The organism is Clostridium sp. 'White wine YQ', assembly GCF_028728205.1.
Lineage (GTDB): Bacteria > Bacillota > Clostridia > Clostridiales > Clostridiaceae > Clostridium_T.
Genome location: NZ_JAQYUU010000003.1, coordinates 346,028 through 403,698 on the forward strand (window position 1 = coordinate 346,028; position 57,671 = coordinate 403,698).

The 57,671-nt window shown below is 30.6% G+C and carries 59 protein-coding genes (2 of these 59 running past the window's edge); 24 read left to right on the forward strand and 35 right to left on the reverse strand.

Annotated features, from left to right (window positions below; translation table 11 throughout):
• From PTZ02_RS13840 to PTZ02_RS13850, 3 genes are all read right to left on the reverse strand, one after another.
• On the reverse strand, nucleotides 1-1,017 hold the 5' portion of the coding sequence (locus tag PTZ02_RS13840) for an SPFH domain-containing protein (protein ID WP_274228389.1). 126 nt of this gene lie to the left of the window's left edge; the window shows 1,017 of its 1,143 coding nt (coding positions 1-1,017); the start codon lies at nucleotides 1,015-1,017; the stop codon falls past the left edge of the window.
• A 150-nt stretch (nucleotides 1,018-1,167) separates the two neighbouring features.
• Nucleotides 1,168-4,110, reverse strand: coding sequence for a DEAD/DEAH box helicase (locus PTZ02_RS13845; RefSeq protein WP_274228390.1), 2,943 nt, complete (start codon nucleotides 4,108-4,110; stop codon nucleotides 1,168-1,170).
• 47 nt (nucleotides 4,111-4,157) lie between these two features.
• Nucleotides 4,158-4,739: a LysE family transporter gene (locus PTZ02_RS13850; protein WP_274228391.1), complete on the reverse strand. Its 582-nt coding sequence runs from the start codon at nucleotides 4,737-4,739 to the stop codon at nucleotides 4,158-4,160.
• 172 nt (nucleotides 4,740-4,911) lie between these two features.
• Between PTZ02_RS13850 and PTZ02_RS13855 the strand changes: the two genes are divergently transcribed.
• Complete coding sequence (locus PTZ02_RS13855) at nucleotides 4,912-5,796, forward strand: LysR family transcriptional regulator (RefSeq protein WP_274228392.1); 885 nt, start codon at nucleotides 4,912-4,914, stop codon at nucleotides 5,794-5,796.
• A gap of 58 nt (nucleotides 5,797-5,854) precedes the next feature.
• On the opposite strand, the gene PTZ02_RS13860 is transcribed toward PTZ02_RS13855, so the two are convergent.
• Together PTZ02_RS13860 and PTZ02_RS13865 are read right to left on the reverse strand one after the other, a co-directional pair.
• Nucleotides 5,855-6,622 carry a class I SAM-dependent methyltransferase gene (locus PTZ02_RS13860; protein ID WP_274228393.1) on the reverse strand — a complete coding sequence of 256 codons (768 nt, stop codon included), beginning with the start codon at nucleotides 6,620-6,622 and terminating at the stop codon, nucleotides 5,855-5,857.
• A 16-nt stretch (nucleotides 6,623-6,638) separates the two neighbouring features.
• Complete coding sequence (locus PTZ02_RS13865) at nucleotides 6,639-8,033, reverse strand: L,D-transpeptidase family protein (protein WP_274228394.1); 1,395 nt, start codon at nucleotides 8,031-8,033, stop codon at nucleotides 6,639-6,641.
• Between the two features lie 199 nt (nucleotides 8,034-8,232).
• Here PTZ02_RS13865 and PTZ02_RS13870 point away from each other — a divergent pair, with 199 nt between their 5' ends.
• The 5 genes from PTZ02_RS13870 to PTZ02_RS13890 all read left to right on the forward strand — a co-directional run bounded on the left by PTZ02_RS13870 (nucleotide 8,233) and on the right by PTZ02_RS13890 (nucleotide 12,805).
• Nucleotides 8,233-8,691 (forward strand): MarR family winged helix-turn-helix transcriptional regulator, encoded by a 459-nt coding sequence (locus PTZ02_RS13870; protein ID WP_274228395.1) that lies wholly within the window; start codon nucleotides 8,233-8,235, stop codon nucleotides 8,689-8,691.
• A gap of 15 nt (nucleotides 8,692-8,706) precedes the next feature.
• Nucleotides 8,707-9,126, forward strand: a complete 420-nt coding sequence (locus PTZ02_RS13875) for a pyridoxamine 5'-phosphate oxidase family protein (protein ID WP_274228396.1) — start codon at nucleotides 8,707-8,709, stop codon at nucleotides 9,124-9,126.
• 149 nt (nucleotides 9,127-9,275) lie between these two features.
• The gene (locus tag PTZ02_RS13880; RefSeq protein WP_274228397.1) at nucleotides 9,276-9,896 is read left to right on the forward strand and encodes a TetR/AcrR family transcriptional regulator; all 621 of its coding nucleotides are present in this window, start codon (nucleotides 9,276-9,278) and stop codon (nucleotides 9,894-9,896) included.
• A gap of 93 nt (nucleotides 9,897-9,989) precedes the next feature.
• Nucleotides 9,990-11,546 (forward strand): DHA2 family efflux MFS transporter permease subunit, encoded by a 1,557-nt coding sequence (locus tag PTZ02_RS13885; protein WP_274228398.1) that lies wholly within the window; start codon nucleotides 9,990-9,992, stop codon nucleotides 11,544-11,546.
• Nucleotides 11,547-11,572: 26 nt separating this feature from the next.
• The gene (locus PTZ02_RS13890) at nucleotides 11,573-12,805 is read left to right on the forward strand and encodes an HlyD family secretion protein (RefSeq protein WP_274228399.1); all 1,233 of its coding nucleotides are present in this window, start codon (nucleotides 11,573-11,575) and stop codon (nucleotides 12,803-12,805) included.
• Nucleotides 12,806-12,880: 75 nt separating this feature from the next.
• Here PTZ02_RS13890 and PTZ02_RS13895 read toward each other — a convergent pair whose 3' ends face one another.
• Together PTZ02_RS13895 and PTZ02_RS13900 are read right to left on the reverse strand one after the other, a co-directional pair.
• Nucleotides 12,881-13,489 carry a cupin domain-containing protein gene (locus PTZ02_RS13895; protein ID WP_274228400.1) on the reverse strand — a complete coding sequence of 203 codons (609 nt, stop codon included), beginning with the start codon at nucleotides 13,487-13,489 and terminating at the stop codon, nucleotides 12,881-12,883.
• 125 nt (nucleotides 13,490-13,614) lie between these two features.
• Nucleotides 13,615-14,190, reverse strand: a complete 576-nt coding sequence (locus tag PTZ02_RS13900; RefSeq protein WP_274228401.1) for a TetR/AcrR family transcriptional regulator — start codon at nucleotides 14,188-14,190, stop codon at nucleotides 13,615-13,617.
• Between the two features lie 172 nt (nucleotides 14,191-14,362).
• Here PTZ02_RS13900 and PTZ02_RS13905 point away from each other — a divergent pair, with 172 nt between their 5' ends.
• Nucleotides 14,363-15,547 (forward strand): MFS transporter, encoded by a 1,185-nt coding sequence (locus PTZ02_RS13905; RefSeq protein WP_274228402.1) that lies wholly within the window; start codon nucleotides 14,363-14,365, stop codon nucleotides 15,545-15,547.
• A gap of 86 nt (nucleotides 15,548-15,633) precedes the next feature.
• On the opposite strand, the gene PTZ02_RS13910 is transcribed toward PTZ02_RS13905, so the two are convergent.
• The 3 genes from PTZ02_RS13910 to PTZ02_RS13920 form a co-directional block, all read right to left on the reverse strand.
• Nucleotides 15,634-16,188 (reverse strand): GNAT family N-acetyltransferase, encoded by a 555-nt coding sequence (locus PTZ02_RS13910; protein ID WP_274228403.1) that lies wholly within the window; start codon nucleotides 16,186-16,188, stop codon nucleotides 15,634-15,636.
• A complete protein-coding gene (locus PTZ02_RS13915) occupies nucleotides 16,189-17,640 on the reverse strand; it encodes an MFS transporter (RefSeq protein ID WP_274228404.1) in 1,452 nt (483 codons plus the stop codon).
• 258 nt (nucleotides 17,641-17,898) lie between these two features.
• On the reverse strand, nucleotides 17,899-18,390 hold the full coding sequence (locus PTZ02_RS13920) for a GNAT family N-acetyltransferase (protein ID WP_274228405.1): 492 nt from the start codon (nucleotides 18,388-18,390) through the stop codon (nucleotides 17,899-17,901).
• Nucleotides 18,391-18,699: 309 nt separating this feature from the next.
• Here PTZ02_RS13920 and PTZ02_RS13925 point away from each other — a divergent pair, with 309 nt between their 5' ends.
• The 5 genes from PTZ02_RS13925 to PTZ02_RS13945 all read left to right on the forward strand — a co-directional run bounded on the left by PTZ02_RS13925 (nucleotide 18,700) and on the right by PTZ02_RS13945 (nucleotide 23,616).
• Nucleotides 18,700-19,650: an AAA family ATPase gene (locus PTZ02_RS13925; protein WP_274228406.1), complete on the forward strand. Its 951-nt coding sequence runs from the start codon at nucleotides 18,700-18,702 to the stop codon at nucleotides 19,648-19,650.
• Nucleotides 19,651-19,659: 9 nt separating this feature from the next.
• Nucleotides 19,660-20,775, forward strand: a complete 1,116-nt coding sequence (locus PTZ02_RS13930) for a DUF58 domain-containing protein (RefSeq protein WP_274228407.1) — start codon at nucleotides 19,660-19,662, stop codon at nucleotides 20,773-20,775.
• Nucleotides 20,762-21,931 carry a hypothetical protein gene (locus PTZ02_RS13935; RefSeq protein ID WP_274228408.1) on the forward strand — a complete coding sequence of 390 codons (1,170 nt, stop codon included), beginning with the start codon at nucleotides 20,762-20,764 and terminating at the stop codon, nucleotides 21,929-21,931. Before PTZ02_RS13930 ends, PTZ02_RS13935 begins: the two co-directional genes overlap by 14 nt.
• Before the next feature lie 346 nt (nucleotides 21,932-22,277).
• Nucleotides 22,278-23,135 (forward strand): RICIN domain-containing protein, encoded by an 858-nt coding sequence (locus PTZ02_RS13940; protein ID WP_274228409.1) that lies wholly within the window; start codon nucleotides 22,278-22,280, stop codon nucleotides 23,133-23,135.
• Nucleotides 23,136-23,421: 286 nt separating this feature from the next.
• Complete coding sequence (locus PTZ02_RS13945; protein WP_274228410.1) at nucleotides 23,422-23,616, forward strand: alpha/beta-type small acid-soluble spore protein; 195 nt, start codon at nucleotides 23,422-23,424, stop codon at nucleotides 23,614-23,616.
• Nucleotides 23,617-23,685: 69 nt separating this feature from the next.
• Here the strand turns inward: PTZ02_RS13945 and PTZ02_RS13950 are convergent, their stop codons facing one another.
• The 4 genes from PTZ02_RS13950 to PTZ02_RS13965 all read right to left on the reverse strand — a co-directional run bounded on the left by PTZ02_RS13950 (nucleotide 23,686) and on the right by PTZ02_RS13965 (nucleotide 28,880).
• Entirely contained in the window at nucleotides 23,686-24,408 is a 723-nt protein-coding gene (locus PTZ02_RS13950) for a DUF2812 domain-containing protein (RefSeq protein ID WP_274228411.1), read from the reverse strand.
• Nucleotides 24,398-24,742, reverse strand: a complete 345-nt coding sequence (locus tag PTZ02_RS13955) for a PadR family transcriptional regulator (RefSeq protein ID WP_274228412.1) — start codon at nucleotides 24,740-24,742, stop codon at nucleotides 24,398-24,400. Before PTZ02_RS13955 ends, PTZ02_RS13950 begins: the two co-directional genes overlap by 11 nt.
• Nucleotides 24,743-24,896: 154 nt before the next feature.
• On the reverse strand, nucleotides 24,897-27,164 hold the full coding sequence (gene helD, locus PTZ02_RS13960) for an RNA polymerase recycling motor HelD (protein WP_274228413.1): 2,268 nt from the start codon (nucleotides 27,162-27,164) through the stop codon (nucleotides 24,897-24,899).
• A 261-nt stretch (nucleotides 27,165-27,425) separates the two neighbouring features.
• Nucleotides 27,426-28,880, reverse strand: a complete 1,455-nt coding sequence (locus PTZ02_RS13965; RefSeq protein WP_274228414.1) for an MDR family MFS transporter — start codon at nucleotides 28,878-28,880, stop codon at nucleotides 27,426-27,428.
• A 118-nt stretch (nucleotides 28,881-28,998) separates the two neighbouring features.
• Between PTZ02_RS13965 and PTZ02_RS13970 the strand changes: the two genes are divergently transcribed.
• The gene (locus PTZ02_RS13970) at nucleotides 28,999-29,568 is read left to right on the forward strand and encodes a PadR family transcriptional regulator (RefSeq protein WP_274228415.1); all 570 of its coding nucleotides are present in this window, start codon (nucleotides 28,999-29,001) and stop codon (nucleotides 29,566-29,568) included.
• A 64-nt stretch (nucleotides 29,569-29,632) separates the two neighbouring features.
• Here PTZ02_RS13970 and PTZ02_RS13975 read toward each other — a convergent pair whose 3' ends face one another.
• Nucleotides 29,633-30,241, reverse strand: coding sequence for a hypothetical protein (locus PTZ02_RS13975; protein ID WP_274228416.1), 609 nt, complete (start codon nucleotides 30,239-30,241; stop codon nucleotides 29,633-29,635).
• A 200-nt stretch (nucleotides 30,242-30,441) separates the two neighbouring features.
• Between PTZ02_RS13975 and PTZ02_RS13980 the strand changes: the two genes are divergently transcribed.
• Nucleotides 30,442-30,651, forward strand: a complete 210-nt coding sequence (locus PTZ02_RS13980) for a hypothetical protein (protein ID WP_274228417.1) — start codon at nucleotides 30,442-30,444, stop codon at nucleotides 30,649-30,651.
• Nucleotides 30,652-30,707: 56 nt separating this feature from the next.
• Here the strand turns inward: PTZ02_RS13980 and PTZ02_RS13985 are convergent, their stop codons facing one another.
• From PTZ02_RS13985 to PTZ02_RS14015, 7 genes are all read right to left on the reverse strand, one after another.
• A complete protein-coding gene (locus PTZ02_RS13985; RefSeq protein WP_274228418.1) occupies nucleotides 30,708-31,058 on the reverse strand; it encodes a PqqD family protein in 351 nt (116 codons plus the stop codon).
• On the reverse strand, nucleotides 31,048-32,967 hold the full coding sequence (locus tag PTZ02_RS13990; RefSeq protein WP_274228419.1) for an OPT family oligopeptide transporter: 1,920 nt from the start codon (nucleotides 32,965-32,967) through the stop codon (nucleotides 31,048-31,050). Before PTZ02_RS13990 ends, PTZ02_RS13985 begins: the two co-directional genes overlap by 11 nt.
• Before the next feature lie 194 nt (nucleotides 32,968-33,161).
• A complete protein-coding gene (locus PTZ02_RS13995; RefSeq protein WP_274228420.1) occupies nucleotides 33,162-34,385 on the reverse strand; it encodes an MFS transporter in 1,224 nt (407 codons plus the stop codon).
• Entirely contained in the window at nucleotides 34,375-35,175 is an 801-nt protein-coding gene (locus PTZ02_RS14000; RefSeq protein WP_274228421.1) for an ABC transporter ATP-binding protein, read from the reverse strand. The genes PTZ02_RS13995 and PTZ02_RS14000 overlap by 11 nt, the downstream gene beginning before the upstream one ends.
• Nucleotides 35,176-36,183 carry a FecCD family ABC transporter permease gene (locus tag PTZ02_RS14005; protein WP_274228422.1) on the reverse strand — a complete coding sequence of 336 codons (1,008 nt, stop codon included), beginning with the start codon at nucleotides 36,181-36,183 and terminating at the stop codon, nucleotides 35,176-35,178.
• Between the two features lies 1 nt (nucleotide 36,184).
• A complete protein-coding gene (locus PTZ02_RS14010) occupies nucleotides 36,185-37,177 on the reverse strand; it encodes a FecCD family ABC transporter permease (RefSeq protein WP_274228423.1) in 993 nt (330 codons plus the stop codon).
• Nucleotides 37,167-38,114, reverse strand: a complete 948-nt coding sequence (locus PTZ02_RS14015) for an iron-hydroxamate ABC transporter substrate-binding protein (RefSeq protein ID WP_274228424.1) — start codon at nucleotides 38,112-38,114, stop codon at nucleotides 37,167-37,169. The genes PTZ02_RS14010 and PTZ02_RS14015 overlap by 11 nt, the downstream gene beginning before the upstream one ends.
• Nucleotides 38,115-38,298: 184 nt before the next feature.
• Here PTZ02_RS14015 and PTZ02_RS14020 point away from each other — a divergent pair, with 184 nt between their 5' ends.
• Nucleotides 38,299-39,300 carry a helix-turn-helix domain-containing protein gene (locus tag PTZ02_RS14020; protein ID WP_274228425.1) on the forward strand — a complete coding sequence of 334 codons (1,002 nt, stop codon included), beginning with the start codon at nucleotides 38,299-38,301 and terminating at the stop codon, nucleotides 39,298-39,300.
• Between the two features lie 35 nt (nucleotides 39,301-39,335).
• Here PTZ02_RS14020 and PTZ02_RS14025 read toward each other — a convergent pair whose 3' ends face one another.
• A complete protein-coding gene (locus PTZ02_RS14025) occupies nucleotides 39,336-40,121 on the reverse strand; it encodes an HAD family hydrolase (protein WP_274228426.1) in 786 nt (261 codons plus the stop codon).
• Nucleotides 40,122-40,277: 156 nt separating this feature from the next.
• On the opposite strand from PTZ02_RS14025, the gene PTZ02_RS14030 reads away from it, so the two are divergent.
• A complete protein-coding gene (locus PTZ02_RS14030; RefSeq protein WP_274228427.1) occupies nucleotides 40,278-41,042 on the forward strand; it encodes a DeoR/GlpR family DNA-binding transcription regulator in 765 nt (254 codons plus the stop codon).
• Between the two features lie 71 nt (nucleotides 41,043-41,113).
• Here the strand turns inward: PTZ02_RS14030 and PTZ02_RS14035 are convergent, their stop codons facing one another.
• From PTZ02_RS14035 to PTZ02_RS14045, 3 genes are read right to left on the reverse strand one after another with little or no spacing between them, the layout of a single operon-like run.
• On the reverse strand, nucleotides 41,114-41,617 hold the full coding sequence (locus tag PTZ02_RS14035; RefSeq protein WP_274228428.1) for a GNAT family N-acetyltransferase: 504 nt from the start codon (nucleotides 41,615-41,617) through the stop codon (nucleotides 41,114-41,116).
• Between the two features lie 28 nt (nucleotides 41,618-41,645).
• On the reverse strand, nucleotides 41,646-42,308 hold the full coding sequence (locus tag PTZ02_RS14040; protein WP_274228429.1) for a YczE/YyaS/YitT family protein: 663 nt from the start codon (nucleotides 42,306-42,308) through the stop codon (nucleotides 41,646-41,648).
• Between the two features lie 23 nt (nucleotides 42,309-42,331).
• Nucleotides 42,332-42,769, reverse strand: a complete 438-nt coding sequence (locus tag PTZ02_RS14045; protein ID WP_274228430.1) for a MarR family winged helix-turn-helix transcriptional regulator — start codon at nucleotides 42,767-42,769, stop codon at nucleotides 42,332-42,334.
• Nucleotides 42,770-42,926: 157 nt separating this feature from the next.
• Here PTZ02_RS14045 and PTZ02_RS14050 point away from each other — a divergent pair, with 157 nt between their 5' ends.
• From PTZ02_RS14050 to PTZ02_RS14070, 5 genes are all read left to right on the forward strand, one after another.
• Nucleotides 42,927-43,802, forward strand: a complete 876-nt coding sequence (locus PTZ02_RS14050) for a PHP domain-containing protein (RefSeq protein ID WP_274228431.1) — start codon at nucleotides 42,927-42,929, stop codon at nucleotides 43,800-43,802.
• A 131-nt stretch (nucleotides 43,803-43,933) separates the two neighbouring features.
• Nucleotides 43,934-44,248, forward strand: a complete 315-nt coding sequence (locus PTZ02_RS14055; RefSeq protein ID WP_274228432.1) for a hypothetical protein — start codon at nucleotides 43,934-43,936, stop codon at nucleotides 44,246-44,248.
• 178 nt (nucleotides 44,249-44,426) lie between these two features.
• Nucleotides 44,427-45,002: a hypothetical protein gene (locus tag PTZ02_RS14060; protein WP_274228433.1), complete on the forward strand. Its 576-nt coding sequence runs from the start codon at nucleotides 44,427-44,429 to the stop codon at nucleotides 45,000-45,002.
• 292 nt (nucleotides 45,003-45,294) lie between these two features.
• A complete protein-coding gene (locus PTZ02_RS14065; protein ID WP_274228434.1) occupies nucleotides 45,295-45,573 on the forward strand; it encodes a CD3324 family protein in 279 nt (92 codons plus the stop codon).
• 289 nt (nucleotides 45,574-45,862) lie between these two features.
• Nucleotides 45,863-46,522 carry an FBP domain-containing protein gene (locus tag PTZ02_RS14070; RefSeq protein ID WP_274228435.1) on the forward strand — a complete coding sequence of 220 codons (660 nt, stop codon included), beginning with the start codon at nucleotides 45,863-45,865 and terminating at the stop codon, nucleotides 46,520-46,522.
• A 242-nt stretch (nucleotides 46,523-46,764) separates the two neighbouring features.
• Here PTZ02_RS14070 and hcp read toward each other — a convergent pair whose 3' ends face one another.
• The 3 genes from hcp to PTZ02_RS14085 all read right to left on the reverse strand — a co-directional run bounded on the left by hcp (nucleotide 46,765) and on the right by PTZ02_RS14085 (nucleotide 50,243).
• Complete coding sequence (hcp, locus tag PTZ02_RS14075) at nucleotides 46,765-48,417, reverse strand: hydroxylamine reductase (protein WP_274228436.1); 1,653 nt, start codon at nucleotides 48,415-48,417, stop codon at nucleotides 46,765-46,767.
• Nucleotides 48,418-48,573: 156 nt separating this feature from the next.
• The gene (gene mscL, locus PTZ02_RS14080; protein ID WP_274228437.1) at nucleotides 48,574-48,969 is read right to left on the reverse strand and encodes a large-conductance mechanosensitive channel protein MscL; all 396 of its coding nucleotides are present in this window, start codon (nucleotides 48,967-48,969) and stop codon (nucleotides 48,574-48,576) included.
• A gap of 299 nt (nucleotides 48,970-49,268) precedes the next feature.
• Entirely contained in the window at nucleotides 49,269-50,243 is a 975-nt protein-coding gene (locus PTZ02_RS14085; protein ID WP_274228438.1) for an SDR family NAD(P)-dependent oxidoreductase, read from the reverse strand.
• Nucleotides 50,244-50,386: 143 nt separating this feature from the next.
• On the opposite strand from PTZ02_RS14085, the gene PTZ02_RS14090 reads away from it, so the two are divergent.
• Nucleotides 50,387-50,962 carry a TetR/AcrR family transcriptional regulator gene (locus PTZ02_RS14090; RefSeq protein ID WP_274228439.1) on the forward strand — a complete coding sequence of 192 codons (576 nt, stop codon included), beginning with the start codon at nucleotides 50,387-50,389 and terminating at the stop codon, nucleotides 50,960-50,962.
• A gap of 77 nt (nucleotides 50,963-51,039) precedes the next feature.
• On the opposite strand, the gene PTZ02_RS14095 is transcribed toward PTZ02_RS14090, so the two are convergent.
• The 4 genes from PTZ02_RS14095 to PTZ02_RS14110 all read right to left on the reverse strand — a co-directional run bounded on the left by PTZ02_RS14095 (nucleotide 51,040) and on the right by PTZ02_RS14110 (nucleotide 54,044).
• Nucleotides 51,040-51,390 carry a DUF2200 domain-containing protein gene (locus PTZ02_RS14095; protein ID WP_274228440.1) on the reverse strand — a complete coding sequence of 117 codons (351 nt, stop codon included), beginning with the start codon at nucleotides 51,388-51,390 and terminating at the stop codon, nucleotides 51,040-51,042.
• A gap of 27 nt (nucleotides 51,391-51,417) precedes the next feature.
• The gene (locus tag PTZ02_RS14100) at nucleotides 51,418-52,533 is read right to left on the reverse strand and encodes a transglutaminase domain-containing protein (protein WP_274228441.1); all 1,116 of its coding nucleotides are present in this window, start codon (nucleotides 52,531-52,533) and stop codon (nucleotides 51,418-51,420) included.
• Nucleotides 52,534-52,753: 220 nt separating this feature from the next.
• Entirely contained in the window at nucleotides 52,754-53,623 is an 870-nt protein-coding gene (locus PTZ02_RS14105; RefSeq protein WP_274228442.1) for an aldo/keto reductase, read from the reverse strand.
• A gap of 55 nt (nucleotides 53,624-53,678) precedes the next feature.
• Entirely contained in the window at nucleotides 53,679-54,044 is a 366-nt protein-coding gene (locus PTZ02_RS14110; RefSeq protein ID WP_274228443.1) for an ArsR/SmtB family transcription factor, read from the reverse strand.
• A gap of 229 nt (nucleotides 54,045-54,273) precedes the next feature.
• Here PTZ02_RS14110 and PTZ02_RS14115 point away from each other — a divergent pair, with 229 nt between their 5' ends.
• Complete coding sequence (locus PTZ02_RS14115; RefSeq protein WP_274228444.1) at nucleotides 54,274-54,891, forward strand: HutD family protein; 618 nt, start codon at nucleotides 54,274-54,276, stop codon at nucleotides 54,889-54,891.
• Nucleotides 54,892-54,993: 102 nt separating this feature from the next.
• Here PTZ02_RS14115 and PTZ02_RS14120 read toward each other — a convergent pair whose 3' ends face one another.
• The gene (locus PTZ02_RS14120; protein WP_274228445.1) at nucleotides 54,994-55,872 is read right to left on the reverse strand and encodes a LysR family transcriptional regulator; all 879 of its coding nucleotides are present in this window, start codon (nucleotides 55,870-55,872) and stop codon (nucleotides 54,994-54,996) included.
• 172 nt (nucleotides 55,873-56,044) lie between these two features.
• On the opposite strand from PTZ02_RS14120, the gene PTZ02_RS14125 reads away from it, so the two are divergent.
• Nucleotides 56,045-57,211, forward strand: a complete 1,167-nt coding sequence (locus PTZ02_RS14125) for an MFS transporter (RefSeq protein ID WP_274228446.1) — start codon at nucleotides 56,045-56,047, stop codon at nucleotides 57,209-57,211.
• A gap of 131 nt (nucleotides 57,212-57,342) precedes the next feature.
• On the opposite strand, the gene PTZ02_RS14130 is transcribed toward PTZ02_RS14125, so the two are convergent.
• A protein-coding gene (locus tag PTZ02_RS14130) for a nitroreductase family protein (protein WP_274228447.1) crosses the window boundary here: on the reverse strand, nucleotides 57,343-57,671 show its 3' end. 481 nt of this gene lie beyond the right edge of the window; 329 of the gene's 810 nt are visible here — the last part of the coding sequence; its start codon lies off the right edge, out of view — the gene reads right to left on this strand; its stop codon occupies nucleotides 57,343-57,345.

Genomic DNA, 57,671 nt, shown 5'->3' on the forward strand with positions numbered 1-57,671 from the left:
TTCTATTTCTGCGTTACATTTCAAACATTTAGCTTTGGGAGGCATTATAGACTTTCCACATTCTGTACAGAACTTTGAATCAGTTGGAATCTTATGCCCACAAGAAGGACATTGCATTCCACTAACATTTAATTGTGTAGCATTTATTTCTTCGGGTTCTCTTTTTAATGATTCGGTCATAATTGCACCAAAGGCCGCCCCAGCACCTAATCCCATTCCCATATTTATACCTCCTTGACCTGGATTCTGAGCAGCATCTTTAATTGCCTCAGCTGTCTGAAATTTAGTATATTTATTTAAGTCACCGTAAATTCCCATACTTGACTTCTTATCTATTGCCTTTTCCACATCTTCTGGAACTGATATGTTTTCAACATAAAAAGAACTCAGCTGAAGTCCCATAGTATTGAATGAAGTCTGCAACTTTTCAAGCGTTATTTTTCCTAACTCGTCAAAGCTAGATGAAATGTCTAAGATTGATATTTTAGCTTCTCCTAAAATATCTGAAAAACCTGAAACAATAGAACGCCTCAATTGTCCTATTATACTATCTGTTTCAAAAACTCCATTTGTCCCGAATATTTCCTTAAGAAAGGTCAAAGCGTCACTCACTCTAAATGTAAATGCCCCAAACGCTCTTATTCTAACCACTCCGAATTCAGAATCTCTAACAATTACAGGATTCGTTGTCCCCCACTTTTGATCAATAAATTGCTTTGTATTAACAAAATAAACTTCTGCCTTAAAAGGTGAATCAAACCCGTATCTCCAAGATTTTAACAAAGTAAGTACAGGCAAGTTTTGAGTCGTAAGTGTGTATCTTCCTGGTGCAAATACATCTGCTACTTTACCTTCATTTACAAAAATAGCTACTTGAGATTCTCTTACCGTAAGCTGTGCCCCCATCTTTATTTCATTGTTGGCAACAGGAAAGCGATAAACCATCATATCACTACTATCATCAGTCCACTCAATGACTTCAATAAATTGATTCGTAAAAAGATCAAGTAATCCCATAAAACATTCTCCTTTAGTAGTATTTATATAATCCTATTGGTAATCTTATTTTATTTTACCAAAAATTTCTGATTAAATATATGGTTTTAGTAATATGTTAATCCAAAAAACCCTTGATATTCAATCAAGGGTTCATATCAAATATTAAAATTAATCTCTATCAAACAAATTTATTAAATCTTCTATAGATAAAGTTTCAATCAAACTACTATTTTGAAGTTCACCAGTAATAATGCTATTAATAAGTTCTTTTTTATCTTCCTGAAGATTCATTATTTTTTCTTCTATAGTTCCTTTTGCTACTAGTTTAATTACCTCTACTGTATGCGTTTGACCTATTCTGTGAGCTCTATCCGTAGCTTGATCTTGAACTGCAGGATTCCACCATGGGTCTAGGTGTATAACTAAGTTTGCAGCAGTTAAATTCAAACCAGTCCCTCCAGCTTTCAATGAAATTAAAAACACATTCTTATCTTCATTTATATTAAAGTCTTGCACCATTCTTATCCTATCCTTGGGCTTTGTTTTTCCATCTAGACGAAGATATTCTATTTTTTCTTTGTTTAGTTTCTCCTGAATTTTATCTAATGCAGAAGTAAACTGCGAAAACAGAAGAACTTTTCCACCTGAAGCACTGTGCTCTTTAAGTATATTCATTGCAATATCAAACTTTCCACTCCCCCCACAGTAATCCTCTGATACAAGAGATGGATCTAAGCATATTTGTCTTAGTTTAGTTAAGTATGAAAGTATATGAAACCTATCATCACTACCATTTTTTATTTTTGATTTTATTGTTTTTATGTAATTGCCGTATATAGATTTTTGAGGAGCTGTCATTTCAACTAAAAACTTCTTTTCTATCTTATCTGGTAGCTCACTAACCACCTCTTTTTTAGTCCTTCTTAATATAAATGGCTTGATTAGCAACTTAAGCCACTCTAGATTTTCATCTCCACCTTGAACAAACTTTTTTTCAAATTTTTCTTTAGTGTACAGGTAGCCTGGCGATGTAAAATCAAATATAGACCAAAGCTCGGTTAAATTATTTTCAATAGGTGTTCCTGTTAATGCAAACTTTGTTTTAGCATTTATTTTTTTTATAGCCACAGTATTTTGAGTTAAAGAATTCTTTATATTTTGTCCTTCATCTATGACGCAATAATCAAAAGTGATATCTTTATAATAACCTATGTCTCTTTTTAAAACTCCATAGGTTGTTAATATTACATCATATTCATTTATTCCTTCTATTCTTTCAAGTCTTTCTGCTCCATGTAATATTAGCACCTTTAAACTTGGAGCAAACTTATCAAGCTCATCTTTCCAATTATAAAGTAATGATGTTGGGCATATAATTAAAGTCCTTTTTCCTCTTTCAGATAACATGAACGCTATAGTTTGAACTGTTTTACCAAGTCCCATTTCATCTGCAAGTATTCCCCCAAACCCTATTTCACTCAACATTTTAAGCCATTTAAAACCCTTAACTTGATATTCTCTAAGCGTTCCAATAAAACTATCTGGCACCTTTATATCTAACTTATTAAAATTAATTAACTTATTTCCTATTTCATTTAACTCTATCGATTCTTTGATGTCTCCTAATCCATTGCTTTTTATATTTCCATATAAATATAATGCTTTGCTTTTCTCTATCTTTACATTTCCATCTCCAATATTCTCACTTATATCTAATATTTCGAAAAGATTAAAAAAGTGTTTTATTCCCTCATCTTCAAAATCTAAAAACTCATTGCTTTTTGTTTTATAAAACTTAAGTTTTCCTCTATAGGCTTCAAAAACATTATATAATTCATCTTTTCCTATATCCCCTATACTATAAGAAAAATCATAATATCCATCAGTTTCATATAAATCTGACTTAATAGAAGTTGAATTATATATTTTCATGTCCTTAAGTCCATTTCCTAATACTACTTTTCCTAATGAATGAATGCTATTTTCTTTTCTTCTTAATATACTAAATAGTTCTTCATCTCCTCCAATAAACATAAATCTATTATTATGCTTTATAAAACTATTTTTCTCGATTTTCATTAAGAGTTTCTGTTCTTTGTTATAATCTCTTATAAAAGAATCCTCATTCTTACTTTCATTTAATATATTTATTTTTTTGTTACCATAAATTAAAAATACATCACAGTATATTTTATTATCTTCTAGATAAACATTAAATTCCGGACTAGCTATATTCGTTGCATAATTTCTTAAGACTTCTGAAATATTAATTTCCTTTGTAATTCTACTTAGTATGGAAATCAGCTTATTATAGCTATCTATATCTTTTTTATAAGTTATCTTTCCATGTAAACTTAGTTTTTCATGTATATTAGGGTAATTTTCAATTTGATTTTTAGATGGTAAGTAAATCTCATTCTTAAAATAATAGACATCATTGTTTGTATTCAGTGAAATTGGAAGTTGCTTGTGAGTTGTTAGTACAATACGATTATTATCCTCTTTTAAGTTAAAGGTTATAGGTAAATCTCTATAAAAAATTGGAACTAAAAATTCTATATAATCATACTTAAATTTAATTTTTTTATTTTCTATTCCTTCTAGGAACCCTCTTAATTCATTAGGTTTAAGTTTAATTTTCTCGCTGCTTAATGATTTTTGCCCCTGATAGTATATAGAATCTTTATCTACTATCCTAATAAGCCTTGCAGTGCTTATATTGTCTGATTTTTTAGTTTCTTCTACTGCTATACTTTTTGCATTTTGACTTCCTTCTTTTTTATTCACTAAAAGCAAATTTAAAAATTTATAACTTGTGGCAGTTATATGACTACACATAAAGGTGTATCCACTTGAAGCAAATTCTTTGAATTCATCACAAGAGCATTCTACTCCATCTAATCTTTTTTTCTGCAGATTGATTTTAATATGAACATCATATTCTCTAGGTTTATTTTTATCTCTAACTCTACCGTAAATATGATATATATTATCTATCTTTTTACTTTTAAAATAAGTAATTAATCCCTTATCTAGGGCGTTTTCTCCTTCTCTTTTCATAACATTAGAAGCAGACTTAAATAATATTGATTTCAATTCAACTAACTTCAAGTAATCACTCCCTTCCACTCATAAATTGTATTATAGCATAGGAAGTTTTATATAACTAAGGTAATTGCACTATATACTAAAAGTAATGCCATTATTGTATTAACAATTGCATTATATTTTTCAAAAAACTTCTGAAATACAGCTCCAAAAATAGCCCATGTAAAAACCCCTGTACATCCGAAAATAGTAATTAGTATAGTAAATGCTCCTATTGAAAACATGGAATTATAGTACGGCGTAATAAAAGTAGAAATTGCTGTTATTCCATATAATATAATTTTTACATTCACAAATTGAAGAATAAAACCTGTGATAAAGTTATCCACTTTTTCTTTACCATCTACCTTTTCTTGATGTTTACTTTTTATAACGTGATATGCAAGCCATAAAATATATACAACTCCTATATAAGTCATTACAGGTCTAATTTTAGGAATAATATTAACAAGCACTATGCTAAAGAAGCTACATAATATCATAACTGAAAAGAATCCTGCAAATATTCCTCGAATCAACCCCTGACTTTTTTTCAAACCATGCTTGCTGGTATTTGACATAGCCAAAATATTATTCGGTCCTGGTGTAAATGCCGTTAGAAGTGTAAATGATAAAAATGCTATATAATTCATAATAATCCCCCTAAGTATATGTGATTGAAAAGTATCTATAATGGCTTACTCTATTGCCAAACTTTCCGTAAATTCATACTATCAAAGGCTTATATATTTGTAAAATTGATATTTTCGAATTGACAATTCATTTTTACAAATATATTATGGATATATTATGGGGGTGCGTTAATTGGATATTAGGCATTTTAAAACATTTAAGAGCATTATAGAAGAAGGTAGTTTCTCAAAGGCGGCAGAAAAAATAGGATACACACAGTCTACTGTCACTTCACAAATTCAGCAGCTTGAACAAGAACTTTCAATTAAACTTTTCGAAAAAATAGGCCGCAATATGGTATTAACACCTCTGGGAAAAGATCTGATTCCTTATACAAATGAATTACTTGATACTATAAAGAAAATTGAGAGTATTGGAAAGCATAATGATATTAAAGGGGATTTAAAAATAGCAATTGCTGAATCATTAATGTCATATAAATTGCAAAATGTACTTAAATTATTTAAACAGAAAGCTCCTAATGTAAAGCTATCTATTATTTCTGAAAATTGTTTTGTTATAAACGATATGTTATTAAAAGGTGAGATTGATATTGGTTTGTTGTATGATGTTGGAACTCAACAAGATAGCTTAACTTCTGTTGCCCTTACCGATTATACTCTGGCTTTAGTTTGTTCCCCTTTATTTGAAGATAATCAAATTGATTTTTGCATACCAAACCAAAAAATAAGTACAAGCCTTGTTATAAATGAAGCCAATTGTATTTATAGAAGGATACTTGAGAGGTATTTTCGTGAGAATAATATATCTCTAGATAATACTATAGAATTATGGAGTATCGAGACAATAAAAAAATCTGTTGCTAGTAATTTAGGAATATCTTATTTGCCTCGATTCGTAGTTGAAGAAGAACTTGAGAATAATAAATTAAAAGAACTTACCATAGGATGCTCTGATACTAAAATCACTGCTATTTACTCTTATCATAAGAATAAATGGATTAGCCCAGCTATGTCATTGTTCATGCAACTAGTTAGGGAAGATTTTAAAATATAAATAAAATGGTCAGGAGAACTTTAAATCCCCTGACCATTTTTCTCTTTTATATCATTAATTATTTCCTTGCCAAATATAGCTCTATAGTATCCTGAATGTGAAAAACATTTCCATTCTCATTAATAGCTCGTTCAATCTCGCTTTCAAATAATTGCTTTGTATGTTCTGGCATAGCCCTATGATCTGAATAGGTATTTAGTAAAGAAATATACTCGCTTGCAGAAAATCTACGCATCCCATTATATAACTTCATTTCTACATCTTTAAATCCATAGGACTTTATAGTTTCTGATATCCTTTTATATCGCTCACTAGCTGGTTCTACTGTTTTCATGTTTGCTGGTCTGTATTTTTGATATATACCTTGAATTTTTTCATGAAGGAAATAATCCTCTTTGGCTGCAAATGGTTTATTCCAAAAAAGAGCTATAACTCCATTATTCTTTAATAATCTATGGACCTTAGGATAACCTATATCCTCAGGGATCCAATGAAATGCTGTTGCGGAATAAATTAAATCAATGCTATTATCTTCACATTTAAAATCCTCAAAAGAAACATTACATACTTCAAGATTCTTATATTCCTTAAACTTTTCCTTAGAGTACTCTGCAAGATTTTCTCCTAATTCAACTGCCGTCACTGTACATCCAGTCAGAAGAAAAGGTGGGGTTGCTTGTCCAGTTCCTATTCCAATTTCTATCACCTTTTTATCTTTTGTAAGCTCCGAATACTCAATAATATCATTAAATAATTCTCTACAGTATGTTGGTCTCATCTTATCATAATTCTCTGCATCCTCATTAAATGCAAAACGCAAATCCATATTATACCTTCTCTCTCTATTCTTCATAGCAAATAACAGGCGTTCCTTCTTCAATATTCTCAAAAATTGTTTTCGCTAAATATAATGGAGCATTTACACAACCATGAGTTCCATCATTCTTATATATCTCTCCTCCAAAAGAATATCGCCAACTTGCATCATGTATTCCTATATTCCCATTAAAAGGCATCCAATATGTTACATCCGCTTCATAATTTTCACCTCTTAAAGTAGATCCTTTTTGTTTATAATTAAGCATATATGTCCCAAGCTTCGTGGAATTTCCTCTATTAGGGTTTCCTGTTACTACATCCCCTTGAGTTATTAGCTTTCCATTTTTATAAAACCATAAATGTTGTCTTGTTATATCAATTTCTACATAAGTTTTTCCTATATCATCCTCATCCCTATATAAAGCTTTTTGAGTATATATAGGCTCTTTTTCCGCTACTTCTCCAATCTTTATATTTTCCAGTAACGCCTTTGCTTCTGCTATACTATTAAGCTTCCATCCATAAAAGCCACCTTTAACTTCTACTATTTTACCTATAGATGATTTAAACTTTCTTGTTATACCTACTGTATCATATTTACTGCTTAACTCTTGTAAATATTCTTTAACTGCCTTTTCGCTTATTACTACTTCTAAATCCTCATCAACATTTAACCACTTACTTATTGTATCTCCATCTAATACTTCATCTTTACTCCCAAATTTATAAGTAATTTTTGTTGTTACATATTTATCGAGTAAATTTTTAGTTTCAGTAGTCTTGTCAGATTTTAAAGTGTACTTTGGATTTTCATAGCATTTACTGGTGCTTAAATCCAATTCAGCGTCTCCTTGTAGTATGCTATTTTCTATAGCTTTATTTAAGTTTTCCTTAAGTACTTTATTACCATATACCTCTTCAATCACTTCATATGACCCATTTGAATATTTAAAACTCACATTTTTAGGCTCAATAATGTCTTTCTTTAAGCAACTTAATTCATTTATCTTTTTCCCTAAATTAGTTTTATTGTAAGAATATAAATCATCTACATAATACTTTTGTTTTTTTAATATTGCTGTTATCCATTTAATTGATTTTTGCTTTTCATATACTTCAGAAATATTGTTCTGTTCATTATATTTCATATCTATATCTTGTCCTATTATTTCTTCTGTTACTCCATTTCTTTCATTCAGTTGTAACTTATAACCCTCAACATGACTTTTAAATATACCACCTACATCTTCATGTGACTTTAATGAAACATCTACTCCATTAATCACTGTATTAAAAAAGAAATGCTTACCAAAATATAACGAAACGCTCAAATAAATTAGCACAATTAAAGCTAATGCAATAATAATATTTCCTGTAGTTTTGCTTTTTAAATACTCTTTGATTTTAATGTTCCTCATATAGATTTATACCTTTCATAAAATATGCAAACATAATATTCTCCTAAATAATATGTTGTATTTTTGATTTTAAGACTACTCATGCGGTAATAACTAAAATCTACCATATATTTTATGCAAACCATTTACATTAATTGTATACTAAACTATAATAAGGATAAATTAATTGTATATACAACTAAATTTCAAGGAGCATATTATGAATACAAAAAGACAAGGTGGATTTTTAATTTCTAAAATACATCAACTATCAGGTCGCATTTTTACAGGGAAACTTAAGAAGCATGATCTTTATGAAATAAACTCAGCACAAGGAAGAATTATATTTGTGTTATGGCAAAATGATGAGATATCAATTCAAGAATTAGCTAAAAAAACTGCACTAGAAAAGTCAACACTTACAAGAATGCTCGAAAGACTTGAAAATTCAGGATATCTTAATCGTATCCCTTCTGAAGATGATCGTCGCAAGACTATAGTTAAGCTTACCCATAAAAATGAAAGGCTTAAAGATGATTATGAGCAAGTTTCTAACGACATGTTAGACCTATTTTATAAAGGCTTCACAGAGCAAGATATAGTTAACTTTGAAGCTTATCTTAATAAAATTTATTTTAATCTTTTAAACTTTGAAGAGAACAAAAACAAAAATAAATAAAAGGGGGAACTCAAATTGAGTAATGAAGAGATTATAAAAAAGTCAATTGAATTAATGAATAGCAGCAATATAGCTATGGTAGGGTCAAATGGTGCTGATGGTTTTCCAAATATTAAGGCCATGATAAAAATAGAAACTGAAGGGCTCACCAAAATCTGGTTTAGCACAAACACTTCAAATAAAAGAGTTGCACAGTTTAGAAAAGATCCAAAGGCGTGTGTTTACTTTACAGATCTTGAAAAATGGACAGGCTTAATGCTAGTTGGAACCATTGAAGTACTTGAAGATCCCAAGATAAAGGAGAGATTCTGGTCTGAGGGCTGTGAAGTATATTATCCTCTTGGAGTAACAGATCCCGATTACTGCATTTTATGTTTTACTGCTAAATGGGGAAACTACTATAAATCTTTAATCAATACAACATTCGAATTATAACTTATTAAAAGCTTACTATATACTTAGTAAGCTTTTTTATTTTTATTTGTTTTAGAAACATTTTGTTCATATACGCAAAATTGAATTTATTTTTTATGTATGATATACTAACTGGACAGTTAGTATTATTTATGAGAGGCCGTGTTAGTTTGGATAAAAACAAAGCTCAGGATACAAAACAGAAGCTAATAGATGCAGCTATCGAGGTTTTTTCTGAAAAAGGTTTTGACGGCGCTAGAGTAGACGAAATTGCAGCTAGGGCAAATATAAATAAGGCAATGCTTTATTACTATTTTAATAGCAAAGAAAAACTTTTTGAAGAATTGATTAAGCAATATAAAGAGGATGTAAAAAATTTAAAAAACAGCTTACTTAAAGATGTTGACTTAGATAATGATAAAGATATAGATAAGTTATTCGCTGGAATGTATGATTTTATGTATGAAAAGAAAGATATCTTAAGAATTATTATGATAGAATCTCTTAAATCTACGTCCCAAGATGTAACAATATTTAGCTCTCTTCTTCCTTCTATAGATCTTAAGTTATCAAACTTAAAAGACAAAGGAGTAGAGGTTGAAGATACCACGAGCGTTATGATTAATTCTTTTTTCTATATGCTTTTACCAGCAGCAGGATTTATTATTTTAGGCGATCGATGGATGGATTTTTATGACTTTGATAAAAAAGAAGCCAAGAAGAAATTCTTAGAAAGCTATAAAGAAATAAGAAAAAACTTTATTCACAAAAAAGTTAATAAGGAAATTTAGCAGATATATTTTATATTTGCTATTATTTTTTAATTTTTTGTTAACTAAATAGTTAGTTAAGACGTTTTAAATTTTTCAGAAAGGAAGTGTAATATGGATAAACATGATGAACGCTACATGTGGTTATGTCTTTCAGTTATTGTTGTAGGAACCTTTATGGCAATTCTTGATTCAAGTATTGTAAATGTAGCTATTCCAAAGATGATGACCATTTTTGGTGCGGCCGAAAATCAAATTGAATGGGTACTCACAGGTTATATGTTAACTATGAGTATCGTAATCCCTCTTACGGGTTATTTAACTGATAGATTTGGTGGAAAAAACATTTATATCTTTGCATTAATTGTCTTTACAATAGGTTCTGCACTTTGTGGATTGGCTACTAGTACAAATACTATGGTAGCTTCTAGAGTTGTGCAAGCAATTGGGGGAGGTATGATTATGCCTGTGGGTATGACCATGCTACTTCAAACAGTACCTCTTGAAAAGCGCGGACTAGCCTTAGGTGTCTGGGGAATCGCTGCCATGGCTGCTCCAGCAATTGGACCTACACTAAGTGGATATATAGTTCAATATATGAATTGGAGATTGATATTTACTATTAATATTCCTGTAGGGGTTATTGGTGTTACTCTAGCTGTTCTTCTTTTAAGGAATTCTCCCAAAAACTATAATAAAAGATTCGATTTTGGTGGAGCTATTACATCAGCGACCTGTTTATATACGTTGCTACTAGCTCTAGCAAAGGTTTCTGATAAAGGTTGGACATCTCCTTATACAATTGTACTATTTACCATATCTTTCGTGTCCTTAATAGCCTTTATCATTATAGAATTAAATCATTCTGAACCATTATTAGATCTTAGAGTAACTAAAAATTTTCCATTCACTCTAAGTTTAATAATAAGTACTGTAACTACTATCGCTATGTTTGGTGCAATATTCTTAATGCCTATTTATATGCAAAACTTAAGAGGATATTCTGCGATGCAAAGTGGAATGATGATGCTTCCCCAAGCAATAGTTACTGGAATAATGATGCCAATAAGCGGAAAACTTTTTGACCGTTATGGCGCTAAATGGCTTACTATAATTGGACTTATCATCGTATCTGGTTGTACTTATATGTTAAGTAAATTAACCTTAGATACTCCCTATAGTACTGTTACATTAATAATGGCTGTAAGAGGTTTTGGTAATGGACTTGCTATGATGCCGATGCAGACTGAAGGTATGAACTCAGTTCCCCAGGAACTAACTGCAAGAGCTACTGCATTAAATACAACTATTAGACAAGTTGCTGGCTCTCTTGGTATAGCTATATTAACCACAATTCTACAAAGCAGACAAGCTTTCCATACAGTAATATTTGGGCAATCAATAAACACCAATTCTCCAACACTTGCAAAAGCTCAAGCATTGCTACAAGGAGCTGCTACAGTAAAGGGAATGAATCCCTCCGAAGGGAAAAGTTTATTATTTTTACAAGTATACGGGCAGGTTGCAAAATCTGCAACAGTAGTAGCAATGAATGATACCTTTATAGTTGCAACCGGAATATGTATTGCAGGCGTAATAATATCATTTTTTATAAAGAAAAAAACATCAAATCAAAATAGAACTGAAATTGAACCAGTAAATATGGAATAATAATTACAATATTAAGGAGGATATATATGGAGAAGTCATTAAAAACAACTACTTCAAAAAAAGGTAAGGGGAAATTAATAATTGCAATAGTTGCGGTATTAGTAATTGCTTTAGGTGGTTTTGGAGTTAAATATTATATAGATCAAAAGAGTTACGTAAGCACAGATGATGCAAAAATAACTGGAGATATATTAAATGCCAGCTCAAAAATACCAGGCAAAGTTGTAAAAATTAATATTCATGAAGGTGACACAGTAAAAAAAGGGCAAGTATTATTCACTTTAGAAACAGAACAACTTCAATATCAATTAAACCAATCTCAAGCAGCTTTAGATGTAGCTAAAGCACAACTAGCAAAAGTTGAAGGTGGAGCTCGAGCTGAAGAAGTTGCTGGTGCTCAAGCCCTTGTAGATCAAGCTAGTGCTTCCCTAGGTGGCGCTGATACAACAAAATCAAACCTTCAAAGTACGTTAGATGACGTTCAGTCACAATATAATAGTTTAATAGCTCAAATGGGTAGTTTCAAGAATCCTTCTACTGGAGAATATGATGCTAATTATGCTATTAATCAATTAGATACTGCAAGAGCAAAAGGCTTACTTACAGAAGCAGAGTATACTGTTAAGGCTCAAGCTGTTGAACAATTATTCCAAGGCAAACTACAATATGAAAATCAAATAAACCAATTAAAGGGACAAATTAAAACAGTTGATTCTCAAATTGGTACCGCAAAAGCTGGTTTAGATGGAGCAAAAAGTAAGCTAAACCTAACTAATGCTGGTGCATCTGATAAAGATGTTGCTATAGTTGAAGCTCAAGTTAGTGCTGCGCAAGCTTCTTATGACCTAGCTAAATTAAATTTCAGTAATTCAGAAATAAAAGCTCCTGCTGATGGAACTGTTGTTCAATTAAACATACACGAAGGTGATATGATTGCTGCAGGACAAGCTGCTGTTTCTGTAGTAGATTTAGGTAAACTTCAAGTAACTGCTAATATCTTAGAAGGTGACTTAGAGCACATAAGCCCAAGCGAAAAGGTTAATATGACTATAGATTCTTTCCCTGGTGTTACTTTTACAGGTACAGTTAAGGAAAAGGCTTTAGCAACCTCTTCAGTTTTCAGCTTATTTAGTTCAGAAAATGCATCTGGTAACTTTACTAAGGTAAGTCAAAGAGTGCCAGTTAAAATAACTTTAGATTCAACTGACAAAACATTAATTCCTGGAATGTCTGTAGAAGTTAAAGTAAAGATTAAATAGTAAAAAACAATGCCTGATTAAATGGAGTTAACCACTTAATCAGGCATTATTTATTTAAATTTATTTTATACTTCTTTATTCAGCTGCTTGCGCATCTGCTTTGGTCTGATGAACTGTATCATGTGGATGTTGAGGTGGTGCATAGATAGAATATACCTTTAACGGCCTATTTCCAGTATTGATAACATTGTGCCATGTACCTGCAGGAATCATAATTGCAAATTCATCATAGACTTTTGCTTGAAAATCCAATCTATCTTTATCTTTTCCTATTTTAACAAGCCCTTCACCATCTTCAAGACGGATAAACTGATCAACATCTGGATGAATTTCTAAACCTATATCATCCCCAACATCGATACTCATTAAGGTAACTTGTAGATGTTCTCCTGTCCATAATGCTGTACGAAAAGTATTGTTTTGCTTTGTAACATCATTAATATTAACAACAAATGGTTGTGGCCCATAATCCTTAAGTTGAATTGGATTACTTTCCATTACTGGTTCTGGGAAGAAGAATCTTGAATCAAAATCTGCTGCATCAGCATAGAGATCTTTTGGATAATTCATATCGTATACTGGTGGATTAAAAAAATAAGGACTTGGATAGTTACTATAGTATGGGTCATACATTGGTGGAACTATGAAATAAGGGTTTGGATATCCCCTATAAGTACTATACATCTTATTTCTCCCTTTTAAAGTCTTACTGAATTATAGTATGTTCTAAATTTGGGATTTGTGATTATATAGTCTTTTCAATGATGTTTGTGAAAATATTTTATTTTTATTTTTATTATTATGGACTCTTATATTTTAATTCCTTCAAATGCATAATCTATAAGTTTTCTTATAAAAATTTCATCAATTTCTGCTCCTGTTACTAATAATCTATAGAATATAGGACCCCAAATTAAATCAATACATATTTCTAAATCTAAACCTTTATTTACTTCCCCCCTCAAAATACCACGTTCTAATATCTGTTTTGATATATCTCGTCTTGGAATAAAATATGCATTACGATAAATATCAGCTAATTTAGAATCATATTGTCCTTCTGCTATTATTTCTGTAATTACATTTCCTTTTCTAGTAGTTAGAAACTTTACAAAATTATCTACTTGAATAAACATGTCCTCTATAATTGAACCAGTATCTGGTATCGGAAGTTCTACATTTGTAGCATTTAAAAAACCATCCATGACAACAGCTGCCTTATTAGGCCACCATTTATAAATAGTAGCTTTACTTACCTTTGCTCTTTCTGCAATCTTTTCCACAGTAACTGTCCCAAAACCAGTCTCAATTAACAAATCATATGCTGCGTTAAGAATGTCCGACTTTGTTTTTTCGCTTCTTGGTCGACCTAATTTCTTTTCCATCATGAATCCCTCCGTAATAATCACTAAATAAAATATACACATAATAAACTATACGTATATTATACTATATATTTTTTCATTTTCAACAAAATACATCTTTACAATACTGAACGTTTAGTATATTATATATTTATAAACTGTACGTTCAGTATATAAAAAGGAGTGAATGAATATGGAAAATCTCAATTATGAATCTTCAAAAACTAAGCCTATATTAACAAATTTATTAATTATGGTTATGTCTATATCTTGTGGACTTACTGTTGCAAATTTATATTATATCCAGCCCTTGCTAGCAGATATAGCTAAAACCTTTAATGTAAGTGAAATCAGCGTAGGTTCCGCAGCAATGTTAACTCAAGTAGGCTACGCTGTTGGAATGATTCTTATATTACCCCTTGGAGATATAAAAGAAAGACGTGGACTAATTACATTAATGCTTTTATTTTCAGTTCTATCTCTTTCTAGTATGTTTTTTTCTCAAAATATAACAATGCTAATGATTTCATCCTTTGCAGTTGGATTTACTTCTATTATTCCTCAACTTATTATCCCTTTAGCTGCCCAGTTATCAAATCCAGAAGAAAGAGGGAAAATAATAGGAACAATAATGAGTGGTTTGTTAATTGGTATTCTAGTATCGCGTACCTTTAGTGGTATTTTAGGTGGTTATTATGGATGGAGAATAGTATACATTATTGCTGCAGTTATGATGATTGTTTTAATGATTGCTTTAAATAAACTAATACCTATATGTACCCCTGTTTCTGATGTTAAATATATTGAGTTATTAAAATCTATGGCTAGATTGATTAAAAGTGAATCCGCCTTAAGAGAAGCATCAATTAATGGAGCTATGATGTTTGCAGCTTTTAGTGCATTTTGGACATCTCTTACATTCCTACTTGAAAGTTCTCATTATAACATGGGACCTCAGGCAGCTGGTTTATTTGGATTAGTTGGAATCAGTGGTGCTTTGGCGGCTCCTTTAGTTGGTAGGCTAGCTGATAAAAAAGGGCCTAGATTTGTTATAGGTATCTGCATTTCCATAGTTATACTATCTTACTTGCTATTTCTTTTACTAGGCTTTAAGGTTTTTGGTTTAATTTTAGGTGTTATTTTTCTTGATTTAGGAGTCCAATCATGTAATGTTTCCAATCAAACAAGAGTTCATTCTTTAAATGAAGAAATGCGTAATAGAATTAATACAATCTATATGGTAAGTTTTTTTCTTGGCGGCGCATTTGGTTCTTTCCTAGGTTCCTATAGCTATGCTCACTTTGGTTGGTATGGAGTTTGTACTTTCGGAATTATAACTCAAATAGTAGCAATCATTGTCCATAAAACTGCCAAATAGTTTTACAAATATATATTTTGCATTAACAAATCAAGATGCTATAAAATAGATTAACTTGCATATATAAGCAAATAAGGACTTACCTTTTAGTAAGTCCTAAATTCCTCTATTAATATTGAGTATACTTTTGCATCTCTTGGCTGCCCTTTAATAATCACTTCTTTTCTTAATGTTCCTTCATATGTCATTCCTAACTTTTTTAATACTTTCTCAGATGCTATATTACTTGCCTCACATTTTCCTTCAATACGAATAAATTCCATTCTATCAAAGCCGAACTTAATGACCTCATTTAATGCCTCTGATGCAATCCCCCTTCCCCAATATTGCCTGCTTATAACTGACCCAATAGACGCAGCTTTATCTAGCTTAAAGTAACAACTCACTGTTCCGATTATCCTATTATCAACCTTATCAATAACTGACCAGACTAAGGATCTCCCCTCATTCATTCCTTTAATCAAGTTTTTCAAATGATTATATGTTACATTTTTGTTCTCATGTTTTTCTCTTGGTACGTGGTAAGTAGTTTCTTCATCCGAAAAGACCTCAAACAATTCATCTACGTCTGTTATAGACAACTTTCTAAGAAGTAGTCTTGTCGTTTCTAGACTTGGACAGTTACCAACTTGAGCACTCAATTATTTCCCCTCCATATTTAAATTTATACCAACATCAGCATCTTTATCTTTTTTAGATAATCTATAAAAAGTTAATATTGCTCCAACAAGACTTATTATTCCTGCAGCTATATATACAATCCTCATTCCATATATAAATGCATCATTTCTTCCTGCTACATAATCAGTAACACGATATCCTATCTTAGAGCTCATCATACTATATAAAAGTGTTGTTGCTAAGGCTATTCCACATACCATACCTAGATTTCTTACAAGTGCGTTTACACTTCCTGCTATTCCAAGCTTACTTTTGGGTACAGTTGACATTATAAGAGAATTATTAGGTGATTGAAATAATCCCATACCAATAGACATTGCTCCAATAAATATAACCATGATTAGCAAAGTTGATTTTTCATTTAATGTTGACATTAGTAATAATCCTACGCTTATTAATACCAATCCTATAAAAGTCAATTTTTCTGATCCAATCTTATCTGATAGATGTCCGCTCACCGGTGCTGCAACTGCTAATATTAAAGGATAAACCATAAGTATTAACCCTGTATGTTCTGGCGTATAACTCATTACATCTTGAAGGTAAAAAGGTAAAATAATGTTATTGCAGAATATCGCTACAAAGGTTATAAATCCACAAAATATACTTAAGGAAAACAACTTATTACTAAATATACTTAACTGTAAAAGTGGATTTTCTTTTCTCTTCTCAACAAAGATAAATACTATAAACGAAATAATTGCTACTGCAAAGCTCACTAAAATTATTGGGTTTGTAAAGCCACGGCTTAATCCTTCATCTAGTGCTCCAAAAAGTGGAACTATGGCAAGCATAAATAGAATAGCTCCCACACTATCTATCTTACCTTGTACAATCTTATGAGTATTGGGTAATAACTTAAATGCATAAAACAGTGCAATTACTCCAATTGGTACATTTATTAAGAATATAAATTCCCAGCTTGCTGTACCCACTATAATCCCACCTAATCCAGGTCCTACTAAAGATCCCAAAGCAACAGATGTTCCTAAAAATCCAAGAGCTTTTCCTCTTTCATTCCCGGGAAATACTTCCGTAATGATCCCTTGATTATTTGCCATTGTTCCTGCTGCTCCAATAGCCTGCACTATTCTTGCTATAATAAGTACTGGAAATGATCTTGTTATTCCACAAAGTAACGATCCAAAAGCAAATAATCCTAATCCGAATTTAAACATCTTTGCTTTTCCTAACATATCTCCTAATCTTCCAAATATTAATACCGTTCCAGCTATGGCTATTAAATAACTTGTTGCTACTAATTGAATACTTGATGTTGTTACATTTAGTTCTTTAGCCATTTTAGGTAGTGCTACATTCACAATACTACCATCTAAAGCAGACATAAATGTGGACATTAATACTACTATTAGTATTGACCACCTACTTATATCCTTATTTGATTTTTCCACTTAATCTCCTCCTTTTAAATTAAATCCAACTCTTCATAAATTAACCCTAACCCTAAGTCATCCTTTTAACCTTTTGGTGCTATCATAGATCTTTTTTAATGACTGCATAGTAATATTCTTTTTAATATAAAAAAGTCCTGACTTTCTTTGCACAAAGAAGACAGGATTTTTTAAATTCATTCTTTAATTATTTAAATTTTCATTCAAATTCTTCAACTAATTGTATAGCAAATAACCTTTATAATAGCTGGCTTAACTCTACACACCAAGCCTATAATTGTCAATATCCCTATATTCTCCGAACTTCATTCCCACTTCTTTAATAGTTCCACAAAACTCAAATCCAAATTTTTCGTGCAGCTTTTGGCTAGCTTCATTTCCTGATGTAATAACAGAAACTACCGTATGTGTCCTTTCATCTTTCTTAGCTTCCTTCAAAATAAACTCCATGAGAGCAGCTGCAATTCCCTTTTTTCTATAATCTGCCCCGATATATATTGATAGTTCTACAGTAGTCTTAAATGCTTCCTTTTCACGATATGATGACAAGGATGCATAGCCTGCAACACAATTGTCCACCTCTGCAACATATAAAGGATGATTGTCTATATTATGCATATAAAACCACTCTTTCCATTCCTCCATGGTTTTAGGCTCTAGATCCAAAGTAGCTACTCCATGCTTTACTTCATAATTGTATATCTCTAAAAGTTCATCTAAATCCTTAATTTCAGCTTCTCTTATTATCATATATTGTAACTCCTTTTCTTTTAAAACTTTTTATTTTATGTTAATTAAATTCATATTCAAAAAGGCAAATGACACCCTCTATCCATAAGGCACCTATAAAATATCATAAAAATTATACCATATAATTAATATACTTTACTCTCTTTTTATACCCGTTTACTATATACTTTTTTATTTCCTACACTAGATTATTAGTAATCATATTTTCAATTAATTGTATAGTAAAAAGAGAAATAAAAATTGTCCCTATTGATAAATAATGTAAAAAATATTAAAATTAAGAAAATTAATTTATTGGGGGAATTTTTAATGGAAGTTGTAAAGTTTAAAGAATTTAGAGACAAGGTTTATCAAAATGTCTCTAAAGTTATTATCGGTAAAGAAGACATAATAGACAAAGTACTTTGTGCCTTTATTTGTAATGGACATGTACTAATGGAGGATGTTCCTGGCTTAGGTAAAACAAAATTAAGCAAATCTATTGCTAAAACTTTAGATTGTACCTTTAAAAGAATTCAATTTACTCCTGACCTTTTGCCTTCAGATTTAACTGGAATTTATTTTTTCAATCAAAAATTAGGAGACTTTGAATTTAGAAAAGGTCCTCTTCTAAGCGAATTTGTCCTTGCAGATGAAATAAACAGAGCAACTCCAAGAACTCAAGCTGCCTTATTAGAATGTATGGAAGAAAAACAGCTTACTGTGGAAGGAAATACTATAAAATTAGAACCTCCTTTCTTTGTAATGGCAACTCAAAATCCTGTAGAACAATTTGGAACTTTTCCATTACCAGAAGCTCAACTAGATAGATTTTTTATGAGACTTTCAATGGGATACCCTGAGTTTTCTGAAGAAGAAAATATGATGGATAGATTTATGTTTAATGATCCTTTGGATGAACTTTCAGCTGTAGTAACAAAGGAAGAGATTAAATATGTTCAAGATCATTATAAAGAGGTTCACATAAGCAAAGAGTTAAAAGACTATATATTAACTATTGTTCGTGAAACTAGAAATAATAATAATGTTTCTTTGGGTTGCTCCCCAAGAGCTTCTTTAAACTTAATGAAAGGTTGTCAAGCATATGCGAGTATTAATCAAAGAGATTATGTAATTCCCGAAGATGTTAAAATGCTAGCTATACCTATTCTTAGCCATAGACTAGTTCTAAAAAACCAAATAGGTTCACAATCTGAAAAGTCAGAAGAAATTATTAGAGAAATACTAAGCACTGTTGATGCACCACTTGAAAAAATATAGAGGTGCATTATGTTAAGTTATTTTGCATTTGCCTTTCTAATAATACTTCTATTAGCTTTGGGAGAATTTACACGTAGAAATGGCTTTAGAAATCTTAAAATCAAGAGAACCATAAAAAATAATAAAGTTCAAATAGGAGAAGAAATTTTTGTAACTACAACTATAGAAAATAAAAAATGGCTTCCTATTTCATTCCTTCATCTTCAGCAAGATATACCAAGTGATCTTACTACTGAACTTAATAAAAATGAAGTAAGCTTATTTTTATCTATAAAGTGGCATGAGAGAATTAAAAGTACCTTTAAGCTTAAGGGAGAAAAAAGAGGGGTTTATCTTTTAAAAACTGTGAAATTATCTTTGGGAGACTTGTTTGGTTTTAGTTCTGAAGTCATGCAGATAGATGATTATAATGAAATTATCATATATCCACCAATTAAAAGTATAGATTCCTTTTACCTAGTTAGCAATAATATTCAAGGTGATAACATAATAAAAAGATGGATATATAAAGACCCTATCTTTACTCGTGGCATTAGGGAATATAATGTTGAGGATAGAATGAAGGATATTCACTGGCCATCCAGTTTAAAGGCTAATAAGCTAATGGTTAAGGAATACGATTATTCATCTGATAGAGAACTTATTATAATTCTAAATACCCAGTGCGGTGCACCATACTTTAGTGTAACAAACTCAGATGTTATTGAAAGTGGTATTGAACTTTCTGTCTCATTAATTAATAGTTCAATTAATATGGGTACCCCAACTGGTTTCTGGACAAATGCACATATTTTAGGTTTTAGAAAAGATTTAAAAAATATGATAGAACCTTTTTTAAATTCCTTTACTGAAATCTTAGAACTTTGCGGAAGGATGTCCTCTGCCTCCCCTAGAGAAGATTTTGCTTCATTTCTTTCTAGCAACTTAATGCACTTTAGAAAGAATGCTGTCTATACTGTAATCTCATGCTTCTTTGATGATGAGAGCATTTATATGCTTAACAAACTTAAGAATGCTGGAATGTGTATTAAAATAATTGATATAACCCCAGATGCTTCTTTACCTGAAGTAAATGGTATTGAAAAAATTATATTAACTGGAGGTAATGCTAATGAGTCAAATTAGAAAGATAAAAATATTATATACTCTTAGCCTTACACTTTTTATAGATATAGTTTGGAGTTTTATTATAAGAATAATATTCAGACAAGGATATGACTACAAACTTTTTATAATACTTCTTGTTTCCGCCTTTAGTATTGGATTCTTCAAAGAAAAAATTAGTAATAAATATGTAAATATAGCTATACCTACAGCTATTTCTTTATTTTTGAATTCTAACTTTTTGTATAACGTAATTGTAGTTGCATTCTTATGCTATATAATTTATGAAACCAAAGAAACCACCTATGATTTTTTTAACATTGAAGGCAAAGTTAAATACAGTATAGGTATTTTATTTATTCTAGGCTTTCTAGATTCAGGTAGGAATATTAGATTATATATTATTTTTATTATAGTTTCTGTATTACTACAAAGAGAAAGTCGAGCATTTTCTTATAAAATGAAAAGCTCAGCCTATGGCAATTTAGTTATTGCCATAACATCAGTACTCCTTACTATAGATAAAGTATTCTTACCAATTTTAGGAACCTTGAAGAGAATAATTGATTTTTTATGGCTACCCATAAGCTATATAATATTGGCTTTTGCTTATATTTTATCTTTCGTATTTTCTTATGCAATTAAAGCAATAGAAGTCATTACATCTAATAAAGTTCATGAGCAAGTAAAAGTTGATAACAATACTTCTGATAATACTTTAGTACAAATAGAACAGATAACCCACTTTCCGCCTATTATAAAAATAATTATTGAACTTGCCACAATTATTTTTATTTTATTTATAGTTTATAAGTTATATAAAACAAAAAAGGTATCTAAAAGGGTTATGGATAACTTCATTGAAATTGAAACTGAAAATATATATGAAGCTAAAATTAGAAAAAGAGTTAAATATAAATATGACAAAGATATAAGAAGCAAAATATTATATTTATTTTTAAAGTTTGAAGTCTTAGCCAAAAATAAAGGACTATATAAAAACTTCATGACTGCAGAAGAGCTTGGGCGTAGTACTAAACGTTCAATAAACAAAGCTAATGAGATCGATATATTAGTCAATAACTACAATGAAGTAAAATTCTCAAATCATATTCCCACTAATAGGCAATATGAGGATATAAAAGAAAATTATAAAATACTCAAAAAAGAATTGTAAACTTAAAGGCCCATACCAATTTATAGGTGTGGGCCTAATATATTTTAATGTATTATAAAAACTAAATATAATATGTACCAATCAGTCTAATTGACATCGATTCTCCTTATGTTATAATTTAGTATATAAGTAATATTATGTAAACAACATTGTAGCCTTATCTAAAAAGGAGGTATGTATAAAGTTATAATTTAATCTTTATGTGTTAACCAAGTCTTTATAACAGTAACTGTCCTTATATAAAAATATTCTGCAAAAATTCTTTATGGCTAAATCTCAAAAATAATACTCGCCATGCGATACAAAATACCTGATATTTTAAAAAATATATAAGGATGTGTTAAAAATGAGTAAAAAACTATCTTTAACAAAAGCTTTGGTATTTGCATCAATGCTAGCGACATCAATTATTGTAGCCCACCCATTAAAAACATCAGCTGCTGTTGTTTCTGGACAAACTTATAAACTTATTAATGTTGGTAGCGGAAAAGCTCTTGACGTTTATGCTGCTGGGACAGCAAACTATACCAATGTTGATATTTATACTGACAACAGTACTGGAGCTCAGCAATGGAGAATTATACAAAACAGTGATGGCACTTACAAGTTAATTAATGTAAATAGTAATAAGGCCCTCGATGTTTATGCTGCTGGAAATGCTGATTACACTAACGTCGATATTTACACTGATAACGGAACTGCTGCTCAAAAGTGGAACATCATTGCTGTTAATGGCGGAACTACACCATCAGTAAACAAGCCTTCTGAAGTTCCAAATGATATATGGACATATGCTATTAATGCTGATAGAAAGTATACTAATGATGGAGATTTTGCTCTATTATTATGTGCTGTAATTAAAAAAGAAAGCTATTTTGGGGCAGGCTTAGGTGGAAGCCCATCTTCTGGAGATGGATTAATGCAAGTAGAACCAAACACTCGAAATGCCTATGCAGCCAAGTTCCAAGCAAAATATGGGTATGCTTATAATCACGGTAGTTACCAAGATCAAGTATACTTGGGTGCTCTTATTCTAAATGAAAATATTGTACAATTTGGTAGTGTATACAACGGTCTATTGCATTATAATGGAGGCCCTAACTGGTATCCAGGTGCTACAGATTCATACGGACGTGTAATAGAAGCTGATAAATATGCAAATGAAGTTTATGGAACCTATAGATCCTATGGTGGAAAACGATAACTCCTTAGCATATAGACACTGTCTTCTATAAAAATTGTTCTTTATGAATAAAAACTTATAAAGTTTTTTGCGGACAGTTACTATTATAAATATAAAAAATATAAGTCGATTTCAGTCTATCACTGAGTCGGCTTATTTTTTTTAATAATTTCAATGTGAAAACTAACCTCACCTGGACATACATAGCAAATTTCCCATTGTTTTTATAGCGTAGAAATTCTAAAATTACATATAACTATAATTGCAAACAATTATTAAGTAATAACTTATAAAGGAGGAATTTACTATGGCAAGTAGAGGTAACAGAGTTTTAGTACCACAAGCAAAAGAAGGTTTATCTAGATTCAAAATGGAATCTGCTAGTGAAGTAGGAGTTACTCTAAATGAAGGTTACAATGGAGATTTAACTGCTAGAGAAGCTGGCTCAGTAGGCGGACAAATGGTTAAAAAGATGGTTGAAGCTTACGAAAAAAATCTATAATTAATAAATAGGAGCGTTTAATACGCTCCTTAATCTTTGCTTAAATAAACTTTAACATACTTATACCTATTAAGATTTTTTATATTTCTTATAGTGATTTAAACTAAGATAAATATATAAACCTCCTACAGCTACAGAAAGTACTCCAAGATATTTTTTATCAATAAGATCTAATATCCCTAGTACTAAAAAAGCAATACCTATAAATATATATAACTTCCACAATCCTTTATTATTAATTGCCTCACTTTTATCCCCACCATCTTTTTCTATTTGCTTAATTCTAGAGTTATATGCTACATAAGGCATAAAGTTGAACACAAAAATAACTATATCAATAACTAGCAAGCATAGAATAGGCAAAAATATAGGTAACCTAGCTATAAAAGAAAAAATTAATAACCCTATTAATAATATTCCCGCTATAGAAGAATAAAGTGATGCTTTTCCTGTTCGAAGTCTTACATCTTCATATTTATCTATCTGTGTTTCTCTGTCGCTATAAATTGGCTTGGTCCCCTCTTCTGCTGAGAAAATATGCATTTGTTTTCCTACAGAAATAATATGATTCCATCCAGCTTCTTTAAATATATTAAAATATTCTTCATTTGCCTCCGTTTGATAGTCTAAACTATATACGATATTTTGAGGTTTATCTTTTTTTAACTTATAAAAAAATCCTCCTACTATACCTTCAAGTATCCATCCTTGACTTGCATATTCACTTAATCTTTTCATATCTCCTTCTTCATTAAATGCAAGCCCCTCAATCATTACATATTTACTTTTCATGATTATCCTCCTTACTAATTAAGAAATTTTCAGCGAATTTAATCATTTGTTTTTTACGCTCAATTTCATTTATGAGCATCTTTCGTCCTTTATCTGTTATTCTATATACTTTTTTATTTTCATCTGTATCTGAACTTAACTCTACTAATTCTGCAGCTAATAGCTTTTTAAGTGTTGTATAAAGTGATGCTGGCCCTATAACAACTTGATTATCAGTAAATTTTTCAATTGCTTTCATAATAAGATATCCATGCTTTTCCTCAATAACACAAGATAAAATATAAAAAGCTGAATCAGTAAGTTCACCAATATCAATGGAATCTTTTCTCGGCATAAAACTCACCTTCCTATTTTTAGTATATCATTTATTGATATACTATATTTAATAATATACCAATAAATGATATAACTGTCAAATGTTTACATTATTAATAGACACGGAAAAGTTATTATACTTCTCCGTGTCTTCTTCATTGTTTATTAATTAATTAATTATAGTCAGCAACAATCTTAAATGACTCATTTAGCAATGGTGTACATTTACCTGAGTAGTAAATGCATAAAACATGAAGCGCTCTAGTACATGCCGTATAAAACAGCAGCCTTTCCTCCTCTGAGCTGTAATTTTCATTACCAGCATTATAAATAAGTGCTACATCAAACTCTAACCCTTTTGCAAGATAAGCTGGTATTACTAGCGTATCACTTACATATTCATCATCATCTTTCAGTATAACCTTCACATTTATCTTATCTTTTAAAAAACTATATACCTCTTCAGCTTCTTTTGCTGTCCTTGCTATAATTCCAATGGATTTATATCCCTTATCCTTATATGCTTTTATATCATAAAGAAGTTTTTCTCTTATCTTTTCTTCATTCGTGAAACCAAAAATTAAAGGTTTTTCTCCGTTTCTTTCTACGCATTCATCAGTAATTTCCTTATTAAGCAGCTTTCTTGCAAACTTAGTAATTTCCATGGTTGATCTATAACTCTTAGTTAGGTTTATTATACAGGTGTTATCTTTAGGAAATACTCTTGAAATATTATTATAATCTCCAACATTCATAAATGGATTAATTGACTGATTTAAATCCCCTAGTATAGTCATATTGGCATGATTAAAAAGCTGATAGAGAATTTCATATTGAAGTGGAGTGTAGTCTTGAGCCTCATCTATTATTACATATTTGATTTCTGAGGTTCTTGGTAGATCTCCCAGTACACCTTTTAAATATAAAAGTGGTGTCTGATCTTCATAATTAAGTTTTCCAGCTCTCAAATTTTCTAAAGAATATCTTTTAATCTCATTTATTTTCTTCTTATCATATTGTGAATTTAAATTATTAGCGAGTGTATCTAGGTTTTCAAAAAAGCCTTTATAAATTTCAACTAAATCAAATCTTGTCATCATATTTATTTCATCATATAAACCCTTCATTTCACTCTTTGCACTAGCTAAACTACGTTCCATAATCTCGATTTTATCTATATAGTTACCTGAGTCTTTAAGTTCACTAGACACTTCTTCTACTCTTTGTTTCTCATAAGGTTCTATTAAAAATAAAATTCTTTCTTTTATCTTTTGAAGTCTCCTTTTAAGTGGAAGTTTAATATAATCTTTAAAAAATAATTCTTGTACTTCCTCCGAAGAAATTATTAACCTATCACCCAAAATGATATCTTTAAAATTTCTATCCATTTTATCAATATAGTCTGCATATTGCTTTAAGGTATCCACAAATTCTACTGAAGATTTATATTTTATGTTGATGATCCTTTCTTCATAATCTGCTTCCTTCTTTGACCCTAAGATATATTCCATCATTTCGCAGTAATCTTCCTTCTTAAAGTCATTTCCTAAGGCATTATGCATATATTCTTTAAAGGTTGTCTGGCACATATTATCTTCTCCAAGCTCAGGTAATACATTAGATATATAGTCATTAAAAATTTCATTTGGTGAGAATATTATTATATTTTGTGGAGTAATTTTATCTCTATGTTTATAAAGTAAATAGGCAATTCTATGAAGTGCAACAGATGTTTTTCCGCTTCCTGCTGGCCCCTGAACTATCAAATTTTTGTACTCTTCATTACGTATGACTTTATTTTGTTCTCTTTGAATTGTTGTTACTATGGCTTTCATCTTGCTATCAGTGTTTTTACTCAGCATCCCTTGAAGTATCTCATCATCTATTGTAATGTTGCTATCAAACATATAGTCGATTTTACCATTATTAATCTTATACTGCCTCTTTAGTGTAAGTTCGCCTTCTACAGTTCCTTCAGGGCATTCATATTTTGCTTTTCCGATTTCGTAATCATAGAACATACTAGAAATAGGAGCTCTCCAATCGTATACTAGGAAATCATAGTCATCGTTAATAAGATTTGAAACTCCAATATAATATTTTTCAGCTTTTTCTTCTCCTTTTTCAACAAAGTCGATTCTTCCGAAATAAGGCGACAAAATCATTCTCTCATATTTCTCTTGAATCTTTTTTGTAAATTCATGAGTTCTCTTCTGTCTTTTCATTGTTCCAATGAACTCCATAAATTCTACAACTTGTTCTAATCCATTTGAAATTGAAATTGAACCTACATCCTGCCATAGTTGCCTTTGTGTTTCAATAGCATCTTTTCTAAATTTCTCTTTAAAATCATTGTTTTCTCTTAATTGTTTGCGAGCCTCACTAAGTACAGCTTGTAGCCATTGATCTTCAAGATTCCATTCAAAATCATTTCTGTTCATCATATTGCCCCCTTAAAAAATAATTTAAGAAATTTATTTAAAATATATTGACATTGCTTTTTACGAGTTGTATAATATAGTTAGGGAGTTATATTCAACTTGTTAAAGTGGCGCTAAATCTAGTGTATCACTTTATTTTTGCTTCGTCAATAGTAAAACATTTGTTATCTAACAAGTGTTTTTTTATTTTGCAACTTAAAATTTCTATAAAGCAAAAGCTCTTACCATCTTCTCGGTAAGAGCTCTTATTTTTAAGTCATATTATGCTACGTTTTCTTCTATATCTTCAATAATAACTTTATGCTTACTTTCCTTTTTTAAGTAGAAACTTATAGGAATAGCTACTAATATTATAACTGTAGATATTTTATAAATATCATTTACTGCCAAGGTAAAAGACTTAAGTGGTAACAGTTTATCACTTGGATTTAATATAGCCATACTCTTCGCATGAAAAGCAGTTCTTGCTGTAAGCAATGAAGCAAATACCCCCATGGATAAAGATGCAAATCCTTGTCTTATCCAATTGTTAACAGAGGATGCATGCCCGCTCATCTCTCGCGGCACTGCTGACATACCAGAGTTTGTTGCTGGCATTGTGGATAATGATATTCCTATATTTCTTACAATCATCCAAAATACAATATAGGATGAAGGTGTACTCATTGTTAAATGTGCCATTTCCCATGAACCTAATCCAATCAAAGATACTCCTATAAATATTAGCATACGCGGTCCAACACGATTGTATAATTTACCTACTAAAGGCATTATTAATGCCATTGCCAAGGAAGCCGGCAGCAAAATTAGCCCTGCTTGTAATGCTGTTTGTTGTTGAACGTTTTGAAGGAATAATGGAGTTAATAATGACCCTGCATAAAGCGCTATTGTTATTATACAGCCTACAATAACACTCATTGTATATCTTGTATACTTAAACACCCTAATATTAAGTATAGGAAACTTATAGTGTAACTCTCTCCATATAAACACAGCCAAAGTTATAGCGCCAGCCACCATAAGAACTATTGTTTTAGGGGAACTCCATCCCCATGTAGAACTTTCACTAAATGCTATTAATAGCATTAAACTCGAGAAAATACTTGTCGCAAAACCAATAGCATCAAAACTTTTAGGTTTATCTAACTTATAGTATGGTACAAAGTATTTAATCATTATTGCAGAAATAATCCCTATAGGAATATTTATAACAAATATAGCTCTCCAACTAAAGGTCTCAATTAGCCATCCACTTAATGTAGGTCCAAAAGCTGGCGCAAGATATGCCGCCAAACTCCATAAGCTTATAGCAAAAGCTTGCTTTTCCTTTGGGATACTTTGATAAATTATAGTCATTGCAGTAGGTGCAATAAGTCCACTAAAGCATCCTTGTAACACTCTAAAAGCGATGAGTGATGTACTCCCCCATGCAAACGCACAAAAGGCAGATGCAAAAGTATATCCAATAATAGCATATAAATAAACTTTTTTATTACTAAACTTTTGACCTAAGTAACCCGTAAGCGGAGCAACTGTACCCATAGCTAACATGAAACCAGTTAATGTCCATTTGGCCGTATTTAAATCTGTATTAAAATCCTGCATAAAAGCTGTAAGTGCAATATTAACTGCACTCGTGCCTAAAGTCGCTAAAAAAGCTGCAAGAAAGATTCCTGATAACATCGATCCACTTGATTTATTTTTCTTTTGAATCATTCTTCTCAATTCCTCCAATAAAAACACCTATTGCCTATATGTCAATTTGTACATATAATAATATATAATATTAATTTTTTACTGATATGTCAATGTGTATATAAAGGAGGATTATCTTATGAATACCTTATCATATGGCCTTTTAGGCTTATTAGTCAACGAATCTCTTTCAGGATATGATTTAACTAACCGTGCTAATATTTTCTGGCACACTACTCACAGTAGAATCTATCCCCTGCTTGGGAAACTTGAGCAAGAAGGTTACGTAACCTTTTCATTGATTAGACAATCAGATAAGCCAGATAAAAAAATATATTCACTTACAGAAAAAGGACTTAATGCTGTAAAACTATGGCTCAAATCTCCTACTGATGCGCCAGTTACTAAAGATGAGTTTTTCTTCAAGGTATATTGTATGCATGTTTTAGATTCATCTGGAATCAATAAACTTATTACTGAAAGAGAGAATATGTATAGAAGCAGAATCAAATACTGCACAGAACGGATTGAACATCTGAGAGAATTTTACAGTGGTAAGTTATTAACTACAAACACCACAGGGTTTGGAAGATATATCTCTCTTAAGAAGGCCATCTCAGATGCAGAAAACGGCCTTCACTGGTGCACCTGGGTGCGTAAACTATATGAAAATAGTAGTGAAATAAATATTTTTGAGTATGATTTATAAATACGATAAATAAGAAGGAAAATGTACACTAATAAGTAACTACATTTTCCTTCTTATTTAATATTTATCCGTGAAAGTATCCAGTCCTTGCATACACTGCAACATACGGCACTTCTTTTCCATCTTTCATGATATACGCTTGATAAACGTCACCATCACCTTGTAACTTCTCTATTCTAACGACTTTTTCTCCATAGGTATCATATAAATCTTTTTTAAACATCTCTTGCCAATCACTTTGAATAGGTGCATTTAATGTTATATATGCTGCAAAACTTTCTACATCACCCTTCTTGCCTCCATTATTTAAATAGCTCTTATACAAAGTTCCAAAATCAGCCTTATTTAAAAAAGTCTTGCTCCAGTGCATTTTTTGATATTCTGGCTTATTTCCTTGATCACCATTAATATAATCTTTAACCTTTTTAGTTATATCTTGTATTTCTTGAGAAGATACTGGTGCCTTTTGTGTAGATGTCTCCTTTGATTTATTATTATTCTCTGTTGTATTTTTACTTGTATTAGAATCTTCTGAAGTTGTACTAGTACTATTCTTACTGCTCTCGTTAGAATTTGCATCTGGTTTATTAACGATCTTTGAACATCCAACAAAAAGCAATGATAAAACTAGGGCCATTATTGCAATTGATTTTTTATTAGTCTTAGCTTTCATAGTTACTCTCCTTATTTTTATATCCTATATACTGCTACCATTATAATACTTTTAATCCAATATGTGAAATGTCCCTAATGTTTTAAAGCTCCAACTTTTTTAGGTTAAGCTTTATTTTCTTACACATAATATTAAAAAGAAGTTATAAATTATAGGCTTTATAGAATTATAACTTTATAACTATGGAAAGGAGTTACCAAATGGAAAAAGACAAGATAATGGCTGATAAGCTAATAGATACTCTTGAGGCAAATGGTGAGATAAGCATCACTGTTGGAACAAAAGAAATGTTCATTGAAGCTGTAGATAATAAAGAGGGATACTTATATGTGAGCAGCACAAATGAGGAATTCGGAAGCAGTAGGGAAGCTGTTGAATGGGCAATAAAAAAAATAAATAGTGCTACATAAAATAATATTACTAATGAAAAGAGCATTTTCCTAACATAGGAAAATGCTCTTTTGTATTAGTAATTTACTTTTTCTATATAGTGGCAATTAACTTCTATATGATTTAAGAACAATAGTAGTCTTTCATAAAGCGGATGAACTTTATCACCATACTTTGCTTCTAGACTTTCTCCTATATCTTTTACATTTTTATTGCCATCTATCTGTAAGAATATCCAACTTCCATATTCATCTAAAGAGATTTTTTTATACTCTGGAATCCTGAATTTAAGTTTTCTAAAGAACCTTTGGACTTTATGATCTTGCTTCATAAGTACAGTCACAATATTTTCTTCATCTACCTCATATTCTAAGTTGTCAGATATCTTATATATTATATTTAAAACATCTTCATTATTATTCAGCATCTTTTACCTTGCTTCTTAATATAGGTATTATAGTTGCTATTACTAGAACAACTAGTATTACATATGCCATTCCATTAGTAGCAGCGAAGCCAGTTGGACCATTTCCAGTTACAAGTCCTGTTACTTGGAATATTATACCTATAAGTCCTAATATAGATGCTCCAGCAACAAGTCCTGATGATAAACTAATACCATTAGAAACTTTAGCTTCTTTTTCTTTATCAGACTTAGAAGTTTTTTCTACAAATAAACGAACTAATGCTCCGATTAATATTATAGTAGTTGTAGATATTGGTAAGTAGAATCCTATTGCAACTGCCATTATTGGAAGGTTTAATAAGAATAAAACAATTCCCATTACAGCACCAACTATTATCATAACCCAAGGTAACTTACCAGACATTATACCAGCAGTTAATGTTGACATTAAGTTTGCTTGAGGTAATGCAAATGGAACATTATCACCTGTCATTTTAAGTTGGTTTGAAAGTAATAATATAGTACCAACAACTACTGCAACACCAAGTACTCCAGCTATTGCAAAGTACTTATCCATTTCATTTTTGTCACCACCAACTACAAAAGTAACCTTTTGTGATTGAGAGTAACCACCTGCTACAGAAATAGCAGTTACAATAAATGTACCAAATAAAAGTAATGATTTATTACTATCTGGATTTTTCCATCCCATTGCAACAAATAATGATGTAACAATAACTATAGAAGCTATAGTCATACCTGATACAGGAAGATTTGAAGTTCCTATAGTACCTGTTAAACGACCAGAAACTATAACAAATAATAGGGATAAGAATAATGATAATATAGCTGCAAGTATTGCCATTGTTACATTACCATTAGAAGCTATGAATCCAGCTACAAAACCTAATACTATACCAGCAAGTAATACTACTATTGCAAAAGAAGAGCTCTTGCCATTATTTGAAGATTTAGCATTAAGAGTTTCTTTTATAGATGATATTATAGTTGGTATAAGCTTTATAGCTCCTATTAAACCACCAGAAAGCATCATACCTGCTCCGATATATTTAACATAGCTACCTGCTATATGCTTAACTTGCATAGCATTTATAGCAACATCTGAGTTATTCCATACAGTTGCTCCATCTTTTCCAAGTCCTGCAAAGTAACCTATTAAAGGCATAATACCAAAGTTAGATAATATCGATCCTGCAAACATTGTTACAGCAACTTCCATTCCAACTATGAATCCAATACCTAATAACATTGGGTTAACTTCAACTTCAAGTTTCCACTTGTAGAAAGTTTCATTTACATAGCTTATAACGTTATTTACTAGATTCAAAAATGCACTAGTTATAACAGTTATAATACCACCTATTCCAAAACCAATTCCCATGAACTTCATTGATTCTCCAGCGCCTTCTGAAGCAACTAGTGTTTCAGATATAGCCATTGATTCTGGATACATTAATTTACCATGTTCTTCAACTATTAAATAATTGTAAACAAGGGAAGCGATTCCAAGTCCGAATAAAACTCCAGCTGCTCCAACGCCAAAGCCTTCTATGAAAGTAACCTTAGAACCTATTAAAAGAACTGCAGGTAATACGAATATTACACCACTTGCAACAGATTCTCCTCCACTTGCCATACCTTGCACTAAGTTCTTTGCAAGTATGCCTTTTTTCTTAGCGAACGCAGCTATAAATCCGGAACCAATTATAGACCCTGGTATACCAGCGGCAACAGTAAGTCCTGATTTCATACCTGAATAAGCTGTTGATGCTGCAAATAAAGCAGCTAAAATAATACCGATTATTAATACTACAACGTTTCCACCAGATTTTGATCCGCTAGAAACATAAGGAACATAGTTCTTACCAGCTACACCACCGTATGCATCTTTTGATAACTTATTACTCATAAGATGTACCTCCTTTAAAATTTCACAACCATAATTATATCATGATTTTTATATAATACTATCTTTTTCAACCATTTATTACACGAATATTTATGCTTTTTTTAATATTTTAATCAAAATATTTAAAAAAACTTTATTTTTGAATACATTTTATGCCATTTTATCAATAAACTGAGATAAAGTATGCGGATATGTTATTCTGCCTTATTAGTGTTACATCTTATATAATTTACCACTCCAATACTAAATATGAGTGTTAATATAAATATATTTGAAATACTTAGCTTAATATCTATTAATTGGCCATATATTATTTGTCCAGGTGCAACGCTTGCAGTTGCAACTGCAGTAGAAAAAGCACTGACTTTTCCTAGCATCTCTTCTTTTACCTCTTGCTGGATATAAGTTAACGAAATAATATTTGATAAAGATAATGATAACATTATTCCAAGCCCTCCTAAGGAATAAAGGCCTAGAGTTATTAGTTTATTATCTGTATTTAATCCTGCTGCAATTCCCATAGACACCATAGCTATTATCATTGGATACATTGTTTTATGTATCTTCTTCATTTTAAACAATTTAGGCCTGAAGGTTATTAGCATACCTCCTATTATCATCCCTAGAACAAATATTGCTTCTACATATCCATAGATACTTGAAGGCATGTTTAATTTTACATTAATAAAATATGGAGACACAACGCTTAAAACTGGTACTACAAAAATATTAGTAAGCGCATAAGAAAGTATAATTCCTAGTACAACTTTCTTTCTTTCTTTTAAATATATAAAACTTTTTTTCATTTCCTTAATAGATTCAAAAAGAGGATTCTTAAACTTCTCTATTTTCTCTAAATTCGGAATATCTAAAAACAGTTCTATAATCGCAGCTATTAAGAAGCTAGCAGCGTTTAATATTACCACAAATTTCATTCCAATAAAACCATATAATAATCCTGCAACTATCGGTCCAGCTAAATTAACTACATACCCCACCTGTTGAATTATCCCATTAGCTGAGGTTAACTGTTCCTTTTCTACGATTTGAGGAATACAAGCTGTAACGGCAGGACTGTATAAAGTATAGATAATTGATAACATAAACATTACCACAGCTACTATTACTGTGTTATCTTTCCCACTTATTAATATTACTGAATATATACTCATTAAAACTGCACTAAATAAGTCAAGACGTACCATTATTTTTTTCCTATTTACTGTATCTGCTAATAATCCTGCAATCGGTGCAAATAATATATATGGAATTGTTGATATTGCTAATATCCCTGAGAAAATTGCGGCACTTCCTGTTAAATTTAAAATATATAAGGACATACAAAATCTTTGAATAGCATTTCCAAACAAAGAAATTATCTGCCCAGTAACTACTATAATAAAGTTTTTATTTTTCATTTTGTCCTCTTATAAGTTCATAGTCTACACAAATAGGATAATTTCCATCCTCACTTAATTGTAACTTAACATCTATTCCATAGATTTCTTTTAAGCTTTCTCTAGTTATAACTTCCTTAGGAATACCCTCACAAATAATATTACCTTTCTTAAGTCCAATAATATTACTCGCAAATCTGCAAGCATTATTTAATTCATGAAGTACTATAACAACTGTAATATTCTTCTTTTTATTTAGCCTTTCTAATACTTCAAGCACTTCTAATTGATATGACATATCTAAATAAGTTGTTGGCTCATCTAACATAATTATGTCTGTTTCTTGTGCTAATGTCATGGCAATCCATGCTCTTTGTCTTTGCCCACCAGATAAATTTTCTACTTGTCTATCCGCAAAATCCTTAAGCCCAGTTTCCTCAATAGCCCATTCTACTATTTCTTTATCATGACTATTAAGGCCACCTATCATTTTTTGATGTGGGAATCTTCCATATGTAACCAATTCCTTAACCGTAATTCCATTTGGACAGACTGGTCCTTGAGGTAAAAAGGCAACTTGCGTTGCTATATGTTTTTCTTTCTGATTTTTTATATTCTTATCATTTATAAAAATATCGCCACTTTTAGGCTTTATTACTCTTGCTATAGTCTTTAAAAGAGTTGACTTACCACATCCATTGGAGCCTATGATAATACTTATTTCTCCTTTTGGAATTGAAAGGTTCATGTTATCTATTATTAAATTATCTTCATAGGCTACAGATAAATTCTTTACATTTATAGCTTCCATCTAGTTCTCCTTCATCATCAAATAAATAAAATACGGTACTCCGAGTATTGAGATTGTAATCCCTACTGGTATTTCAATAGGAGAAAATAAGTTTCTTGAAACTGCATCTGCAAATAAAATTATTATTATACTTATAAGGGCAGATACAATCAAAAAGTTTTTATGATATGGTCCAACTAATTTTCTAGCAATATGTGGACATATTAACCCTATAAATCCTACATTCCCAGCAAAGGCAGTAGCTCCACCTGCAAGTATAACTGCATAAGTTAAAAACTTCTTTCTTTCCTTATTTAAGTTTAGTCCAAGAGAAACCCCATGCTCATCAGATAAATTAAGAACATCTAATTTCTTATAATTTAATACTACTAGACTAAACATTAATAATACCAAGGGCATTATTATCTTTACATAGCTCCACCCAGAACCCCAAAGGCTTCCAGATATCCATATCAATACTCTATTGTAATCACCAACTCCACCCTTAAAAGTAAAGAAGGTGATAAAAGCATTTAATCCTGCATTTATTCCAAGCCCTATAAGCAGCAACCTTCTTGGTCTAATTCTACTTCGTCCAGATAAGAAATAAATTGCTATTGCTGTAACCCCTGCGCCTAAAATAGCCATAAAAGGAAGTACATAAACAGATAAGGTACCAAGTTCACTATAATAATCTACAGTTTTTAATGAGATGAAAATAACAGCTACCACTGCTGCACCTGCATTAATACCGATAATTGAGGAATCTGCTAATTCATTTTTAGTTATGGTCTGAAGTAAAGCTCCTGCTGTTGCAAATGCTACGCCAACTGAAATTCCAACAAGCATTCTAGGAAGTCTAATATTTATTAGAGCTGTCTTTTGAAGCTTTGTCCCTTGACCTAGTAAAGTTTTTATAATATCAGAAGGTCCAATTTTATAGCTACCCCAACCTAAATAAAAGATAAAAGCTAATAGAACCAGACTTAATAATACTAATATAGTTATTTTTAAACTTCTTTTCTTCATATTAGCCTTTCTCCTTTCTTGCTACAGCTACAAAGAATGGAACACCTATTAATGCTGTAAATATTCCTATTGGAGTTTCATAAGGATTATTTATCATTCTTGCAGCAATATCAGAATAAGTTAGAAGTACTGCTCCTAGTAAAAAAGATGCAGGTATTATTTTTCTATAATCTTCTCCTAATACTTTCCTAACAATTTGAGGAATTATAAGACCAACAAAACCAATGTTTTTACCTACTGCTACTGCTGCAGCACACATTGGTATCATAATTAGTAAAGTTATAAGTCTTATTCTTTCAGGATTTTCCCCTAAGCTTATTGCGACATCATCCCCTAAACTTAGTACATTTATTTTCTTTGAAAGCAAAATTGCTATTATTAAACCTACTATCCCAACTACTGAAACTAAAATAAAGTCTTCCCATGTTGCACTCCTAAAGCCACCAGCCACCCAGAATGCAATAAACTGAGACTTATTAGATAAAAGACCAGCCACAGTTGTAAGTGAAATAAAGAAAGTACTCATAGCAGTTCCTGCTAACAATATTTTTGTAATTGAACTATTATTTGCCTTCCGTGACATAAACCCTATTACTATTATTCCACTAAAAACAGCTCCAATTAATGAAGCTATCATAACATTTGTAGTATTTATTGAAATTCCAATAGCATAAAAGATAGCAACAACTAAAGTTGCTCCCTGACTTACACCAAGAAGTGAAGGTTCTGCTATTGGATTCCTCGTAACTCCTTGAATCACCGCTCCCGTTACTCCTAAAATCCCCCCTGTTAAAAGTACACAGAGCGCTCTAGGTATACGAACATCTCTAATTAACACCAGCTCCAGCTTTTCACTATAGTTAAAAATACTGTGCCATATTTCAGAAATACCAATATGGGTAGCTCCTAGACTTATAGCTAGGAACAACCCAATTATTAGAACAAAAATACTACAAACCATAAAAGTTATTGTATTTTTATTACTATTTTGCATTCAACTTCTCCACAATTTCATTTAAAAGTTTTTCTCTTCCAATCGGACTATAGCCTTGATTAAAGTAAGGTGATGCAGTTAATTTAGTTATCTTACCTTCTTTTACTGCAGGCAAGCTATTCCATATTGCATTTCCTTCAAGAGTTTTTAAGTCATCAGCAGTTGCTAAAACAAATATATGATCTGCTTTTATTTTTGCTAATCCTTCATAGGTTACAACTGGTAGGCTTATATCCTTTTGTTCTGGCATACCTTCTGGCTTCTTTAGCTTCATATCCTCATATAAAACACTTCCGAATCCAGCTCCATCAAATACATAGAATTGACCACCACTTGCTAAGAATGATAAATAAGATGTATCTTTTCCTTGAGCTTCTTTAACTTTTTCTCCTGCTTCTTTGGCTTTCTTATCATAGTTTTCTAACCATGTATTTGCTGCATCTTCTTTATTGAAAACTTTAGCGAAAGCTTTAACATCTTCTTTCCAGTTTAATGCTTCTAATTTAACCATAACTGTTGGTGCTATTTCTTTTAATTGATCATACATTTTTTCTTGTACTGTTGAAATTATAATTAAGTCTGGTTTTAAATTCATTATCGCCTCAACATCCATAGTGTCTTGCATGCTATATCCTACTATTGTTGCACCTTTTAATGTATCTTCTAGATATGTAGGGAATTTTTTATAATCATAGGCATCACTGTTTGCAGTTCCTACTACCTTATATCCCAAAATTGATAAAATATCACTATTACCACTTAAATCTACTATTCTTTCAGGTTTCGCAGGTATTTCTACCTCTCCTTTAACATCAGTCACTTTAACTGTCTTTGCTTCCTCTTTTACAGTGGATGAACTTGTATTTGAACAACCAACGAATAACATAGCTGTCATACAACCTAATAAAAGTGTTTTTAGTATTGAAGTTTTTCTCATTTTATATCTCCTTTTTATATCTTATATGATATTGATTCTCAACTATTGTAAGTGTACATGATATTCATTCTCATTTCAATGGTTGCACCATATTTAATTATTTTTACATCTAATATGATTATTTTCTTGTGTATCCAACCATTATTTAATATAATTTTATTATTCTACAGAGGGAGGTGTTTTTATGGTCGTAAAGTCCAGTGAAGAGTTTAAATCTGTTGTCTTGAAAAAGTTAGACTTTAGTAGTTTTGAAGATGAAAATTATACTTTACATACAAATAAAAAAAGACCTGAACTTGGTTATTTCATTAGTTATTCAAGGGAAGGTTATTATGATTTAGGGATTGCAGACTATACTATACCTGAGAATTTCTCTTTGTCTTTTGACAATCCTGAGCTTTTAATGCGCTTTGGGCTTGTTTATAAAGGGATTACAGAATTTAAACTTGAGAATAACCCAATTTCTTCTTTTACCCCTTCCTATTTCTTCGTTGTTGAAAAAAATTTAAAAGGTCATCAAAACTGGAAAAAAGGACAACATTATCACGGAATTGAAATAACTATACGTGAAAAATATTTTACAGATATAATTAAACCTAATTTTCCTAATATAATGGATCTACAAGCCTTTATTACAAACTATACTTACACTTATCTTCCTATGGAAATGGTAAAAATTATTCATCAGCTACAGAGCTTGATTAATGAAAATTCTTTAAATGCCATTTACTTAGAGTCTAAAATCTTGGAGTGCATTGCGATTTTAAATAATGAGATTACCAAGTCTTCCGAAAATGCTTTTACTAATCAAATTAACTATGGAAATATTTATATTGGTAATGATAGAGTAATAAAATTAACTTCTTCCGATATTAGAGCTATTCAAAAAGCTCATGATATTTTATCAGAAAACTACAGCAATCCTCCTAGTATAGAAACCTTAAGCAAGATTGTGTATTTAAATGAGCAAAAACTAAAGGCAGGATTTTCAAAACAGTATCATATGTCCATTGGGGACTATACAAATCATATTAGAATGACAATTGCAGCAAATCTTCTATCCACAACAGATTTAAGCATTGAAAATATAGCTAATAAGGTGGGCTACAATTACTCTGCAAACTTTTCTAAGATGTTTAAAAAAACTTATGGAAAGACCCCTTTAAAATTTAGAAAAACAAAATAACCATTAATAATAATTAATGGTTATTTATCAATTCGCTATAAAATAAATTCTTCTATTTCTAATGCTACTCCATCATTTTGTACTGTATCAGTAATTTTTTTTGCATAACTTTTTACATGGTCATCTGCATTTCCCATCGCTATTCCACATCCAACTGTTGATAACATTTCTATATCATTTTTCCCATCACCAAAGGCATAACTATTTTCTATCGGAATATTTAAATACTCTAATACTTTTAGAATTCCTGATGCTTTTGAATTAGTCTTAGAATATAATTCAAAAGAACCTTCTTCTAGGTTATGCATATAATCAAAGTTATGTTTGTCCAATGTTAAGCAATAATCTATACTTTTTTGATCCTTGCATAGCATTTCAATTTTATATGTGTCCACTTCATCAAGAACATAATTTCCTTCTAAATATTTTTTAGATATTTTATATGAATCATAAAATGAGTGCAGCTTTTTATGTGTATCCTTAATATAGGAATATTTTTCACCCTGCAATATATATTCAATATTAAGTTCTTCAAAGTTATCAACTAGTTCCTTTATGATTTCTTTTTTAATTGCTTCCTTATGGATACACCTATCCCCAAGCTTTACATACGCACCATTTGTAAGTACAAAACCATCAAATCCAAAATTTCGTAATGCTTCATTTAAAAATGCATATGGTCTACCTGTTGCTAGAAAAACATAATCTCCTTTTTCCTGAAGCTTACGTATAGCCTTTTTTACCCTAGGAGTAATATCAGTTAATCCATTTAAACAATCAATTAGAGTTCCATCAATATCAAAAAACACTGCCTTTTTCATTCTTCCATCTCCCTAATAATCCGTTCTCATTTGTTGTTACTTACTACTATTTACTATCATTTTATTTTAATTATTCCTATTTGTCAATTAACTTAATTGCATTATCATATTAAAATTGTTAAAATAGAAACAAATGAGAACAAATTGGAGGAAATTATGTTTATTGTAGAAAGACATAAACACATCTTAGATTTATTAGAAAGAGATGGAAAGGTATTAGTAAAAGATTTAAGTACTCTGTTTGGAGTAAGTGAAAGTATGATTCGAAAAGATCTCCAAGTTTTAGAGAAAAATAACTTACTTCAACGTACTTATGGTGGTGCTATTAACATAAAAAGAACTATAGTTACTGGTGAAAGCTTCTTTAAACGAGTTGAAAAGAATACAGATTTAAAAGAAGTAATTGCTCAAAAGGCATATGAGCTATTAAAAGAAGGAGATACGATTTTTCTAGATGCATCAAGTATATCCTATTTTCTTGCAAAACTTATTACACAAAATAATAAAAGTATTACATTAATTACTAATATGGTTGAGATCTCATCAATGATAAAATTAGATTCTAAAACACATGTTATTTTTATAGGAGGTGACTACGATCCCCTTGTAGGTGGTAATATAGGATCACACTCTAATGAACAAATAAAACTTTACCGTTGTAACAAAGCCTTTATAGGTTGTAGCGGAATAGATTTAAGAGATGGAAGTATTAGTACTGGTGAATCTGAGGATGCTGGCACAAAGAAAGTAATTATGAAAATATCTAAAGAATTATTTCTACTAGCACCAAATGAAAGATTCAATTTAGATGGAATATATACCTTCTCAAATATATCTGATTTTCATAGTATCATTACAGAATCAGAGCCAAATGATTCTATAATGACTTTACTTAAACAGTACGACATTAACTTAATATAAAAGTATACATAATAAAACCTACATAGATTTAATTATTCTAAATCCTTGTAGGTTTTTTGTTGTTTCTATTATCATAGTCTTTTCTCAAAAGCTATTCTTTTATTTCCATCTTCTAAATAAATTATTCCGCAATACTTAAAACTATTTTTCTTAAGCAGCTTCTGCATAGATATGTTTTCTTCATGTGTATCTACTTTTATGCTATAAACACCTTTATCTAAACAAAGCTTTTCTACATTTTTTATAATCTCAGAGGATAACCCTAGTCCTTTATAATCCCCATGAACTGCTATCCTATGAATAACTGCAAATTCGTTATTACTAATCCACTGCCCTTCATATATAGCGTCATAAGTTTTTTCACCATCAAAAGAAATTGCTGCTGTTGCTACAATATTATTATCTTTTAATAATACATAGCTGTGCTCATTTATAATATCATTATTTATTGTTTCTACATTCGGATAATTATTCTGCCATTGATCTATCCCTTGTTCTTTAAAGTAGGCTTGAGCCTGACTAATTATATTCATTATTTCTTCCATATCTGCTTTAATTGTTTTCCTAAATTCCATTACTATAAGCCCCCAATCTAAATAAAGTTTAATTGTTTTGATTTACTAAACACTGATTAATATATATAACTCCTTGTTTTATGTTTCTATGGCTTAATGACTTTACATCAAAATTAAATATTCTATAAACTATTTGAACACAATACCCCACTGCAAAAGCAGTAATAAAGGACCCAACTCCAACAAATCCTCCTAATAACCAACCTATGCTTAAGGCTCCCATCTCTATACAAAATCTGATTAAGCTTATTGGCTTACCAGTAATCTTTACTAGTGCAATCATAAGTCCATCTCTAGGACCACACCCCATGCCACAGCCTATATATAAATAACTACCTATTGCATTTACAATTAAACTTCCTAACATCATTAATATTCCTGCAATTAAATTATTACAAACAGGGATTAGTTTAGCATATATTATTAAATCTATAAAACATCCAATGATTATCATATTGGCTATTGTTCCAAGTCCTACCTTAATTCCTAATATGCTAGCAATTACTACTACAACTACTCCAACCAAAATACTAGCTTGCCCAATAGTTATTCCTATTATATTTGTTAAGCCTTGATGAAATACATCCCATGGACTTAATCCCAATTTAGAATTTAGTGCCATTACAGTTCCTAATGCACAGAATAAAAATCCTAATATCATTCTTATTATCATACTTGCTATTTTTTTCATTTTGCCCCCATCATCCTTAGTTTTTATTTAGCCCAATATTCTTCTATATTTTCACTCATTCTTCTTATTAATTCAGTTGCTAACTGCTTTTCGTCCTTACTAAAACCCTTAAAGGATATTTCTAACTGTTTCCTTTCTTCTCCAAGTATAAAATTATATACTTCTAACCCTTTTTTAGTAGGAGTTAATTTATATTCTCTCTTATCACTCTGCCCTTGTTGCTTATTCATATAGCCAATATCTATTAGCTTTTTAACTGCTTTTGTTGTTGTTGCTTTATCAACTTTTAGCATGTTTGATAATTCCACAAAATTAATTCCTGGATTTTCACAAACCCTAGTCAAAAACATATATTGCCCTTTTTGCAAGTCATACTTCTTATATTCAAAATCAGCTTTTGAGTTTATCGCCCTATATAATGTTCCTGTAAATCGTAATACCTTACAATCTAATTCTTTCATTATTATTCCTCTCAGTGACTAATTATTGATTGAAAGTTCAACTAATAATATATCTTAGATTAAATGAAAGCTCAACTAGTTTCTTTATTATTGCTTTAAACACATAAAATTAGATAAAATATATAATATATAATCGTAAACAAGGAGCTGTATAACTATGATAGATTTACATATACACACTACTACATCAGACGGTTCAGATGAACCTAAAGATATTCTTATTAAAGCGCAGCAATTAGGACTAAAATATATATCTATTACAGATCACGATTCAATTGGTGCCTATAAAAAATTGAATGATGTTAATATTCATGACTACTATGATGGTAAGCTTATTCCTGGATGTGAGTTTTCTGCTGTACATAATGGAAAACCAATTGAGATATTAGGGTATGGTATAGATTTTGAAGTAATAAATTCAACTGGAATTGTTTCTGATGAAAAATTTTACGATAGAGAAAATTCCTATCTAAATAAAATGAAAGAGATATGCCGAAACCTTAATATTAAATATAGTGAGGATTTATCAATCAACGGAAAATATTTTGCAACTCAGATGCTTCATGCAGATATAAGAAAATATCCTGAAAATGAGAAACTTTTTGATAAGGATATATGGGGAAACCTTAATGCGTTTTATAGAACTTGCGTGAATAATCCAGAAAGTCCATTTTTTCTGGACCAAATGAAAGATTATATGACAGTACAGGAAGCTGCTACTCTCATAAAAAAAGCAGGGGGAAAATCATTCCTTGCCCACCTATATGGATATTTTGTAGAAGATCATACTGAATTCTTAAATTCTATAGTGTCCTTAAATGCTCTTGATGGCATAGAATGCTACCATTCTCTTCATTCAATTGAAAGAACAAAGTATCTACTTAATTATTGTAATGAACATAATATATATTCATCTGGTGGAAGTGATTATCATGGGAAACTTAAACCTAATGTTAAGATGGGAGAAAGCATAGCTGATACAAAAATCCCTTATGATATATTAAAGCCATGGCTTCCAAGTAATGTGTTATAACTTTTTATATCTATATTTTATGTAATGAGTGTTGATAAAAACTCTCATTTACTTATTTAAATATTAATGTATAATTTATATATAAATAAACAATCTATATTGGAAGTTTTGTTTTGAAAGGAGATAATTTTATGTCAACATATATGATTACATATTTTTTAAGTGATACTTGTGGATGTGGTCATGACCATGATCACGAGCACGATCATGAACATGAGCATATTGAGTCTAGTGAAGATAATATAATTGCAAAAATAAAATCCGTTGGTGCTTGGGCTCATTTTATGCCTGAAGCTTTCCTTGTTAAAAGTACTTTATCTGCTCAAGAAATATTAGAAGAGCTTAAAGCTGTGGCAAATGCAGGAGATATATTATTCGTAACAAAAACAGATGCTGAATCATGCGCTTGCCAAAACCAAGCTGTTATTGATTGGATAGCAAAATAGTTTTAATTTTAAAAAGCAATTTGGTTTATTTAATCCAAATTGCTTTTTTGATTTCTTTGCTTTTTAATTTACATAAATAACGTAAGTTTTTAAAATTCTCCTGAGTAACACTAGTAAGAGTGGCTAATATACTATTAATTATGAGGCATATAACTGTATCAATATAAAGGAGTTTTATATGTATAATAATCAATTCCCATTTTATCCTTGTCACTTGAATCAAGCTACTTACCCTTCCTTCGATGTAGGATGGAGAAAAACGACTCAACACTTTGTTGCCTTTAGCGGTACCGTTACAAGGATTGAAGATTTTTATCCAAGTCCAAATGATGCATCAGCAGGTTGTTATAAATTAATGTCACTAGAGAACATAGACCGAGGTCCAGTAAATTTCACCATATCCCCAGGAACCTACTTCGTAAATCATGAGATTGTTGAGGTAGGTGATGAGGTAACAGGATTTTATGATGTAAACGCACCAGCCCTTCTTATTTATCCTCCACAATATCCTGCAATTGTCGTTGCCAAAAACACAGATTTTCAAAATGTTACTGTAGACTATTTTAATGATCAGCTTATAAGCAGTGGGGGAAACTTAAAGCTAAATATTGCTCCAACTACTGAGATAATTCTAACAAATGACCAAACTTTTAATAGATACCCAGGAAATAGAAATTTAATTGTTGTTTATGGACCTACAACCATGAGCATCCCTGCTCAAACTACTCCATATAAAATCATTGTTCTTTGCTAAATACTACACTTCATATAAAGTCTTATTCACCTTTTTTCCATTATAACTTTATATTAAACATGATATAATAAGCATAATCGTAATGTATTAGGGGGTGTTTTTTTATGAAGGTCAGTGATACATTCAGCTTTAAATCAGTTTGCTCCTTGCAGGGACTACAAAGTCAGCTATGCTTTGTTTGGAGCCTAAGCTGTTAAATTAGCTGAAATGCGTACATGTTTTAGGTTCTGTAACACATAGCTCTTTTGTATTCTTTGCTTTAATACTTTAATAAAAGTGGAGGAGTAAGGAAATGAAATATGCAAAGGCACAAGATGTGTTACCAATGGAAATTATTGAAATAATACAAAAATATGTAGATGGAAAATATCTTTATGTACCCAGAAAAGATGAAAATCATAAATCTTGGGGAGAAAAGAGTGGAATAAAGAATGATCTTAAGGTAAGAAATAACGAGATTTATAAAAAGTATGTTGGTGGGGCTACTATCAATGAACTCACTCAAGAGTATTACCTGTCAGAGAAAAGTATAAGAAGAATAATAAGACAAGAGAAACATATATGCTCATAATCAATACAGAACTATTTATTAGATTGAAGGCTTGTTTTAACTCATGTTATGATTTCATTGTGGAGATCCAATGAAAGTTATAACTTATAATTTAAAACAAGATTCAATAGAAAATGTTTATGAATATATCGTGTGTTTTAGATTAGGATGATTATTGTTACTTTCAATTGGAGTAATAGTGATCATCTTTTATTTTGTAGATTAATTGAATAATGAACTTGGTAGTAAAATCATTTTTACTTACGTTAACAATGAGAATAGCAATAATTAGAATAGAGGTGCTAGATTTATGAATACTTTTATAAAAAAACATGAATTTAATTATATAAGAAAGCTTTTACTTGACTTAAAAAATGCTTTTATAGGATGCGTAGATAAGGATATTATTGAAGCTTCAAAGGCATATACACAAGATAAGATATTAAATGTATTCGAAAACTTATCCGAGGGAGAAAAAGAGTTACTTGATATTAGTAAACTAACTAAAATACATCACTTTGATAGCTATATAGAAGAACTTAATGAATATGTTTATGGATTACCTGATATCACAAATGCACAACTTAGTAGATTGTTTAAAAAAGAAAAGAAGTTTAAACTACCAACTCAAGATGAACAAGTCTCTAAGAAAGTATATTTAGGATGGATTGATAACTCAATTAGAAAGTTATTTGTAGCCTATAACATTAATGGTAATCTTATTGGTATGGCATGTAGGATTTCAAATCCTGATGCAAATAACTCTCATAGGTGTGTTCTCTGCAATCGTGTGGGTAAGGAAAATGAAGTAGCTTTCGTTTCACCTATTTGTAAAACAACTAGTACTGCAGAAGGTGCTTATAGATCAATCGGCTTTGATTTATGTTTAGATAGTAAAGAGTGTAATGAAAGAATTGTATCAACCGAAAAGCTTGAAGAAATCTTAAAGAATGTTAACAATATAAAATGATAGTTACTTACATTATTAAAACCAACTCTACATATGAAAATTTAAAGAAATTAATTTAATTGAGATTTCCTGGTCTAAAGCATACTTTATAAGCTTTAGACCTTATTCCTTTAATACGGATTTTTTAAAAAATATAGTCCTATATTAAGATTAAATTACTTGTTATTAATATAAACCATGATAGCCTATAGAAAAAGCACCAATCAAAGATTAGTGCCTCATTCCAAAATAAAATATTAACTTTAGTTAGCTTGTCCTAGTGAATTCTTTAAATCTTCTTCCGGTGTACCTATTGGTGTTATATTAAACGTATCAACTAGATATTGTAATACATTCGGAGATAAAAATGCTGGCAGACTTGGTCCTAAATACATTCCTTTTATTCCAAGTGACAACAATGCTAATAAGTCAGCAACAGCTTTTTGTTCATACCAAGAAAGCACAATTGTTAATGGTAATGAATTCACATCTGTTTCAAACGCATCGGCTAGTGCTGTAGCTATTCTAACTGCAGAATAAGCATCATTACATTGTCCTACATCTAATAATCTAGGTAATCCAGCTACTGTTCCAAAATCCAATTTATTGAATCTGTACTTACCACATGCTAAGGTAAGAATTACACAATCCTCTGGAACCATTTTAGCAAAATCTGTATAATAATTTCTACCTGGTTTTGCTCCATCACAACCACCTATCAAGAAGAAGTGTCTTATTTTTCCTTCCTTAACTGCATTAATTATAGTTTCTGCATGGGATAATGTTGCGTTATGTCCAAATCCCACTAATATTTCTTTCTCTTCTTCCGCTTCTTTAAATCCCCCTAGTTCTAATGACTTATTTATTATCTCACTAAAATCTTTAGTTCCATCTTCAGAAATTCCAATATATTTTACGCCGTCCCAACCTACAACGCTTGTTGTAAATATCCTGTCTTTATATGTTTCTTTTGGTCTCATTAAACAATTAGTAGTCATCAAAATACAGCCTGGTATTCCATCAAATTCCTTTTGTTGATTTTGCCAAGCAGAACCAAAGTTGCCTACTAAATGTTCATATTTTTTTAATTCTGGATATCCATGAGCTGGTAGCATTTCTCCATGAGTATAAATGTTAATTCCTTTACCTTCTGTTTGCTCTAATAACATTTGTAAATCTCTTAAGTCATGACCAGATACTATAATAAATGGACCTTTTTTAATGTTAACATTTACTTCGTGTGGTGATGGATCTTTGTATTTAGTAGTATTAGCTTTATCTAAGGTTTGCATCACTTGCACACTCATATCTCCAACTCTCATAGTCATACTTATCATATCCTCAAGAGTTAAATTATCATTTGTGGTAGCTTCAAGACCTAAGAAATAAATATTATCTACTTGTTCATTATTATATCCGATAAATCTTGCTTGATGTCCATAAGCACTTACCCCTTTTAATCCATATAATATAGTAGATCTAAGGGAGCGAATATCTTCATTAAGATTCTGATTATACATAATACCTGCTTTTACTGAATCCTTTAGCATTTCTTCTTTGGTATCACTTAGATTATATGTAGCTGCATCTGGATACTTTCCTTCTGGCGCTTGCTCTCTTAGCTCTTCTTTTATTTTTTGCGATTCCTTTAGCAGCCTTACATGAACTTCAGGATCAAAATTTACATTTGTTAATGTTGTAAATAACCCATTCTCTACAAACTTAACTATTTCTTTATCAATAACTTTTCCTTCTTCAATTAAAGGCTTTGCATAACAAGAAATGCCCTTTAATTGATATATCAATAAGTCCTGTAAGTTTGCAATCTCTGGTGTTTTTCCACAAACACCTCCCTTAGTACAGCCCTTTCCCCCAGCAGTTTGTTCACACTGATAACAAAACATTGCATTTTCCATATACATTCCTCCTCATAATAAATTTAAAATTAAAGTAGTGTTACCTACATTAATACCCCCTACTTGACTCTAATTATAACTTTTTATTATGTATCTATGTTTTCTGAAAAATTCAGTCGTAGCTATTCTAATATCTTAAATAAAATATACTCTTTTTTATTTCTTTAATAAGTCCCTAATTTCCCTAAGTAATAATACTTCATCGGATGGCTTTGGTTCTGTTTCAACAACTTCAACTTTCTTCTCTCTTTTTAATTTATTTATTAATTTTATAAACAAGAAAATTGAAAATGAAATAATTAAGAAATCAATAACATTTTGAATAAAATTTCCATAATTAAGAGCTACTTCAGGTATATCGCCATGAGCTTCTTTAAAGACAATTTTTAAATATGTAAAGTTAACTCCGCCTGTTAATGCACCAACTAATGGCATAATTATATCGTTTACCATAGAAGTAACTATCTTACCAAAAGCACCACCAATAACAACACCAACAGCCAAATCTACTACATTGCCTTTCACTGCAAATTCTTTAAATTCCTTTAGCATATTAAAACCCCCTCTAAAAAAATTTATTATTTAATAGCTTGTACAATAAGTTACTACTTACTTAAGCTAAAAGCATCATATTTCTTTAATTATAGCATATTTTGTAAAAATATAGCTATTTATGTTTTCAACTTTTCCTATTTATTGTTAAAAATATGTGACTAACTTTTTGTGGGAATATCATTATCTTGAGCCTTACATAGTATTTTTCACTTTGAAGTTATAAGTAAATCAAGGACATAACTCATCATGGTATGTCCTTGATTTATATTAATAATATTGATTAATCTGTTATATTCTTAATCTAAGTTTAATATGGTTTCAGTTTTCTTTAATTTTGTCAATTCAATACTTGTCCTCCATAAATCTTTCCTATTTTCTTTGTTATAAGAAAGCTCCGAAGATTTTATTACCCTTGTACCATCAAAATACTTACCAGTAGTTTCTTTAAGTTCAGTATTAATTATAAGTGATGCTAAATCTTTACCTGATATATCAGCACTTTTAATATTTGAATGGAATAAAGCAAGCGCAGGAAGAATATGTTTACTTAAAAATCTCATGAAAGGAGGGAATGTACGTGAAAACCCTGTGCCTGGCATCTGCCCAGGATTAAAAGCATTTACTGTAATATTTTTATTAGTTTGTTCTTTAATTCTTTCAGCTAACTCGTAAGTACAGTATATATTACACAATTTTGAATTAGAGTATCGACGTTGGCCAACAGTAAGCATATTTTCATCTTGACTCATTTCCTTAGGATAGGCTAATAATCTAGCATTTTCATATACAGGTGTAGCTACTATTGTCTTTTGTGCTGGGTCATGAGTTCCACTGCTAACGAAAACTATTCTACCATCGTCGGAAATCTTTTCTAGCAGCATATTAGCTAGTAGAAAATGTCCAAGATGATTAGTACCAAAGGTACTTTCAAACCCATCTTTAGTATAATACGTTTTATCAACCATAATTAATCCTGCATTGCAGACTAAAGCATATAGTGGCGGATATTCTGAATTTGAAAAATTACTTACAAAATTTCTTACAGCCTCTAAGGATGAAAGGTCAAGTTCCAAAGAAGTTATGTTGTTATTGCTTGTTTCTTTAATTAGTGCACTTACTGCTTCCCTTGCCTTATCTGCATTACGGCAAGCAAGTATAACATGATAGTTTTTATTAGCCTTAGCAATGTTTCTAGCACATGCAAAACCTAATCCTGAGTTTCCACCAGTTATAATAATAGTTTTTTTATTTGAATTCATTTCAGCTAACATAATTACACTCCTTTTCTAAAAATAAAGCCTAATGTATTTCTCATTGACACTGTCAACTTAAATTTATTATAGTCCGCCACGTTGACAGTGTCAATACAGTGTTTTAAAATTAATTATAAATATATTTGTAGAAGAGGAGTACTATGAAGAGCAGTAATGATACAAAACAAAAGCTGATTGATGTTACAAGACAAATGATTGATACAAATGGTGTTGATTCAGTTAGTATGCGTGACCTTGGAAAGGAAACGAATTTGTCTAGAAGTGCAGTTTATGTATATTTCAAAAATAAAGACGATTTACTTGCAGCTATTGTGACTGAAGATTTTGAAACACTAAAAAGTCGCATTTGTAAATTGATTGGAGAAATAAAGGATCCTAGAAAACTTGTTTATGAAGTTTTATATACTTTTTATGATTTTGGAATAAATAATAAGGAGCATTATAAATTGATGTTCCTCAAACAATGGGATAAAGAACAATATGATAACCTACACATTGCAGCCATTGAAGTATTTGGAATGTTCTATCAGTGTTTAGAAAAACCTCATGAGCAAAGATACACTGTTAGTAAATCACCGAAACAATTAACAGCAATGGTTTCTTCATTTATACTGGGTCTTGTTGAACTTAATTCTACTGGACACCTAGAACCTGAAAAAGGATTAGATGATCCAACTAGTTTAATTGATTCATTTGTAGACTTGATTTTTGTTTAAGTTGCTAATCACTATACAAAAAACACTGATTCTTTTGTATTTTACATATAGAATCAGTGTTTCTTCATTTTTAATCATTATTTTCTTAAAATCTTATCCATCGCTTTTCCCTTTGCTAACTCATCAATTAGCTTATCTAAATAGCGAATTTCCTGCATGGTTGGTTCTTCAATATCCTCCACTCGGACACCGCAAACAACCCCTTTAATCAAAGTTCGTAAGGGATTAGGCTTTGGTGCCTCCACAAAGAAAGTTTCAAAATCTGTCTGTTTTTCTAGTTGTGCTTCTAATTCTTCCTGGCTATATCCTGTCAACCAGCGAATGATTTCATCAACTTCTGTTTTCGTACGTCCTTTTTTCTCAGCCTTTTTAACATAAAGGGGATAGACACTTGCTACACTCATTGTATAGATACGATGTTTATTCATGATATATTCTCCCTTGCATAATACTTTTTATTTAAAATTAACTGTTACATATCCGCAATTCATTATGTCATCTTTAAAATATAAATAAGTAAATTCTCCATATTTTCCTGCACTTTTATACGCTCTTACTATTGCATTTTCAATATTTTGTTGATTATTATCAAAACTTAAAATTTTAAAAGACGCAGATGCTTTACCACTAGAAAGTCCTTTTTTCACAGATTCATAAAACTCATCATAGTTCTTTGTTATTATTATTACATTTCCTTTTGAGTCTTTTTCAACTAAATGTAGGTTATTGACACTATACTCTGTACTATTACATTTTGGGAAATCAACTTTATTCCACCTATGATTTTTTTCTATTTGTTCATCTGTAACGTTAAAATAAGAATATCTAATAATATTAGAACCATCATCAGTAATTGGATCATCCCAGGTGGTATCCAAATTATAGTATTGTCCTCCTATCTTGACGACATTCCATGCATGGCTAATCCAATTCTTTCCGTCATAAGCATCTCCAAGTGCTAACTTTGTCTCAATTCCGCTAGCCTTTAAAAGCCTGTCCATAGCTACGGCATAACTTTGACATACTCCTACTCCATTTATTAATACTCCATAAGAAGAATAGGATTCTTTCGGCATGTTTCCTGAATCAATCCTTTCATCATACTTGGAGTTATTCACAATATAATCATGGAGAGCTACTTCCTTTTCATAATCTTTCATATCAGGCTTTATTACTTTACTTATAATATCTTTAACTTTATTTTGTACTGCCTTTTCTTTATTTTGTAGGGTTTCCTTACTTTCACCATAACTAAACTTAAAGGTCATTTTAGTTATAAAGGGAATACTTTGTATTTTCAAAGTATATGCCATTTCATTATCTAGTAATTGTGGATTATCAACTAACACCTTTTTAACAACATCTGAGCTATATATATTTTTATCATAATTTTGTACATCAATAACTAGAGTATCATTATAATTATAGATAGCTTCCTTAACAGCATTATAATAAGTCTTATAATCTTTAATAATGTTATTATTATTTTTAATGCCGTATATCCCTGCTAATATAATAGAAATACATATAAGTATTACTAGCCTCACTGCAAAAAGTTTTTTCTTAATCATAATAACTCCTAATTAAAAATTCTCTGTTTTTGAGATTAATTATACTCTGCTGTAATTAACTAAGTCAAAATAATTACTTCTTAATACTGGAAATATAGGTGTAAAACTTGTTGTAATGACTTCTACTTTTGGTGCTGTTGGGGTTAGTGGTAAGTACCCTAATATTGCTACACCAGAAGGTAATTGGACAAACCCTAATTGGGTTACTTATTTAGTTTCCTTATTTAATAAACATTTTCATAAGTTTATTATAAAGGGGATTAACCATATAACCTGTAGGACTATGGGAATACCTTTTTCCTGTGTTCAGTTGACTTATTCTTTCCATTTCTTCACTGGACAATTCAAAGTCAAATAGCTGAATATTTTCTTTAATTCTCTTTGGATTTGATGACTTTGGAATAATAATAATTCCCCTTTGTATATGCCAGCGTAGAATAACTTGAGCCACAGTTCTTTTATGATTCCTTGCAATCTCATTCAATACTGTGTTTTTCAATAAATCTCTATTGCCTTGTCCTAAAGATGCCCAAGCTTCATGTAATATTTTATGATTAGTTAAATAATTATGTAATTCATCTTGTTGGAACTCTGGATGAGTCTCAATCTGATTAATCATTGGTTTAACCTTGGAATGTTTCATTAATTCTTCAAGGTGCTGAATTTCAAAGTTTGCAACTCCAATAACCTTGATTTTTCCTTCTAGATATAACTCCTCCATTGCTCTCCATGCTTCTATATAACCAGGAGCTGCAAAATGAATTAAATACATATCAATATATTCTATATTTAGATTTTTACAAGTTTTTTCGAATGCCTTTTTAGTAGCTTTATAACCAAGTTCCGTATTCCAAACCTTAGAAGCAATAAAAAACTCCTCTCTAGGTATCTTACTTTTTTGAATTTCTATTCCTAAATCTTTTTCATTTCCATAGATTTTTGCTGTATCAAAATGCCGATAACCAATTCTAATAGCTTCTCCAACCGCAGTTTCAAAATCTTCTCTTTTAGTTAATTTATATACCCCAAAACCTACTTGAGGAATCTTCACACCATTAACTGCTTCTATTTCCTTATTAGCTAAATTCATTTATTTACTCCTTTCAAAACAAATTAATATAAACATACCTAGTGAAGATTATCATTTATATTTCTGTTTCATCTAAATTTTCTTTCCAGCAATCATACATAAATTCTTCAAGATGGGAAAACAACAATTTCATCAAAGCCAATCCACTTTTTTCCGGATTATTTATATGATAAAAATTCATCGTACCTTGTTTTACCATGTTCACAATTTTTGCTTCTTTCAATATCTTCAAATGATGTGAAACAGCCGGGCGTGATAAATTTGTTCTTTTAGTTATTTCTCCGACTCTCATTCCTGGATATGTTCCTTTAGCCAAACTCAAAATGATTAATTGTCTTGTCTCATCCCCAATAGCAGTTAATACAGGTCTACATTCTTTAAATTCATTTTCTAGCTGCTTTAAGTTTTCTAATTCATTCATTGATACGACTCCTTTATGAAAGATATCAAATAATATATGGTTTAATGTTTTAATCCATGATAGCAATTTATAATTACCTTATCAACATTGGGAAAGTAAATCGAGACGAATATCTTATTATATAGATTAATTTGCTTTTGAAATACATTTTTTAATTGTATATTTCAAAATAATTTTTTATTTAATATAATAAGCATAAGAGATACACTAAGTTAGGAGCAATTAAGACATGAAATATAAGGTAGAGTTATTAAAAGAAGAAAATTATAAACCAACCTTTTGGTCTGGAGGAATGGCTACAGAATTGACAACATATCCATTAAATTCTGATTATGCCAGTAAAAATTTTTTATGGAGGCTGGGAGTTGCCAAAATTGATATACCAGAATCTACTTTTAGTAGTTTACCAAAAGTGTCACGTAAATTCATGGTTATAGAAGGAAGGATAACCCTCGACCACGAAAATAGGTATAAGAAATTACTTAAACCCTTTGATCAAGACGACTTTATGGGTGATTGGGTAACTAAAACTTATGGTAAAGCTTCTGTTTTTAATTTAATGACAAGAGAAAATTATAGTGGTGAATTACTTCATCTGAATATTAATCCTAGCAAACAGCTTAAATTCGATTATAAACCCTTATTAAATAAAGATTTAGTTTCAATTTGTTTTTACACTGTGCGTGGAGGTTTTAATACTACTATTAATGATAAAGGATTTGAAACTTCTAAAAATGATTTAATTATAATTAATTGTGTACATTCAGACTCTGCTCATGAATTTATGCTTTATAACAATACTTCTGAAATTACAGATATTATAGTCAGCATAATTTGTCGTAATTAGTTTATCTAAATTACTATTTATCTGACACTAAAAACCTCATTTACTTATGGTACGGTTCACCGTAACTATAGCAAATGAGGTTTTCGTTATATTATATAAATTTTATAAAATCAAGCTTGAAAGTATGTATTTTTGAAATGCTGAAATACTATTATTTAAGTTTTTATTGCGTGGTAATGCTAAAGCTGTGATTCCCGAAATTGGTTCATTAAGCTTAACAATTTTAACACCAAGATGTCCATAGTAATTAACACTGTCATGCATAAGCAAAGAAACTCCAAGTCCCTCCGACACAAGGTCAAGTATGGTATCTATTTGATCACTTTCATACAAAATAGAAGGCGTAAAACCTGCTTTTTTACATGCTCCAACTGGAGTATCATGCATTCCAGTACTTGGGTCTAGTAAAATGAATTTTTCATTAGCTATTTCTGACAAATCAATAAATTTGTTTTTGGCAAGTGGATGCTTCATATCAGTTACAAGCACATACTCATCATTTATGAGTGGCTGAATTTTAAGACCAGTATCTTCATCCAAGTTTGTAAGGATAAATGCAGCATCAATTTTATTATCTCTAAGAAGCTTAATAAGATCTTTAGTTTTTTTCTCTACCAAGTTTATTTTAATACCTGGATGTTCCTTTTGAAACGAGGCAATCAATCCTATAAGTCCCTGGCAGTTAACAATCTGTGACATACCTAAATTTATATGCCCTTCTTCAAGATTGCTATGCTTTTTAATCTTTAATTTCAAATCATCATACCTTGCTATAACCTCTTCTGAAAAATTAACAAGTTCTTCACCAGTTAATGTTACAGTTTTGGTTGCTCTATTAATTAATTCAGTTCCTAATTCATCTTCTAATGCTTTTAATCGTTTTGATAATGAGGATTGCGATATACAAAGTTCCTGTGCAGCAGTAGAAAAGTTTTTATACTTTACCACAGCTAAAAAATACTTTAATTGCTCAATTTCCACTATGCCACCTCTTAGTCAATTCTTTTATGGAATAATTGTATCACAATATTGAATTGATTATGCAGATGATTTTAGAGTATAGTTCAGACAAGAACTAATTTTAATATTTTAGTACTTTCCCGGGGATGCTAAGGTCTAAACTATATACTTAAAGATAAACTGGAGGATAATTATGAAAGAATTCACAAATAGAAAATTGGTAAAGATATCGATTTTATCAGTATCTCTATTACCCATTATGGCCGCCACAGCAGTAGCACCCATACTTGGTAGCATAGGGGATACTTTTGTTAATACAAATCCTACTTTAATAAAAATGATCTTGACTATACCAGCTATCATGACAATTCCAGTGAGTCTTCTATCAGGAAGGCTTGCCTCTACGTTAAAGAAACGTCATATATTGATTGTAGGTATACTATTCTATTGGCTTGGTGGTTTTCTTCCTTATTTTTCAAACAATATATATACACTATTATTTTACCGAGCCTTCTTAGGCGTAGGTGTTGGTCTGATACTCCCCCTTTCCACATCCATTATTGCAGATTTTTTTGATGGGGATGAGCGAAAAAAAATGATAGGACTTTCTTCAGCTTGGAATAACATAGGAGGGGCAATAGCAGTCTTGCTTTCTGGAATTCTTGGAAGGCTTAGTTGGAGATATTCTTTTGGAACTTATCTTATTGCCATATTTCCATTAATTATGGTTGTTTTTATATTACCTGAGCCTAAAAAAATAGAAAATAAGCAAAAAACTATAAAAAGTATTATGAATAAAGCCTTGATAACCGTATTCATGAAAATGTTACTGTTTTATATGATATTTTATGTACTGCCAACAAATATAGCATTATTTTTAAAAAGTGAAAACCTAGGATCAACTAATACAGCTGCTTTTTTCATTGCAAGCACATCTTTCATGTCATTTGTGACGGGATTATATTTTGGTAAGATAATAATCAAGTTAAAGAATTACTCAGAATTATCCGGATGGTTTGCCATGTTCCTGGGCTTTGTTATATTAAGTACATCACACTCAGTAATTTTTCTTTTTATAGCAGTATTAGTTATGGGCTTCGCCTTTGCAATTTTATTCCCATTATTTCTTATTGATACTACAAAATGTGCACCTAAATATGCTAATGCATTTGCTTTAAGTATTGTTGGTAGTTTTGGTCTTTTAGGGCAGTTTTTATCTCCTATAATTGTAAATGTCATTGGAAATATTATAGGGATCTCTTCAGTAAGGTTTTCGTTTCAGTTTTCAGCTATTGCTTGTATTATAGTTATAGTGACGTTGTATTTCTCAAATATACGCTACAGTTCAATTAGTAAATAATCCTGACTTGCAATTGGACTGTTACTATTTTAAAATTCCAAATATATGTTGCTATCAGTTGCCTAAGTAATTAGAATTAAAAAGTAGAGTGTTGCAGCACTCTACTTTTTATTAATATTAACTATATTCAATCATTTATTTTCAAAGAAAGAAGCCGATAACGGTTGTCTTTCTGTAAATCTTTTAAAGCTATGCTTAGGATATCCTACCATTACAACTCCTGTTATTTTCTTTTTTTCAGGAATGTTAAAAACCTTGTACATTGGCGAATTATCACTTCGTGCACAAATTTCAAATATTCCTGCCCAGCATGATCCAAGTCCAAGGGATGGAGCAAATAATTCAAGATACGACAATGAGAGCATTGAATTTTCTCTACCATTACGAAAATCTTCATCAGCCATAGTTAAAATTATACTAGGCGCATCTCTTAGGATAGTATCAACCTTATTATTCCTAT

Excerpts from the sequence above, each read along its gene's own strand:
- PTZ02_RS13850 (WP_274228391.1), bottom strand. The coding sequence starts at position 4,739 with ATGAATTATATAGCATTTTTATCATTTACACTTCTAACGGCATTTACA.
- PTZ02_RS13860 (WP_274228393.1), bottom strand. The coding sequence starts at position 6,622 with ATGGATTTGCGTTTTGCATTTAATGAGGATGCAGAGAATTATGATAAG.
- PTZ02_RS13865 (WP_274228394.1), bottom strand. The coding sequence starts at position 8,033 with ATGAGGAACATTAAAATCAAAGAGTATTTAAAAAGCAAAACTACAGGA.
- PTZ02_RS13870 (WP_274228395.1), top strand. The coding sequence starts at position 8,233 with ATGAATACAAAAAGACAAGGTGGATTTTTAATTTCTAAAATACATCAA.
- PTZ02_RS13885 (WP_274228398.1), top strand. The coding sequence starts at position 9,990 with ATGGATAAACATGATGAACGCTACATGTGGTTATGTCTTTCAGTTATT.
- PTZ02_RS13890 (WP_274228399.1), top strand. The coding sequence starts at position 11,573 with ATGGAGAAGTCATTAAAAACAACTACTTCAAAAAAAGGTAAGGGGAAA.
- PTZ02_RS13895 (WP_274228400.1), bottom strand. The coding sequence starts at position 13,489 with ATGTATAGTACTTATAGGGGATATCCAAACCCTTATTTCATAGTTCCA.
- PTZ02_RS13900 (WP_274228401.1), bottom strand. The coding sequence starts at position 14,190 with ATGGAAAAGAAATTAGGTCGACCAAGAAGCGAAAAAACAAAGTCGGAC.
- PTZ02_RS13905 (WP_274228402.1), top strand. The coding sequence starts at position 14,363 with ATGGAAAATCTCAATTATGAATCTTCAAAAACTAAGCCTATATTAACA.
- PTZ02_RS13920 (WP_274228405.1), bottom strand. The coding sequence starts at position 18,390 with ATGATAATAAGAGAAGCTGAAATTAAGGATTTAGATGAACTTTTAGAG.
- PTZ02_RS13925 (WP_274228406.1), top strand. The coding sequence starts at position 18,700 with ATGGAAGTTGTAAAGTTTAAAGAATTTAGAGACAAGGTTTATCAAAAT.
- PTZ02_RS13930 (WP_274228407.1), top strand. The coding sequence starts at position 19,660 with ATGTTAAGTTATTTTGCATTTGCCTTTCTAATAATACTTCTATTAGCT.
- PTZ02_RS13935 (WP_274228408.1), top strand. The coding sequence starts at position 20,762 with ATGAGTCAAATTAGAAAGATAAAAATATTATATACTCTTAGCCTTACA.
- PTZ02_RS13940 (WP_274228409.1), top strand. The coding sequence starts at position 22,278 with ATGAGTAAAAAACTATCTTTAACAAAAGCTTTGGTATTTGCATCAATG.
- PTZ02_RS13945 (WP_274228410.1), top strand. The coding sequence starts at position 23,422 with ATGGCAAGTAGAGGTAACAGAGTTTTAGTACCACAAGCAAAAGAAGGT.
- PTZ02_RS13950 (WP_274228411.1), bottom strand. The coding sequence starts at position 24,408 with ATGAAAAGTAAATATGTAATGATTGAGGGGCTTGCATTTAATGAAGAA.
- PTZ02_RS13955 (WP_274228412.1), bottom strand. The coding sequence starts at position 24,742 with ATGCCGAGAAAAGATTCCATTGATATTGGTGAACTTACTGATTCAGCT.
- helD (WP_274228413.1), bottom strand. The coding sequence starts at position 27,164 with ATGAACAGAAATGATTTTGAATGGAATCTTGAAGATCAATGGCTACAA.
- PTZ02_RS13965 (WP_274228414.1), bottom strand. The coding sequence starts at position 28,880 with ATGATTCAAAAGAAAAATAAATCAAGTGGATCGATGTTATCAGGAATC.
- PTZ02_RS13970 (WP_274228415.1), top strand. The coding sequence starts at position 28,999 with ATGAATACCTTATCATATGGCCTTTTAGGCTTATTAGTCAACGAATCT.
- PTZ02_RS13975 (WP_274228416.1), bottom strand. The coding sequence starts at position 30,241 with ATGAAAGCTAAGACTAATAAAAAATCAATTGCAATAATGGCCCTAGTT.
- PTZ02_RS13980 (WP_274228417.1), top strand. The coding sequence starts at position 30,442 with ATGGAAAAAGACAAGATAATGGCTGATAAGCTAATAGATACTCTTGAG.
- PTZ02_RS13985 (WP_274228418.1), bottom strand. The coding sequence starts at position 31,058 with ATGCTGAATAATAATGAAGATGTTTTAAATATAATATATAAGATATCT.
- PTZ02_RS13990 (WP_274228419.1), bottom strand. The coding sequence starts at position 32,967 with ATGAGTAATAAGTTATCAAAAGATGCATACGGTGGTGTAGCTGGTAAG.
- PTZ02_RS13995 (WP_274228420.1), bottom strand. The coding sequence starts at position 34,385 with ATGAAAAATAAAAACTTTATTATAGTAGTTACTGGGCAGATAATTTCT.
- PTZ02_RS14000 (WP_274228421.1), bottom strand. The coding sequence starts at position 35,175 with ATGGAAGCTATAAATGTAAAGAATTTATCTGTAGCCTATGAAGATAAT.
- PTZ02_RS14005 (WP_274228422.1), bottom strand. The coding sequence starts at position 36,183 with ATGAAGAAAAGAAGTTTAAAAATAACTATATTAGTATTATTAAGTCTG.
- PTZ02_RS14010 (WP_274228423.1), bottom strand. The coding sequence starts at position 37,177 with ATGCAAAATAGTAATAAAAATACAATAACTTTTATGGTTTGTAGTATT.
- PTZ02_RS14015 (WP_274228424.1), bottom strand. The coding sequence starts at position 38,114 with ATGAGAAAAACTTCAATACTAAAAACACTTTTATTAGGTTGTATGACA.
- PTZ02_RS14020 (WP_274228425.1), top strand. The coding sequence starts at position 38,299 with ATGGTCGTAAAGTCCAGTGAAGAGTTTAAATCTGTTGTCTTGAAAAAG.
- PTZ02_RS14025 (WP_274228426.1), bottom strand. The coding sequence starts at position 40,121 with ATGAAAAAGGCAGTGTTTTTTGATATTGATGGAACTCTAATTGATTGT.
- PTZ02_RS14030 (WP_274228427.1), top strand. The coding sequence starts at position 40,278 with ATGTTTATTGTAGAAAGACATAAACACATCTTAGATTTATTAGAAAGA.
- PTZ02_RS14035 (WP_274228428.1), bottom strand. The coding sequence starts at position 41,617 with ATGGAATTTAGGAAAACAATTAAAGCAGATATGGAAGAAATAATGAAT.
- PTZ02_RS14040 (WP_274228429.1), bottom strand. The coding sequence starts at position 42,308 with ATGAAAAAAATAGCAAGTATGATAATAAGAATGATATTAGGATTTTTA.
- PTZ02_RS14045 (WP_274228430.1), bottom strand. The coding sequence starts at position 42,769 with ATGAAAGAATTAGATTGTAAGGTATTACGATTTACAGGAACATTATAT.
- PTZ02_RS14050 (WP_274228431.1), top strand. The coding sequence starts at position 42,927 with ATGATAGATTTACATATACACACTACTACATCAGACGGTTCAGATGAA.
- PTZ02_RS14055 (WP_274228432.1), top strand. The coding sequence starts at position 43,934 with ATGTCAACATATATGATTACATATTTTTTAAGTGATACTTGTGGATGT.
- PTZ02_RS14060 (WP_274228433.1), top strand. The coding sequence starts at position 44,427 with ATGTATAATAATCAATTCCCATTTTATCCTTGTCACTTGAATCAAGCT.
- PTZ02_RS14065 (WP_274228434.1), top strand. The coding sequence starts at position 45,295 with ATGAAATATGCAAAGGCACAAGATGTGTTACCAATGGAAATTATTGAA.
- PTZ02_RS14070 (WP_274228435.1), top strand. The coding sequence starts at position 45,863 with ATGAATACTTTTATAAAAAAACATGAATTTAATTATATAAGAAAGCTT.
- hcp (WP_274228436.1), bottom strand. The coding sequence starts at position 48,417 with ATGGAAAATGCAATGTTTTGTTATCAGTGTGAACAAACTGCTGGGGGA.
- mscL (WP_274228437.1), bottom strand. The coding sequence starts at position 48,969 with ATGCTAAAGGAATTTAAAGAATTTGCAGTGAAAGGCAATGTAGTAGAT.
- PTZ02_RS14085 (WP_274228438.1), bottom strand. The coding sequence starts at position 50,243 with ATGTTAGCTGAAATGAATTCAAATAAAAAAACTATTATTATAACTGGT.
- PTZ02_RS14090 (WP_274228439.1), top strand. The coding sequence starts at position 50,387 with ATGAAGAGCAGTAATGATACAAAACAAAAGCTGATTGATGTTACAAGA.
- PTZ02_RS14095 (WP_274228440.1), bottom strand. The coding sequence starts at position 51,390 with ATGAATAAACATCGTATCTATACAATGAGTGTAGCAAGTGTCTATCCC.
- PTZ02_RS14100 (WP_274228441.1), bottom strand. The coding sequence starts at position 52,533 with ATGATTAAGAAAAAACTTTTTGCAGTGAGGCTAGTAATACTTATATGT.
- PTZ02_RS14105 (WP_274228442.1), bottom strand. The coding sequence starts at position 53,623 with ATGAATTTAGCTAATAAGGAAATAGAAGCAGTTAATGGTGTGAAGATT.
- PTZ02_RS14110 (WP_274228443.1), bottom strand. The coding sequence starts at position 54,044 with ATGAATGAATTAGAAAACTTAAAGCAGCTAGAAAATGAATTTAAAGAA.
- PTZ02_RS14115 (WP_274228444.1), top strand. The coding sequence starts at position 54,274 with ATGAAATATAAGGTAGAGTTATTAAAAGAAGAAAATTATAAACCAACC.
- PTZ02_RS14125 (WP_274228446.1), top strand. The coding sequence starts at position 56,045 with ATGAAAGAATTCACAAATAGAAAATTGGTAAAGATATCGATTTTATCA.